Annotated in this window: 55 protein-coding genes, 1 tRNA gene and 1 pseudogene; 32 read left to right on the forward strand and 25 right to left on the reverse strand. The window is 40.7% G+C overall.

Annotation, left to right across the window (positions count from 1 at the left end):
- The first annotated feature begins 180 nt into the window (after positions 1 to 180).
- Positions 181 to 339: a hypothetical protein gene (locus tag AC1DYB_RS23030; RefSeq protein ID WP_477393821.1), complete on the forward strand. Its 159-nt coding sequence runs from the start codon at positions 181 to 183 to the stop codon at positions 337 to 339.
- Between the two features lie 218 nt (positions 340 to 557).
- Here the strand turns inward: AC1DYB_RS23030 and AC1DYB_RS23035 are convergent, their stop codons facing one another.
- Positions 558 to 752, reverse strand: a complete 195-nt coding sequence (locus AC1DYB_RS23035; RefSeq protein WP_477438344.1) for a hypothetical protein — start codon at positions 750 to 752, stop codon at positions 558 to 560.
- Here AC1DYB_RS23035 and AC1DYB_RS23040 point away from each other — a divergent pair.
- The 9 genes from AC1DYB_RS23040 to AC1DYB_RS23080 all read left to right on the forward strand — a co-directional run bounded on the left by AC1DYB_RS23040 (position 752) and on the right by AC1DYB_RS23080 (position 9,522).
- Positions 752 to 1,825: an acyltransferase gene (locus AC1DYB_RS23040; protein ID WP_477438346.1), complete on the forward strand. Its 1,074-nt coding sequence runs from the start codon at positions 752 to 754 to the stop codon at positions 1,823 to 1,825. The genes AC1DYB_RS23035 and AC1DYB_RS23040 overlap by 1 nt on opposite strands.
- A gap of 603 nt (positions 1,826 to 2,428) precedes the next feature.
- Positions 2,429 to 2,989 (forward strand): TetR/AcrR family transcriptional regulator, encoded by a 561-nt coding sequence (locus tag AC1DYB_RS23045; RefSeq protein WP_477438348.1) that lies wholly within the window; start codon positions 2,429 to 2,431, stop codon positions 2,987 to 2,989.
- 142 nt (positions 2,990 to 3,131) lie between these two features.
- Positions 3,132 to 4,010 carry an alpha/beta fold hydrolase gene (locus tag AC1DYB_RS23050; protein ID WP_477438350.1) on the forward strand — a complete coding sequence of 293 codons (879 nt, stop codon included), beginning with the start codon at positions 3,132 to 3,134 and terminating at the stop codon, positions 4,008 to 4,010.
- Between the two features lie 134 nt (positions 4,011 to 4,144).
- Positions 4,145 to 4,546, forward strand: coding sequence for a nucleoside deaminase (locus tag AC1DYB_RS23055; protein WP_477438352.1), 402 nt, complete (start codon positions 4,145 to 4,147; stop codon positions 4,544 to 4,546).
- Between the two features lie 237 nt (positions 4,547 to 4,783).
- Positions 4,784 to 6,508 carry an HAD-IIIC family phosphatase gene (locus AC1DYB_RS23060; protein WP_477438354.1) on the forward strand — a complete coding sequence of 575 codons (1,725 nt, stop codon included), beginning with the start codon at positions 4,784 to 4,786 and terminating at the stop codon, positions 6,506 to 6,508.
- A 21-nt stretch (positions 6,509 to 6,529) separates the two neighbouring features.
- Complete coding sequence (locus AC1DYB_RS23065; protein WP_477438356.1) at positions 6,530 to 6,772, forward strand: acyl carrier protein; 243 nt, start codon at positions 6,530 to 6,532, stop codon at positions 6,770 to 6,772.
- Between the two features lie 6 nt (positions 6,773 to 6,778).
- Entirely contained in the window at positions 6,779 to 7,159 is a 381-nt protein-coding gene (locus AC1DYB_RS23070; protein WP_477438358.1) for a VOC family protein, read from the forward strand.
- Between the two features lie 7 nt (positions 7,160 to 7,166).
- Complete coding sequence (locus tag AC1DYB_RS23075; RefSeq protein WP_477438360.1) at positions 7,167 to 8,615, forward strand: MBOAT family O-acyltransferase; 1,449 nt, start codon at positions 7,167 to 7,169, stop codon at positions 8,613 to 8,615.
- A 1-nt stretch (position 8,616) separates the two neighbouring features.
- Entirely contained in the window at positions 8,617 to 9,522 is a 906-nt protein-coding gene (locus AC1DYB_RS23080) for a hypothetical protein (RefSeq protein WP_477438362.1), read from the forward strand.
- Positions 9,523 to 9,595: 73 nt separating this feature from the next.
- Here the strand turns inward: AC1DYB_RS23080 and AC1DYB_RS23085 are convergent, their stop codons facing one another.
- The 6 genes from AC1DYB_RS23085 to AC1DYB_RS23110 form a co-directional block, all read right to left on the reverse strand.
- Complete coding sequence (locus tag AC1DYB_RS23085; RefSeq protein WP_477438364.1) at positions 9,596 to 10,351, reverse strand: sensor histidine kinase; 756 nt, start codon at positions 10,349 to 10,351, stop codon at positions 9,596 to 9,598.
- Positions 10,352 to 10,532: 181 nt separating this feature from the next.
- The gene (locus AC1DYB_RS23090; protein ID WP_477394418.1) at positions 10,533 to 11,267 is read right to left on the reverse strand and encodes a LytR/AlgR family response regulator transcription factor; all 735 of its coding nucleotides are present in this window, start codon (positions 11,265 to 11,267) and stop codon (positions 10,533 to 10,535) included.
- A 229-nt stretch (positions 11,268 to 11,496) separates the two neighbouring features.
- Complete coding sequence (locus AC1DYB_RS23095; protein ID WP_477438366.1) at positions 11,497 to 13,644, reverse strand: hybrid sensor histidine kinase/response regulator; 2,148 nt, start codon at positions 13,642 to 13,644, stop codon at positions 11,497 to 11,499.
- Entirely contained in the window at positions 13,634 to 14,707 is a 1,074-nt protein-coding gene (locus AC1DYB_RS23100; protein ID WP_295715580.1) for a histidine kinase, read from the reverse strand. Before AC1DYB_RS23100 ends, AC1DYB_RS23095 begins: the two co-directional genes overlap by 11 nt.
- Before the next feature lie 412 nt (positions 14,708 to 15,119).
- Positions 15,120 to 16,586 carry a hypothetical protein gene (locus tag AC1DYB_RS23105; protein ID WP_477438368.1) on the reverse strand — a complete coding sequence of 489 codons (1,467 nt, stop codon included), beginning with the start codon at positions 16,584 to 16,586 and terminating at the stop codon, positions 15,120 to 15,122.
- A gap of 18 nt (positions 16,587 to 16,604) precedes the next feature.
- The gene (locus tag AC1DYB_RS23110; protein WP_477438370.1) at positions 16,605 to 17,696 is read right to left on the reverse strand and encodes a PAS domain-containing sensor histidine kinase; all 1,092 of its coding nucleotides are present in this window, start codon (positions 17,694 to 17,696) and stop codon (positions 16,605 to 16,607) included.
- A 347-nt stretch (positions 17,697 to 18,043) separates the two neighbouring features.
- Here AC1DYB_RS23110 and AC1DYB_RS23115 point away from each other — a divergent pair.
- The 3 genes and pseudogenes from AC1DYB_RS23115 to AC1DYB_RS23125 all read left to right on the forward strand — a co-directional run.
- A pseudogene (locus AC1DYB_RS23115) lies at positions 18,044 to 18,220 on the forward strand (transposase); the annotation flags it as partial.
- A 195-nt stretch (positions 18,221 to 18,415) separates the two neighbouring features.
- A complete protein-coding gene (locus tag AC1DYB_RS23120) occupies positions 18,416 to 19,228 on the forward strand; it encodes an SDR family oxidoreductase (RefSeq protein ID WP_477438372.1) in 813 nt (270 codons plus the stop codon).
- Between the two features lie 62 nt (positions 19,229 to 19,290).
- Entirely contained in the window at positions 19,291 to 20,196 is a 906-nt protein-coding gene (locus AC1DYB_RS23125) for a helix-turn-helix domain-containing protein (protein WP_477438374.1), read from the forward strand.
- A gap of 321 nt (positions 20,197 to 20,517) precedes the next feature.
- Here AC1DYB_RS23125 and AC1DYB_RS23130 read toward each other — a convergent pair.
- Positions 20,518 to 20,608: transfer RNA gene (locus tag AC1DYB_RS23130), tRNA-Ser, on the reverse strand.
- 264 nt (positions 20,609 to 20,872) lie between these two features.
- Here AC1DYB_RS23130 and AC1DYB_RS23135 point away from each other — a divergent pair.
- The 4 genes from AC1DYB_RS23135 (at position 20,873) to AC1DYB_RS23150 (ending at position 24,153) form a co-directional block, all read left to right on the forward strand.
- Complete coding sequence (locus AC1DYB_RS23135; RefSeq protein WP_295716569.1) at positions 20,873 to 21,844, forward strand: polyprenyl synthetase family protein; 972 nt, start codon at positions 20,873 to 20,875, stop codon at positions 21,842 to 21,844.
- Between the two features lie 86 nt (positions 21,845 to 21,930).
- Positions 21,931 to 22,416 carry a group II truncated hemoglobin gene (locus AC1DYB_RS23140; protein ID WP_477438376.1) on the forward strand — a complete coding sequence of 162 codons (486 nt, stop codon included), beginning with the start codon at positions 21,931 to 21,933 and terminating at the stop codon, positions 22,414 to 22,416.
- Between the two features lie 37 nt (positions 22,417 to 22,453).
- Positions 22,454 to 23,245: a diadenylate cyclase CdaA gene (gene cdaA, locus AC1DYB_RS23145; RefSeq protein WP_295716566.1), complete on the forward strand. Its 792-nt coding sequence runs from the start codon at positions 22,454 to 22,456 to the stop codon at positions 23,243 to 23,245.
- A 65-nt stretch (positions 23,246 to 23,310) separates the two neighbouring features.
- A complete protein-coding gene (locus tag AC1DYB_RS23150) occupies positions 23,311 to 24,153 on the forward strand; it encodes a sterol desaturase family protein (protein WP_477438378.1) in 843 nt (280 codons plus the stop codon).
- On the opposite strand, the gene AC1DYB_RS23155 is transcribed toward AC1DYB_RS23150, so the two are convergent.
- Positions 24,137 to 24,514 carry a hypothetical protein gene (locus AC1DYB_RS23155; RefSeq protein WP_477438380.1) on the reverse strand — a complete coding sequence of 126 codons (378 nt, stop codon included), beginning with the start codon at positions 24,512 to 24,514 and terminating at the stop codon, positions 24,137 to 24,139. The genes AC1DYB_RS23150 and AC1DYB_RS23155 overlap by 17 nt on opposite strands.
- A 196-nt stretch (positions 24,515 to 24,710) precedes the next feature.
- Here AC1DYB_RS23155 and frr point away from each other — a divergent pair, with 196 nt between their 5' ends.
- Both frr and AC1DYB_RS23165 read left to right on the forward strand, forming a co-directional pair.
- A complete protein-coding gene (gene frr / locus AC1DYB_RS23160; protein WP_295716559.1) occupies positions 24,711 to 25,274 on the forward strand; it encodes a ribosome recycling factor in 564 nt (187 codons plus the stop codon).
- Between the two features lie 73 nt (positions 25,275 to 25,347).
- Entirely contained in the window at positions 25,348 to 27,105 is a 1,758-nt protein-coding gene (locus AC1DYB_RS23165) for an ABC transporter ATP-binding protein (protein WP_295716557.1), read from the forward strand.
- Positions 27,106 to 27,241: 136 nt separating this feature from the next.
- On the opposite strand, the gene AC1DYB_RS23170 is transcribed toward AC1DYB_RS23165, so the two are convergent.
- The 3 genes from AC1DYB_RS23170 to AC1DYB_RS23180 are packed head-to-tail and all read right to left on the reverse strand — an operon-like array spanning position 27,242 to position 30,422.
- A complete protein-coding gene (locus AC1DYB_RS23170; protein ID WP_295716556.1) occupies positions 27,242 to 27,967 on the reverse strand; it encodes a LytR/AlgR family response regulator transcription factor in 726 nt (241 codons plus the stop codon).
- Positions 27,968 to 28,018: 51 nt separating this feature from the next.
- Positions 28,019 to 29,353: a 3-keto-disaccharide hydrolase gene (locus AC1DYB_RS23175; protein ID WP_477438382.1), complete on the reverse strand. Its 1,335-nt coding sequence runs from the start codon at positions 29,351 to 29,353 to the stop codon at positions 28,019 to 28,021.
- Positions 29,354 to 29,369: 16 nt separating this feature from the next.
- Positions 29,370 to 30,422, reverse strand: a complete 1,053-nt coding sequence (locus AC1DYB_RS23180; RefSeq protein WP_477438384.1) for a sensor histidine kinase — start codon at positions 30,420 to 30,422, stop codon at positions 29,370 to 29,372.
- Positions 30,423 to 30,659: 237 nt separating this feature from the next.
- On the opposite strand from AC1DYB_RS23180, the gene AC1DYB_RS23185 reads away from it, so the two are divergent.
- From AC1DYB_RS23185 to AC1DYB_RS23195, 3 genes are read left to right on the forward strand one after another with little or no spacing between them, the layout of a single operon-like run.
- Positions 30,660 to 30,872: a hypothetical protein gene (locus AC1DYB_RS23185; RefSeq protein WP_477438386.1), complete on the forward strand. Its 213-nt coding sequence runs from the start codon at positions 30,660 to 30,662 to the stop codon at positions 30,870 to 30,872.
- Positions 30,866 to 31,765 (forward strand): ABC transporter ATP-binding protein, encoded by a 900-nt coding sequence (locus AC1DYB_RS23190; protein WP_477438388.1) that lies wholly within the window; start codon positions 30,866 to 30,868, stop codon positions 31,763 to 31,765. Before AC1DYB_RS23185 ends, AC1DYB_RS23190 begins: the two co-directional genes overlap by 7 nt.
- 5 nt (positions 31,766 to 31,770) lie before the next feature.
- Complete coding sequence (locus AC1DYB_RS23195; protein ID WP_477438390.1) at positions 31,771 to 32,568, forward strand: ABC transporter permease; 798 nt, start codon at positions 31,771 to 31,773, stop codon at positions 32,566 to 32,568.
- Positions 32,569 to 32,784: 216 nt separating this feature from the next.
- Here the strand turns inward: AC1DYB_RS23195 and AC1DYB_RS23200 are convergent, their stop codons facing one another.
- The 3 genes from AC1DYB_RS23200 to mutY all read right to left on the reverse strand — a co-directional run bounded on the left by AC1DYB_RS23200 (position 32,785) and on the right by mutY (position 35,917).
- Positions 32,785 to 34,275: a serine hydrolase gene (locus AC1DYB_RS23200; RefSeq protein WP_477438392.1), complete on the reverse strand. Its 1,491-nt coding sequence runs from the start codon at positions 34,273 to 34,275 to the stop codon at positions 32,785 to 32,787.
- Positions 34,276 to 34,421: 146 nt separating this feature from the next.
- A complete protein-coding gene (locus AC1DYB_RS23205) occupies positions 34,422 to 34,841 on the reverse strand; it encodes a single-stranded DNA-binding protein (RefSeq protein ID WP_477438394.1) in 420 nt (139 codons plus the stop codon).
- A 23-nt stretch (positions 34,842 to 34,864) separates the two neighbouring features.
- A complete protein-coding gene (mutY, locus tag AC1DYB_RS23210; protein WP_477438396.1) occupies positions 34,865 to 35,917 on the reverse strand; it encodes an A/G-specific adenine glycosylase in 1,053 nt (350 codons plus the stop codon).
- A 362-nt stretch (positions 35,918 to 36,279) separates the two neighbouring features.
- Between mutY and AC1DYB_RS23215 the strand changes: the two genes are divergently transcribed.
- The 3 genes from AC1DYB_RS23215 (at position 36,280) to AC1DYB_RS23225 (ending at position 39,208) form a co-directional block, all read left to right on the forward strand.
- Positions 36,280 to 36,573 carry an HU family DNA-binding protein gene (locus tag AC1DYB_RS23215; protein ID WP_259093777.1) on the forward strand — a complete coding sequence of 98 codons (294 nt, stop codon included), beginning with the start codon at positions 36,280 to 36,282 and terminating at the stop codon, positions 36,571 to 36,573.
- Positions 36,574 to 36,583: 10 nt separating this feature from the next.
- A complete protein-coding gene (locus tag AC1DYB_RS23220) occupies positions 36,584 to 37,426 on the forward strand; it encodes a tetratricopeptide repeat protein (RefSeq protein WP_295716538.1) in 843 nt (280 codons plus the stop codon).
- A gap of 231 nt (positions 37,427 to 37,657) precedes the next feature.
- A complete protein-coding gene (locus AC1DYB_RS23225) occupies positions 37,658 to 39,208 on the forward strand; it encodes an Rne/Rng family ribonuclease (protein ID WP_295716537.1) in 1,551 nt (516 codons plus the stop codon).
- A 247-nt stretch (positions 39,209 to 39,455) separates the two neighbouring features.
- Here AC1DYB_RS23225 and AC1DYB_RS23230 read toward each other — a convergent pair whose 3' ends face one another.
- Positions 39,456 to 40,316 (reverse strand): glycosyltransferase family 2 protein, encoded by an 861-nt coding sequence (locus tag AC1DYB_RS23230; protein WP_295716535.1) that lies wholly within the window; start codon positions 40,314 to 40,316, stop codon positions 39,456 to 39,458.
- 517 nt (positions 40,317 to 40,833) lie between these two features.
- Here AC1DYB_RS23230 and AC1DYB_RS23235 point away from each other — a divergent pair.
- Positions 40,834 to 41,463: an acetyltransferase gene (locus tag AC1DYB_RS23235; protein WP_295716534.1), complete on the forward strand. Its 630-nt coding sequence runs from the start codon at positions 40,834 to 40,836 to the stop codon at positions 41,461 to 41,463.
- Between the two features lie 86 nt (positions 41,464 to 41,549).
- On the opposite strand, the gene AC1DYB_RS23240 is transcribed toward AC1DYB_RS23235, so the two are convergent.
- Positions 41,550 to 41,993, reverse strand: a complete 444-nt coding sequence (locus tag AC1DYB_RS23240; RefSeq protein ID WP_477438398.1) for a DUF1569 domain-containing protein — start codon at positions 41,991 to 41,993, stop codon at positions 41,550 to 41,552.
- 315 nt (positions 41,994 to 42,308) lie between these two features.
- Between AC1DYB_RS23240 and radA the strand changes: the two genes are divergently transcribed.
- Positions 42,309 to 43,787 carry a DNA repair protein RadA gene (gene radA, locus AC1DYB_RS23245; RefSeq protein WP_477438400.1) on the forward strand — a complete coding sequence of 493 codons (1,479 nt, stop codon included), beginning with the start codon at positions 42,309 to 42,311 and terminating at the stop codon, positions 43,785 to 43,787.
- Between the two features lie 123 nt (positions 43,788 to 43,910).
- Here radA and AC1DYB_RS23250 read toward each other — a convergent pair whose 3' ends face one another.
- Entirely contained in the window at positions 43,911 to 45,281 is a 1,371-nt protein-coding gene (locus AC1DYB_RS23250) for an NHL repeat-containing protein (protein WP_477438402.1), read from the reverse strand.
- A gap of 260 nt (positions 45,282 to 45,541) precedes the next feature.
- On the opposite strand from AC1DYB_RS23250, the gene AC1DYB_RS23255 reads away from it, so the two are divergent.
- On the forward strand, positions 45,542 to 46,006 hold the full coding sequence (locus tag AC1DYB_RS23255; RefSeq protein ID WP_477438404.1) for a DUF4920 domain-containing protein: 465 nt from the start codon (positions 45,542 to 45,544) through the stop codon (positions 46,004 to 46,006).
- An 18-nt stretch (positions 46,007 to 46,024) separates the two neighbouring features.
- Here the strand turns inward: AC1DYB_RS23255 and AC1DYB_RS23260 are convergent, their stop codons facing one another.
- The 5 genes from AC1DYB_RS23260 to AC1DYB_RS23280 form a co-directional block, all read right to left on the reverse strand.
- Entirely contained in the window at positions 46,025 to 46,504 is a 480-nt protein-coding gene (locus tag AC1DYB_RS23260; protein WP_477438406.1) for a hypothetical protein, read from the reverse strand.
- 90 nt (positions 46,505 to 46,594) lie between these two features.
- On the reverse strand, positions 46,595 to 47,287 hold the full coding sequence (locus AC1DYB_RS23265; RefSeq protein ID WP_477438408.1) for a hypothetical protein: 693 nt from the start codon (positions 47,285 to 47,287) through the stop codon (positions 46,595 to 46,597).
- A 103-nt stretch (positions 47,288 to 47,390) separates the two neighbouring features.
- Positions 47,391 to 50,207, reverse strand: coding sequence for a carbamoyl-phosphate synthase large subunit (carB, locus tag AC1DYB_RS23270; protein WP_477438410.1), 2,817 nt, complete (start codon positions 50,205 to 50,207; stop codon positions 47,391 to 47,393).
- A gap of 165 nt (positions 50,208 to 50,372) precedes the next feature.
- Positions 50,373 to 50,687 (reverse strand): sterol desaturase family protein, encoded by a 315-nt coding sequence (locus AC1DYB_RS23275; RefSeq protein ID WP_477438412.1) that lies wholly within the window; start codon positions 50,685 to 50,687, stop codon positions 50,373 to 50,375.
- Positions 50,688 to 50,866: 179 nt separating this feature from the next.
- Positions 50,867 to 50,998: a hypothetical protein gene (locus AC1DYB_RS23280; RefSeq protein WP_477438414.1), complete on the reverse strand. Its 132-nt coding sequence runs from the start codon at positions 50,996 to 50,998 to the stop codon at positions 50,867 to 50,869.
- Positions 50,999 to 51,090: 92 nt separating this feature from the next.
- Between AC1DYB_RS23280 and AC1DYB_RS23285 the strand changes: the two genes are divergently transcribed.
- A complete protein-coding gene (locus AC1DYB_RS23285) occupies positions 51,091 to 51,621 on the forward strand; it encodes a hypothetical protein (protein WP_295716504.1) in 531 nt (176 codons plus the stop codon).
- Positions 51,622 to 51,747: 126 nt separating this feature from the next.
- Here AC1DYB_RS23285 and panD read toward each other — a convergent pair whose 3' ends face one another.
- Positions 51,748 to 52,098: an aspartate 1-decarboxylase gene (gene panD / locus AC1DYB_RS23290; protein ID WP_295716502.1), complete on the reverse strand. Its 351-nt coding sequence runs from the start codon at positions 52,096 to 52,098 to the stop codon at positions 51,748 to 51,750.
- A gap of 129 nt (positions 52,099 to 52,227) precedes the next feature.
- On the reverse strand, positions 52,228 to 53,058 hold the full coding sequence (panC, locus tag AC1DYB_RS23295) for a pantoate--beta-alanine ligase (RefSeq protein ID WP_477438417.1): 831 nt from the start codon (positions 53,056 to 53,058) through the stop codon (positions 52,228 to 52,230).
- A 155-nt stretch (positions 53,059 to 53,213) separates the two neighbouring features.
- Between panC and AC1DYB_RS23300 the strand changes: the two genes are divergently transcribed.
- From AC1DYB_RS23300 to glmS, 3 genes are all read left to right on the forward strand, one after another.
- A complete protein-coding gene (locus AC1DYB_RS23300; RefSeq protein WP_477438419.1) occupies positions 53,214 to 54,038 on the forward strand; it encodes a glycogen/starch synthase in 825 nt (274 codons plus the stop codon).
- A 15-nt stretch (positions 54,039 to 54,053) separates the two neighbouring features.
- Positions 54,054 to 55,454, forward strand: coding sequence for a DUF4270 family protein (locus AC1DYB_RS23305; protein ID WP_295716499.1), 1,401 nt, complete (start codon positions 54,054 to 54,056; stop codon positions 55,452 to 55,454).
- A 190-nt stretch (positions 55,455 to 55,644) separates the two neighbouring features.
- Positions 55,645 to 57,480 (forward strand): glutamine--fructose-6-phosphate transaminase (isomerizing), encoded by a 1,836-nt coding sequence (glmS, locus tag AC1DYB_RS23310; protein ID WP_477438421.1) that lies wholly within the window; start codon positions 55,645 to 55,647, stop codon positions 57,478 to 57,480.
- Positions 57,481 to 57,671 lie beyond the last annotated feature (191 nt).

Genomic DNA, 57,671 nt, shown 5'->3' on the forward strand with positions numbered 1-57,671 from the left:
ACGGGCATTAAAGTTATGGCAATAAAAATGCCCCCAAATAGCGTCTAACTTTTTGGGGGCAGTGTAGATTTTTGATATTGCCACTTTTTGTTGATATACTTTCCCTCATCAAAGCAAATACTTAAATTAGCACTATGGAGCTTATGAGATATTCTAATATCAAACCTTCGCCAGGCTCTAATGGAAGCAGACAAAATATTTAACGGACTGTCGGCAGGCGGAGATGTTGAAGGACCCATTGGCGACAGTCCCTGGGGTACATACGCCGGAATGTTTAGAGACAAATATGGTATTAAATGGATTGTGGAATTTGACCCCAATTATAACGGGCAAGTTTAACCGAATAAAAAGCGGTTCCTTACATGGTGCCGAGTCCAATTTCATCAGGTTAAGCAAAACATTTTGTTCATAAGGATTGAATTTAGGGTAATAACACACTTATAAATTAATAAGATTTAATTACGGCTTTAAAGTCGATTTGAATTTTTAAAATCTCTAAAATGTAAAAAATGCTATTAGGTGTTCGATCGGAATCCGCCCCCTCTCCGCTGAGAACGTTAACAAAACATCAAAAAGCCTTTTAATTCCACATTAAAGGGCTTTTCTATTTTCCATTCCATAAAAAATCGCGTAAAAACCAAGCCTTTTCTGTCACGGGCTTTTGGGCTCAAAAGAGGGTGGCAAATAATGTTGGCTAAAGGAGTTGTTGGCTTTTGATAAAAACAATATCTTCCTTCTTTTAAAAAAGCCAATGACTATTGTTAAACCTCCCAGAAATTACGGCATAGACCTATTACGTGTCATTGCCTGTTACATGGTAATGCAGATACATACCGGTGAATTTTATTATATAGGACCGACCGGCAATGTTTTAAATACGCCAGACGCGCATATTGTAGGTTGGTACAACTCGTTTTTTCGTATCTGCGTTCCTTTGTTTGTGTTGATCTCGGGATTTTTCCTTTTTCCGGTTGGTGATACACAAACATTTTTAAAAAAGAGGTTGAGCAGGGTAGTTGTACCTTTTGCTCTTTGGTGCATACTATATGCGTTCTATTATCACTTTACTGCAGGTGCTGATTTGAAAACAACAATGATCCATATCTTGCATATTCCGGTGAACTACGGCGTTGAGATTGGGCACCTGTGGTTTGTCTATATGTTGATCGGCATTTACTTATTCGCACCCATATTATCGCCGTGGATAGAAAAAGCTGATCGAAGGGGGATGGAACTTTATTTGGTAATATGGGCGATTGCCTTAAGCCTACCATTTATTCACTTAATATTTCCCGAAGTGTTAGGCGAATGTGCCTGGAACCGTACGCCATTGCTTTATTACTTTTCGGGCTTGCTTGGCTATGTGATTTTAGCCAGCTACATTAAAAAATTTCATATGGCGCCCAAACCATTGGACCTCCCTTTAGGAGTAGTGCTGATTATCATCGGTTACGCCATCACTGCATTGGTATTTGAGCAACGTTTAGGTACCGAGAAAATGGTTTGTACCCTCGAACTTTCCTGGGGATTTGATACGATTAATGTAGCGATGATGACGGCAGGAGCGATCCTTATTTTTAAAAATATTAGCTTTAAAAACACAAACTCTTTTTTTGTACGACTTATCGCCGGCATTTCTTCCATTAGTTATGGAATTTATTTGGGGCATATAATGGTGCTCAATATTTATTACCATTTACTCAACCAATATTTTGATACCGCGGCGGTCAAAATCCCGCTAATTGCCTTTTGTACATTTATTACTACTTGTGTGCTGGTTAAATTACTTTCACTCTTGCCGAAAAGTAAATGGCTTGTAGGATAATTAAGAAATACATGGATATTACCGAGGAGACTGACACTATTATTACAAAAAGCAGAAATTTGATGTGGATGATTATTAGCCAAATAAAAATTGGATTATTTATGGCAAGGTCGGGTCGAAGTCATCAAACTTTTACTAAGTCATCTTTTAAAATCTACCATTAGATAATAACTAACAATATTTATTTAATGGTGGATTAATAAATCATGCTTTTTTAAGTGTTCAAATCCCGCGGATAAAGAATGACATTTTCGAATCCGAACTTCTCATAACTTATATGTTTACTAAATTGAATTAAGCTTTCAACTTCGATAGATTCCAATTTTTTATTTCAACCTCCTCGCCATCATCAAAATGCATCAAGGTAAATTTAGTTAACACACCTTGCTTCGGCAGTATGGATTAATATTTTACTTTGAAACCGCCAGGTAAACTTCCATTTGTGGTATTATTCAACTTTTATGTGGCACTTTTCGTTGTTAATGCTACAATTATTTTTATTTTACCGAACGTTCAGTACATTTGATTCGTAATTCAAAAAGCAATATCAAATGGAGCTCATAATAACAGAATTCATTTATATTAAAAAAACAATTTTAAAATATGCGTACTCAAAAAGTTGATTCTGAAAATGTAGATCTGAAGCTGTTTGAAACCTTTAGTAAGTTGGGTTATGATGGAGCATCGATGCAACTGCTGGCAAAGGCAACAGGATTAAAGAAAGCCAGCTTATACCACCGTTTCCCCGATGGAAAAAAGGAAATGGCACAACATGCCCTGAGCATTGTTGAGGAATGGATTCAGCAAAATATTGTTTCGGTATCGGCAAATAAAAATATAAAACCTGAAACCCGGCTCAAAAAGGTTATCGCTTCTATTGATGAATTGTATAATGGAGGAGCAAACAATTGCCTGCTCAGGACATTAACTGTTGGTACCGACGCTGATGCATTTAAAGAAAATGTGAACAGTTGCTTTAACCTGCTGGCAGATGGTTTTGCAGATATTGCCATTGACCTTGGTTTATCGCCAGAAGCCGCGGGGCAACAGGCAAAATTTATTAATCTCCTGATCCAGGGCTCACTTGTACTGGCCGGCGCCACTAGCGATAAAAACTATTTTAAAAACAGCCTGGCCAAGATACCTGCATTATTAGCGGCATAATTTAATCTAATACAAACAACCGTAGTACTAATCCTGAAATGAGTGGTACTAATCAGAGAAAAGGATTTTCACATTTTTATTATTTACCGAACGTTCGGTAAATAAAGCAATCAATAACTGAATAACTTAAAATTTAAATAACATGAAAAATCAAACCCAACACCACTTCATCAAGATCAATGGAGTGAACATTTTTTACCGTGAAGCAGGTCCTAAAGATGCGCCTGTATTAGTATTACTGCATGGCTACCCAAGTTCATCGCATATGTACAGAAACCTTATTAATGACTTATCTGACAAATACCATTTAATTGCCCCCGACTATCCTGGTTATGGCAGAAGCGAACAGCCTCCCATCGCCGAGTTTGCTTATACCTTTGAAAACTACGCTGTAATAGTACAAGAGCTATTAAACCAGCTTAATATTGAAAAATACAGTTTATACCTGATGGATTATGGCGCACCGGTTGGATGGCGTATTGCATCAAACCACCCCGAAAGAATAGATACCCTGATTGTTCAAAATGGTTGTGCTTATTACGAAGGCCTGGAAGCTTTCTGGGATCCGATTAAAGCTTATTGGAAAGACAGGAACAACAAAGAAGCAGAAACCACATTAAGAGGATTTCATGATGCCAACGGATTGAAATGGCAGTATACCCATGGCGTGCCCGACGAGAGTGTGATTAGTCCCGATAATTGGGAAATTGACCTGCGCCACCTGGAAAGACCAGAAAACGACCAAATACAATTGGATATGTTTTACGATTACCGCACCAATGTTGATTTGTATCCTAAATGGCAGGAATACTTCCGTACCTATAACCCAGAGATGCTGATTGTGTATGGTAAAAACGATTATATATTCCCGGTTGCCGGCGCTGAAGCTTATAAGAAAGACATCAAAAACCTCGAATATCATTTATACAATGCCGGCCACTTTGCTTTGGAAAGTAACGGTAACGAAATAGCCGCGGCAATAAGGCAGTTCCTTGATAAAAAAACAGGAACTCAAAAATAATATCACCATAAAAACATACCATTGATCAGTAAACATCAATGGTATGTTTTATCATTTTTAGTACCTTTAATAACACCCCTTAAGATCAAATATCTTCAGTACACGTTATGGATGCAAACCCTCATAAAATATATATGAATCGTTGCTTTGAACTGGCTGCAATAGCGGCATCACAGGGAGAAAGCGCGGTGGGCAGTGTTGTTGTACTTAACGGTGAAATTATAGGAGAAGGTTACGAAAAAAGTCGTCAGCTTCAAGATGTTACCCGCCATGCCGAAGTAGTAGCCATCCTGGATGCTATACAAAAGCGGGGAACCTGTAAGGAGGCTGTATTATATTCAAATATAGAACCCTGTATACTTTGTTCTTATGTTATCAGGCATCATAAAATTGCCTCGGTAGTGTTTGGCAAATACTGCGGAGAATTGGGAGGAACCGTTGAAAAATTCAATATTCTGACAACTAATGTAATCAAGAGTTGGGAAGCTGCGCCTGCCGTTCATGTTTACGACGATACCTCTACTAAAAATAACTAAACTGTTGCAACCAAGGGTTAGTTTTTTTTCTATAAAAACAACCACAAGCGCATGTGCAGGGTTTGTAGCTTATGATATCATCAACCGTCATTTGTGCTTCCAATGACGACCCTTCTGAAAGCAGCCGATTTTTTAATAAGTCAATAGTTAATATATTCACTTTCTACAATCAGGTAAAGTATCTAATTTTATAGCGAAGCAAAACATTGCCTGCCTTCATCATTATTAAAAATGCCCATGAAGATCTTTTCGGAATTGAAAAAAAACTTAAAGAATGATTTTTCGCCTTTAAGATCTGTTAAAATCGCGCTCCTAGGCGATCCCTCCACACAATTACTCACCCAGGCGCTCAGGGGCACAGGCTTTGATATGGATTTTGACTTTCTGATATGGGAAGCCGATTTTAACCAGGTAGAACTACAGGTATTCGACCCCAAATCTGCACTATATGCCTTTGCTCCCGAAGTGGTTGTCATATTCCATTCTTCGCATCAATTATTAGCCAAATACAACAAATTAAGTCCAGCGGAATACGATAGCCTGGCCCAAAACAGGTTAACATTGATCAGTGATCTCCACACTGCTTTAAACGCCAATCTGAACGCAAAGATCATTTACTATAACTACACCGAAATAAATGATGCGGTATTTGGTAATGGTGCCAGCAAAATAGCGTCGTCATACCTGTTTCAATTGCGGAAACTCAATTATGAATTGATGCATTATGCCATGGGGCAAGATAATTTTTACATCTGCGATATTTCATCCAAACAAAATCAGTTAGGCAAGGCAACCTTTTTCCAACCACCACTGTATATAAATGCGGAGATGGTGCTAAGTATAGACGTATTACCCTGGGTGGCCGCCCAAACAGCCGATTTGATCGGTTCTATGTATGGCCGGTTAAAAAAATGCCTGATCCTTGACCTGGATAATACCTTGTGGGGCGGTGTAATTGGTGATGACGGAATAGGAAACATCCAACTTGGAAACCTGGGCATAGGCAAAGCATTTACAGCGTTTCAGCACTGGATAAAAAAATTGAAAAACAGGGGTATAATCCTGGCTATCTGCAGTAAAAACACCGAAGCCATCGCCATGGAACCATTTGAAAAGCATCCGGATATGGTGCTGAAGCGTGATGATATTGCCATTTTTAAAATTAACTGGGATAACAAAACAGATAATATCAGGCAAATTCAGGCCGAATTAAATATAGGCTTTGACGCTATGGTGTTTTTGGATGATAATCCTTTTGAAAGGGATATGGTACGTGAATATATACCAACCATTACCGTTCCCGAACTGCCCGAAGATCCGGCAAATTACCTGGAATACCTGTATACCCTGAACCTGTTTGATACTACATCATTGACCAACGAAGATACTGAACGCACAAAGCAGTATCAAAGCGCAGCCAAACGAAATACGGAGCAGCAGCAATATGCTGATGAAGACGCCTTTTTGCAAAGCCTGAACATGGTATCTGTGATAGAACCTTTCAACAGTTTTAATACACCAAGAGTGGCACAGCTTTCGCAACGGTCCAACCAGTTCAATTTACGCACGGTGAGGTATACCGAAACCGATATTAAAGCCATTGCAGATTCCATGGATGCCTTTAGCTTTTCGTTTACGTTAGCCGATAAATTTGGCGATAACGGGCTCATCTGCGCAATTATTTTAAAGAAAGAATCTATAGATACATTAATCATCGATAATTGGTTTATGAGTTGCCGGGTGTTAAAAAGAGGCATGGAGCATTTTACCTTAAACACCATTGCCGCTTTTACCAAAGCAAAGGGTTTTAGGTATTTAAAAGGGCAATACCTGCAAACCCCAAAAAACGAAATTGTAAAACATCACTACCGGGATTTGGGCTTTGAGCAACATGATGGGCATTGGATATTGGATACCCAAACCTGCATGCCGAAGAAAAACTACATAAAAGCCTCCTCATAAACATAAAATAACCACATACACATGGATAAAGGCGAAATATTAAAAACGGTAAATGATGTTTTTATTGATGTACTGGATGACGAAAACATTAGGCTAACCGATGCAACAACGGCAAATGATGTGGAAGAGTGGGATTCTTTAAATCATATCCAGCTGGTAGTGGCCATTGAAAAACAATTCGGGATCAGGTTTACCTCATGGGAAATTCAAAGCTGGAACAATGTTGGCGAACTGATCAACACCATAAGCAATAAGATCAATTAGCAACATATGAAACTTCATCACATAGGGGTAGCCTGCAAAAATATAGCGACGGAGATAAACAGCATCAGTAAACTCCATACTGTTACTGCCATAAGCGCCACTGTTTTTGACCCGGAACAAGATGCCGAGCTGGCTTTACTTACCCTAAGCGATGGAACACATATTGAACTGATTGCAGGCAAACAGGTAGAAGGCTTTGTGAAAAAAAACATCAGCTATTATCATTTGTGTTTTGAAGTTGATGATATCTATGCTGAGATTGAGCGGCTGACCGGCGAGGGGGCGCTATTAGTTTCTCCTCCCAAACCCGCAATATTGTTCAACAACCGGGCAGTTGTCTTTTTGCAGGTTTCCTATGGATTAATTGAATTATTAAGATCAAAATAATATCGGGATGCTGTTTACCTCCATCACATTCGTTATTTTTTTTGGCCTGTTTTTTCTTTTATACTGGTTTGTTTTTAACGGTAACGTTAAACTGCAAAACCTCCTGCTCCTGGCAGGCGGCTACGTGTTTTATGCCTGGTGGGACTGGCGCTTTCTGCCCCTGCTAATTGCCAGCTCTTTCCTTAACTACTTTTTAGGCATCGGCATATATAAAGCCCGGCAAACAAAACAAAGTAACCTGTTGCTTTGGATAGGTTTGCTGCAGGGGCTGGGCACTTTGCTTTTCTTTAAGTATTTCAACTTTTTTGTAAAATCTACCATTACCGCATTTGCCACGTTTAACATCAGGCTGGATACTTATACGCTGAACATCATACTGCCTCTTGGCATAAGTTTCTATACTTTCCGTACGATAAGTTATTTACTGGATATTAAGCATGGCAAAATTAAGCCCACTACAAATTGGGTGGTATTTTTCTGTTACGTATCCTTTTTCCCTTGTGTAATATCGGGGCCTATTGACCGCCCTAAAACGCTCATCCCGCAGTTAACCAAGCAAAGGGTGTTTGATTACGCCCAGGCTACGGATGGCATGCGCCAGATACTTTGGGGCTTATTCAAAAAAATTGTGATCGCTGATAATTGCGCGGTATTTACTGGAGATATTTTTGAGCATTATAAAACACTGCCGGCCAGCTCTCTCTTATTCGGCGCTTTTCTGTATACGATACAAATTTATGCAGATTTTTCGGGTTATTCGGATATCGCTATTGGTTTATCCAACCTCATTGGTTTTAAGGTTACACGCAATTTTAATACACCCTTTTTTGCGCAAAATATCGCCGATTTTTGGCGGCGCTGGCATATTTCCCTAACGGGTTGGCTTACGGATTATGTTTTTGCCCCGCTTGCCATCTACTTCAGAGACCTGGGGAAAATGGGGCTCATACTGGCCATTGTAATCAATTTTACTGCCATCGGCATCTGGCATGGCCCCAACTGGACCTTTTTTCTTTTCGGCTTTTTAAACGGCTGCTATTACATTCCGCTTATACTGCGCGGAACCTTATACAAAAAGAAAAAGATAACAGAACCGCTTCAACCCGCGTTACCCGTTTTGTTAAGCGTGGCCGGTACTTTCATCCTGGTCATGTTCACTTTTATTCTCTTCCGTGCCGATAGTTTAGCCCAGGCTTTTGATTATTACCAGAGGCTTTTTTCGCGCTCTATGTTCACGGCCCCAGTGATTATAGAAAAAGTGAATACCGCCGCAACCCTGGTTTGTATCGTGATCATGTTGGCCGCCGAGTGGCTGCAACGCGATAAGCAACATGCCTTGCAGATAGATTTTATAAAAAAGTCGCCGGTGAGGGTTATCATATATTATGGCTTAATACTCATTATTATCACGTTTACAGCTACCCGCAACAGCGACTTTATTTACTTTAAATTTTAACATGAAAAGCACGGTCAAATTCCTGTTTAAAACGCTGCTGTTCGCTCTGCCGGTACTGCTTGTTTTTGAGGTGCTATTTCGCCTGGGTTACTTTCCCATCATCACCAATTCTACCATTTTCGACCTAAAGATGATCCGTTTGCAAAAGCAGCAAATTGAGCGTGTAAAAGTGATGTCTGTTGGTTCTTCGGTAGGTTTGTATGAGTTTAATTCAGACATTATCTTACAAAATCTGCGCACGTCTTATTATAATTTCGCCTCCTGGGGTTTGCAGATAAGCGATATGCGGGTGCTTGTGAAAAGTTTTGCAAAGGATTACCAGCCCCGGTATGTTATCATTGGCTCCTCTATCGGCGATTTTATAGCGCCGTTAAATGAAACTTATCTCAATTACGTAAATACCGATAGCTATATAAGAAAAAACTTCCCGGAGGTTTTTTATTTTAAAAATTACAACTCCATACACCAGATCATTCGCAGAAAACATACCGCTTTTCCCGTTCAGCTTGATAGCTGGGGAGGCGCCTTGCTAACCGTTAAAGCCAAAGATATCAACCGGGAAAAATGGAACGAGCATAATATATTCCCCACAAAATATACCGCTTACCAATATCATGAATTGGATAGCCTTTGTACATGGCTCCAGGCACAACACATCAAGCTTATTTTCGTCCAGGTACCCATCAAAGCATCATATGCGAATACCCCGGTATCAAAACAAATATTGCAGCATCATTTTGATCAATGCCGGGCTATTATTGAAAAGCATGCAGGCGTTTATCTTAATTACCATAACCCTCCTGTTTTTACCGATAGCCTGTTTTTTGATCAGTATCATCTCCAGGCCGCGGGCGGTAGGGTTTTTACCCGGCAGCTTGTTGTGGACCTTAAAAAAATAATCAAATAAAAAATATAACGAAAGCCTAATGGGATACAATGGTTTATTAAATTGAAACAGTGTTGTAATGCCTTTAGGAAGTTCACACTTCAGCTGTCATTTTTGGACTGTTTTCAGTGGTAATATCTGATAAAAGCTTAGGTAAAGTATAGTAAAAAGTGGTTCCTTCACCAACCAATGATTCTGCCCAGATCCTGCCATTCATTTGCGCTATCATATCACTGCAAATACTCATGGCCATTCCCGCTCCTTTTAAAAGGTCACCTGTATCAGAAAGATTATCCTTTAAATGAAAAAGGTCGTGAAGTTGGGAGTCGGTCATTCCCTTTCCCTGGTCGGTAAAAGCAACCGTTATCCAATTATCGTCTTCACTGCACGTTACACCAATTACTCCTCCGTCCGGAGAATACTTGGTAGCGTTACTTAGTATATTTCTATTGATAAACTGGATCATTTCTTTATGCGCGTAAACCAACTGATGCTCCGGAACGATATTATACAATATAATATGCTTGCTAAGCTGATCATAAAGATACAGGCTGTTGGCTTCATGAATAAGATCATGAAGAAGCAATGGTTCCGTTTTGATTGAATAATCGAGACTTGTTGATTTTGCCCAATAAAGCAAGCCGTCAAGCAGGTCCATACTTTTAGATGCAGTATTGCGCAACTCTTCAAAAAGTAAATGAACTTCTCCGGCAGATAGCGACTTCCTGGTGTGCTTAATCATATCCGCGGTCATCACCAGGGTGGCGAAAGGCTGCCGCAGATCATGAGCCAAAATGGCAATCAGGGTTTTACTGAAATTATCGGATATTTCTAATTCCTTAGTCCTCATATTTTAGCTGATAGTAACATAACCTGGCCCTCAAATAAGGCGGTTTACCAGCAAAGAAAAACAAGATCATACAACGAAAAAAAAGGTTCGACAGATTGTTTACTACAACCGACGGAATGGTCATTATAGCAGACCAGTATTAAAGCATAATTTACGGGGAGAAACCTTTAAAATAGCCTATTTACAGCCACTTATGCGCAAACTTCCTAAACTCATCCTTAAATTGTTCTGTTACCGGGATGGTTGTTTTCCTGATTTTAATGGTGTTTTTGGTAAGGGCATCTATTTTGTCAACAGCAACAATAAACGAGCGATGTACCCGTATAAAGCCATTAGCAGGTAGTTTTTCTTCCATGGCTTTCATCGTGGTAAGGGCCTTTACGTATCCTAAATCGCCTGTTAAATACACTTTAACATAATCTTTAAACCCTTCCACATATAATATATCCTTTAAATAAATACGTACCATTTCATACTCTACTTTTAAAAAGATAAACTCATTCAACAGGTAGTTTTCTGTAGCAGGGCTTTGTTTCTCTTTTTCGGTAAAATAAGTTTTTGCTTTGTAGGCTGATTTTAAAAAATCCTCATACACTACCGGTTTAAGCAAATAATCAAGCGCATTTACTTTGTAACCTTCCAGCGCAAACCTTTCATAACCGCTAATGAAAATGATACGCGGCGCGGCGGCACCGTGTGCAGATTGTAATATCCTGGCAAATTCCATCCCGCTCATTTCAGGCATATCAATATCCATAAATATAAGCTGAACATCATTTGTTTCCATTGCCGAAAGTGCCTCGGCAGGTGATTGATAGTATGCCAGTAAATTAAAAAACGGAATTTGATTAACAAACACCCTCAGGTGAGTGATAGCAAATTCGTCATCATCTACAATGATACAATTTATTGACATAGGAGAACATTTAAACAATAAGGAGTCAACAAAACTAAAACCAACCTTTGATTAAAGATATATAAATATGGTTTTATTTTTGGCGGTCAGTCGCATTATATAATTAAAATTATCTGTTAGTTTAATATATGATCGACAGTTAAAAGTCTGACTACGCGCTAAGAAATCAAAAGTGTGTATTTTTTACTCAATTATTGCACCGCTTTCCACAATTTGCGATGCCGCTTTTTTACCCTTCAAGTGCAGATACAACCTGTTTAATTAGCTCGGCCTCTGTAAAAGGTTTTTCTAAAATGCCTGTAAAACCTTGTTTTAAGTATTTTTCTCCTTGCAATGATAGCTCTTCGGCGCTGATGGCAATTACGGGTGGCTTGCTTAACAGGCTTTTTGATTTTTTTATACTTGTAGTCAATTTCTCCGCACTTGTTTCACGCATACTTAAATCGGCCAGCACCACATTAATTGTTTCTTTGGATAGAATTTCCAGGGCTTCCTTTTCGCCGGATGCCTGGTAAAACTTAATATTCCATTTACTTGTCATCATTTTAAGGAAAGTTAGGCTAAGCTCATTATCGTCAACGGCTAATATGCTTAGGCCGTTTAATTTCCACAAGAGGTTATCCTCAGCATTTTCAATCACTGCGTCTGTACTTTTGTTGTAGGTTATGTAAAAATCAAAAGTGCTTCCGATACCTTCGTTACTTTCTACGTTAATTTCGCCATCCTGCAATTGAACAAGCTGCTTACAGATGTAGAGTCCCAAACCGGTGCCTGTTTGCCCCCTGGCCGAATTTGTTTGATAATACTTTGAAAAAAGCCTTGCCTGCTGCTGTATACTAATGCCAGGACCGGTATCTGTTATTCTTATTTGCAACTTATCGGCACCGTTTATCTCCGTAAGGCTTGCGTTCACTTTAACACTTCCGGTTTGGGTATATTTTATGGCGTTGCTCAGTAAATTGATCATGATCTGTTTAAGCCGGAAACTATCGCCAAGCACCATGGATACTTTATTACCCTCGAAACTGTAATCCAATTCCAGCTTCTTTTTAGCGGCGCTAAATTCCATGCTTTCCAATACTTCTTTTAGTACATGGTCCGGATTAAAAGGATCCTTGTTGATCTTAAATTCACTTGTTTCCATTTTCGCGGCATCGAGCGTGTCATTAAGGGTATGCAACAACATCTCTGACGAAAGCCTGATGGAGCCAAGCATATCAATCTGTTTTGCCGAAAGGTTTGAGCGGCTAAAAATGTATAAAAAACCATTTATTGCCGTAAGCGGGTTACGCACTTCATGGCTCATATGCAGTAACAGATCCATTTTTTGCTGCGCCATAGCTACAGATCGTTCGTTTTCATGAAGCAGGTAAACTTCGGCCCGGTTAAGGTTAATTATAAATATAATAAGCAGGGTAGCAAATACCAAAACAAGAAAAAGCGAAGAGAGATAAAACTTATTTAATAATGAGGTTGTTTCCCGGTAGTTTTTAAGCGTGTTTTCTTTAAGCTCATTAATAAGCCCAGCATTCATGCTGTTTACTTCATTAACAATCCTTTCCAGTTCGCTATTGATGTGCATATTAAGAACAACCATTTGCTTTTGCGTGGTGAATAATTTAGAATTACGCCGTTGCAGCTGTTGTAATTTTTGACTGTACAAATCTTTGTCGCGCCGGGCTATTCCCCTGTTCACAGAGTCAATTATTCTGTCAGTTCGGTTGCGGTTGATGATTGTTAAATTGGATACTCCTGCATTTGCATTTTTGTTGGCAATCGCATCTTTTATCCTGCCAAAAACCCCTCTCTTTTTTATCGGGGCTTCTTTTTTCACCGTATCGCTGCTTCTCATCCCCTTTCCCTTTTTTCGATAAACAGTGGTAGAGTATTCGCCCGCACTATCGTTCAACGTGCTTAAGCCTGAGGCCGCTGTTAAAAGCGAATCAAAGCTATGCTTTAAAACATATAGGCTGCCAGAGAGCTTTAGCTTCTTTAAATACAGGTATTTAACTTTGGCACGCTGCGCCGCTGTTAATTTTGCGGTATCCACATTATCTTTAAGCAAACTATCAATAAGGGTAAAGGATTCTGAAAGCTTTGTTTTGTAGCCTTTGTCTTTTAAAGCGTTGGGGGTTAAAAGTGATGCCTGGAAGTCATCCTCAGCCTCATGCAACAACAGTAAAGCCTTTTGTGATTTTGCCTGATCATATTCAAGGTTTAGTGTGAGCTTTGATAATGCGTTTAGCCGGTTGGATATAGAAGTATTTACGAACAAGGCAATTATTGCAAGGGTGATTGCTAACGCTATAAACGCAAGCAGGATCTTTCTTGAAATACTTTTAATTTTGGTGGAGGTTGAGTCTTTTTTATAAAACATTGTATTTGTTTATTCTGATTTCCCAGACAGTGGTATTATAAGGCTTTTTGTAAGTTAATAATTTGCCGCCATGTTCTTCAAGGATCTTTTCTGCATTAAGTAATCCTGCATTAAATCCATCTGTATTCAAATTGGTGTTACCTGGGGTTCCTGGTTTGCCCTCTAAATCATATGACGTTTGCTCATCTGCGATGATCAAACTTTGAAAATAATTTTCGTCGATATTAGAAATAACAATGTCACCATCCTGTTTACCGGTCAAAACAATGTAATTGATAATACTTACAAAAGCTATCTCCAGTATAAAGCGATCATAAAATATAATTTTATGAAAATCCAGCTTAAAAAGCAATCGTATATTTTTTTTTGTAAGACGATGCCTTAAACTTTCGTAACGTTTTTTTAAAAAAGATTCGAGTTCAATTAAATCTGGCTGGAAACTAAACGCCCCCCTTTCAATTCCGGTACGAAAAAGCGCTGCATTGAGCAGGTTTGTGGCGTGCCCAACATGCAAACCCAAATCGGAAAGTATATTATCAAACTGTTTTTTCTCTAAACCCTGGTTGTTATGATAAAGGTTATCAAGCAACGTTCTGATGACTAATAATGGATCACGCACATCCTGCACAATATGGGAAAGCAGCAGGTTTTTTTCCTCAACGGCATCTTTAAGCCGGTTATTTTCTATTTCCAGCTCATTGATGTTCAAAAAAGTAAATACGGTTAAATTGTCTATCCGGGTTTCATATATATCGTACCAATAATATGATCCGTCTGCGCAACAAACCTTTGTCTCCAGATGGAAGTACGAGTGCCCGTATTTTTTAGCAATCTCCTGCCGTTTGTCGCGACTGCAGATGATCTCTTTCCGGTAGTCCTGATCAGGATACGCTTTCTCAAACCAATCTTGTAAACCGTGAAGATTGTAACCGATCTCCGTTAAAAAGGCATTATTACTGTATAAATAATCATTGCCGGAAGCGGAACTATTAACGATCATAACAGGCATAACCATAATATCCGCAATTTTTAAAAAACTGTCAGAATTAGTGATATTTTCCAAGGTAGGTGGATTAAGTAAGCACTATACTATTTCAAAAATAAAAAGGCAATAAGGTTCACACTTTAAAAGCCCGCTCTTGCTCCAACGTCATAATCCGATAACGGGATTTGAGGCACTTAGCGCAAAAAAAACGTTTAACCGGAAGAAAAAAAAACAAATTGCGCCCAACCCAGTTTCTCGGCATTTTATAATGAAAGGGAGCTGAACACTTACGGCATCGGATAAAGGGTCTATCGTTGTAATTCATAAAATTCGGTTAACGCCTTTTAAAGGCTATTTTATTAAGTGCAAAAAAACTAATTATAAAATTTGGGGGAGCCAATAATCACTACCCACATTTACCCGCGATACATCATTGATGATGTATCGCCTGTATTTTAACTTATAAAATTTATTGAGGGCACCTTTTTAATTATACATTCGCCATCCAAACATTAATATCAATTGCCGATGGAATGCTTAGCTTCTTCCGTATCCGGCGCTTTTTACCTTCTACCGAACGAACAGAACTTTGTGTAAAACGGGCAATTTCTTTGGTATCAAAATTAATCCGCAGTAACACACACATCTCCACTTCTGCCGCAACCATATGGGGAGCTTTACCAAGTATATTTTGTACAAATTCGGGATCGTACTGATTAAACCTGGTTAAAAAAAGAGGGTTATTTTCCATGGCCAGATGTAAAATGTCACTCAAATCCTCCTTTTTCTTTTTTGCAATATTACTTTCAGTTTCTTTAGTCAGCTTATCTACCGTTGCAACACTAAGGTTCAATTCTCTCCTTAGCTTGCCAGATATAAACAGTGCTGTAAGAACTACTATGCTAAGTATAAGTGATATAGCTGCGATGAGCCAGACTAACCGCTTTTTATTTTCATTGGTTTTTTCGCCCTGTGTTTTAAGGAGGTAAACCAGCGGGGCCTTTGCTGCCGATTTATCAACTATATTCAGGCTATCTGTAAGTGTAGTATACCGCTCCAGGAAATTGGCGGCTTTATCTGTTTTCTTTAACATGAAATAAACGTTAGCCAGGCCTTTGTAAGCATCCCTTAACTGGTACGCGTTATTTAAACGGGATGATACGCCAATATTCAGGGTGTAATAATCTTCGGCCCAGGCATATAGCTTTAGTGTATAATAAAGATCACCAAGGTCTTTGTAAGTGAAGGCACATACATTATCGTCTTTATAATTTTCGGCAAGGGTTGCCGCTTTGTGTAAATAAAACGAGGCTGAGTCAATTTGGTGAAGTTCCAGAAAAATGCTGCCCATGTTATAGGTGGCCAGTATATAACCTCTAACATATTTAGCGTTGGTGCTTACATTTTTAAACTCCAGGTAACTTTTTCTGATAAAAAAGAGCGGGTCTTTTGAATCCCGGTCTAAACTCTCTTTACATTGACTCAGGCCTGTATAAATGTTCCCTAACCAGTAATGCCGCGAACCTGGATCATTTATCTTTTTTGCAACAACAATGGCGCTATTCAACGTTTGCCGGCCCTCTTTATAATAGCCAAGCTTATTGTATATAGTTCCCTTTGCTGTCTGGATCTGTGTAGTCAATAAAACATCATGTATTTTTTGTGCTGCGCTTTCCGACTCAACAACGTATTTGAAAGCTTCTTCATACCGGCCGGAGTTGAAGCAGGCGCCGGTGCGCATCATTAGCCCTTTGGCTATACCCTCATCATAGTTTATGATTTTGGATGCCAGGTAAATTGTAATCCCTAATTTTTCTTTTTGCTGAATGTCAATTGTTTGGGTAGCTATATTAAGCATACTGTCAATCTGTTTCTGCCTGTACTGTGCGTAGCTTTTACGCTCAGCCAAAACAAAAACAACACATAATAACCCCGCAATTACCTTCCTGCTCTGCACAACCACTAATTAGTTCTATTAATTGTATATCATTATCTCACATGAAGTGCCTTTTGCCGGCGTGCTGGAAATAGCCAGTTTACCTCTGTGTTTTTCTAAGATTTCCTTCGCGCTTATAAGGCCTAAACCAAAGCCATCAACAATTTCCCGGCTGGCAGCTCTTTGATTGGTGTTATGGGCTATAGCATCAATTTGTTTAGACGTCATTCCTTTTCCCGAATCGGTGATAACCAAACTGGAGTATTTTTCATGATGAATCAACGAAATTTTAATTACCCCATTTTTAGGTGTATATTTTATAGCATTATCAATAATATTCCTGAAAATGATCTCCAGTATAAACTGATCATAATAAATGATGGCGGGTTCGGGAATTTCAAAAATCAGATTGATCTGAGCATTGCTAAGCACTTTGCTGAATACGTGCCGGCAGCTATCTAAAAAAACATTCAACTTTATTTCCTCAGATCGAAACTTGAACGTACCCCTTTCGCTGCCAACACGTAACCGGGTAGAATCTATCATATTTAGCAGGTACCCAATCTGATCAATTAATGTCACCGCTACTTCGCAAATTTCATTCTTGTTCAGGTAATTCATCTCATAACCATCCAAAATCGACTTTATGTTACCTAAAGGCGATCTGATATCATGCGTGAGGATAGAAAACAATAAGGCCTTCTGCTGAATTACATTAATCAATTTTTCGTTTCTCTCTTTTATCCGGTTAATGTTCAGGAAGGTGACCACTTTCACCCGCCCCATAGTTAAACAATAAACTTCTACACAATGAACTTCGTACCATTTCATGGAGCTATCGGCACAGCGTATTCTTGCTGTTAAACTAAAATGAGGATCGCCTCTTTCTTCGGCCAGTGCTTCCTTCGCATTCCAGGCAAGCATTATTTCTGCCCGGTAATCAGGGTCGGGATACGCGGCTAACCACCAGCTTGCCTTGTCAGGGATTGCGTGAATATCGTATCCTATCTCCGCACAGAAAACCTTGTTCAAATAAAGTGCGCTTGCGCCTGCCCAATCATCAACTATAATAATTGGAGTAATAGCCTGATCCATAGTTTCAAGAAAAGCACTCCTGCTTAAACCATTCATAATAAGAAATTTATGTAAATCCCGGTAGAATTTTCAATCTCTATTTCATCTTTAAATAAATCTTCGCCCCCATTCAAACCCAACGTAAGTAAAGAAATACTTCAATTAAATTCTGAAAAAGCGACAGAAAGGAAGAAACAGGCGATGAAATGAAAAAACTAACAGACCAAAAAAAGCTCAGGAGGCGTGAGTAAAAAAGCTTCTTTTTATAAAAAAACAACCAGGTTTATTACCTCCAATTTTGATAAACCATAAAAGGGGGCTGTATCATAAGTCATGATCAGCCTCTTTTTTATTAAGCTCAATTTCTTGTTGCTTTAATCCTGTATCGCTGCATTTGCTCCCACTTTTATAAACAGGAAAAGGATTGTTACATCTGCCCGATGGGCCAGCGGATGGACTTTATTTAAAATTACAGCAGGAAAACCAGCACCGGATTTGAACAGAATGCAAAAAGATACCAGGCCAGGAATTGCAGGAATTGCCCGCTAAACGGTGCCTGTCATAAATTGAAAGCTAACCGGGAAAAAGTAACGATTTAATGGGGTTTACCTGTTATCGCACAAAATCTCAGAAAAAAAGCAGCCTGAAAGGGCCTTTTTGACTGTTCTTCGGTAGTTGAGTGATAATCCCCGAAATGTATAAGTGATCAGTAGAAAAGTATAAGCCTGCCATTGCCTTTCGCCGCACCTTTGTTTCAGCAATTAAATATAAAAGCAATGAAAAAGACAGTATTAATAACCGGCGCTTCATCAGGTTTTGGGAAAGAGGCCGTTAAATTATTTCATAAAAACAACTGGAACGTGATCGCTACCATGCGTTCACCAGAAAAAGAAACAGAATTATCAGCACTTGACCAGGTTTTGGTAACTAAATTAGATGTAACCGACAAAGCCAGCATACAAAACGCCTTGAAAGCCGGCATCGAAAAGTTTGGCCAGATTGATGTATTAGTGAACAACGCGGGTTATGGCTCATTTGGCGCATTGGAAGCCGCTACAGAAGCCGAGATCAAACGACAGTTCGACGTTAATTTCTTTGGATTGATCGAAGTGACAAAAGCTTTACTACCAGTTATGCGTCAACAAAAATCGGGCGTTATCATCAATGTTTCTTCTATAGGCGGCAAGGTTACCTTCCCATTTTCGTCGCTTTACCATGCCACTAAATTCGCGGTGGAGGGTTTAACTGAATCTATACAATACGAACTCAACCCCTTGGGTATCCGGTTAAAAATTGTTGAACCGGGCGGCTATAAAACCGAGTTCGCAGGTCGTTCGATATCCATTTTCGGCGTAGGCGAATCAGGCGATTACCAGGCTCCTTTTGATAAATTTATCAGCGCGGTAGAGCAATGGCCGATGTCTGAAAACATTGGCGAAGTGGCTGAAGCCATTTATGAGGCAGCCACCGATGGTACCGAAAAATTGCGTTACCCCGTAGGTCATGACGCCGGGCCAATAATTGAGGCAAGGCATCAAATGGATGATGTGGATTTCAAAAACATGATAGTGGGCCAAATGGGCATTTAAAAATCATCGGCTGCCCGGGTTGGGCAGCCAATGATTTTTTGCTTTAACTTTACAATAAAAACATGCCGGATAAATATATTGAAATCAAATCGATCAGCGATCTGCACCGGATGGTACAATACACCCCACCCAGGCATCCCCTTGTGAGTGTGATAAATCATTGCGACTTTTATAAAAGCTATCATCCTAAGGCAGATGTGTTTTACCGGTTCGGGTTTTATATCATTTCGTGTAAAAAGTTTGACGGAGTGTTAAAATACGGTAAGGGACATTATGATTTCAATGAGGGTTCCCTGATGTTTACCGCTCCCGACCAGGTTCTTGGACCCGGACCTGATGTTCAGGTGGAAGAAGGTTGGGCGCTGTTCATCCATCCAGACCTGATCCATGGCACCGACCTGGGCAAAAAGATACATCAGTATTCGTTTTTTAATTATGAGATAAACGAGGCGCTGCACATTTCGGAAGAGGAAAAACTGATCATTAAAGATTGTTTGGCCAAGATCGAAAAAGAGTACGCGCAAAACATCGATAAGCATTCGCAGGGCCTTATCGTTAGTAATATTGAATTGCTGTTGAATTATTGCAACCGATTTTATGACCGCCAGTTTTATACCAGGGCAAAGGTTAATTCGGATGTGGTACAGCAGTTTGAAAAGTTATTAAAAGATTATTTTTCTCAAAACAACCTCATAGAAACCGGCCTGCCCAATGTGGGTTATTTTGCCTCCAGGCTCAACCTGTCGCCTAATTATCTGTCAGATCTGTTGGGTAAATTCACGGGTAAAACCACACAGGAACATATTCATCTGGAACTGATAGATAAAGCAAAAACCATGCTGTGGGGCAGCAATCAGTCCATCAGCGAAATTGCTTACGGACTTGGGTTTGAGCACCCATCGCACTTTACAAAAATATTTAAAACAAAAACAGGGAAATCGCCGAGTGAGTACAGGTTATTAAACTGAAATTATTTTTATCGAGCCTTCACCAGTAGTTTTAGATCTCTTTACGTAAAAGAGTAGCGCAAAAGATTTGTTCATCGCGGGTCGCTTTTTAAGTGAATAAAAGTAGTTTTTAATCATACTGAAATCAAGATGTTTAGTTATTGAACATGTTGATTTTCAGGTTCTTATAAGCTTTCTGGTGACCTGTTGGTTTTTGACCTCGACAGGTCACCCAGAGGTCACCAGAAGTATGCGATTATTTGGCTTATTTTGACTGTTGATATAAACAAAAAACGCCGTAAATTATTTATTTACAGCGTTTTTTGTTTTTTAAAATTTACCTGGCGGAGAGGGAGGGATTCGAACCCTCGATACCCTTTTGAAGTATACACACTTTCCAGGCGTGCTCTTTCGACCACTCAGACACCTCTCCGGATTGTTAAATGGATTGCAAAGGTAAAATATTATTGCATTTATAGGCAATAAAAAAGCGGGTACCTTTTTACAGGGCCCGCTCACACTAAAACTTTAACTCAACTTAATAAAATATGGCATTCATCTGTATTGACAATAAGTAACGCCAATGGTTTAATTTGAGTAAAAAATATATCGTGCCAATGCAGATAAATAATTTTAGCTTATGTTTGCCTCATATTGCCACAAGGCAGTTTTACACCTTAAAGCTTGTTTAGTTTAAATGCTGAGCATCAACGACATTAAGAAACCTATCGAAGCTGATATTGATGCGTTTGAGGAGAAGTTTAAGTCTTCTATGCAAAGTTCAGTGCCATTACTTGATCGCATTACTCATTACATTGTTAAACGTAAGGGCAAGCAGATCAGACCGATGTTTGTTTTTTTTGCTGCCAAAATTTGCGGGGGCATTAATGAATCAACGCACAGGGGCGCTGCTCTTGTTGAACTGTTGCATACCGCTTCGCTGGTACATGATGATGTTGTTGATAACTCCTATCAGCGCAGGGGCTTTTTCTCCATTAATGCTTTATGGAAAAACAAGATAGCCGTTTTAGTGGGCGATTATTTGCTATCGAAGGGCTTACTGCTATCTATAGAAAATAATGATTTCCAGTTACTTCGTATCGTATCTGATGCGGTAAAGCAAATGAGCGAAGGCGAGCTGATGCAGATAGAAAAGGTACGCCGCATGGATATTGGCGAGCCGGTTTATTATGAGGTGATTCGCCAAAAAACGGCGTCGCTTATTGCATCCTGCTGTGCCTGTGGGGCTTCTTCTGCAGGGGCAAGTGACGAGGTGGTTGAAAAAATGCGCTTGTTTGGAGAGAAGATTGGCATAGCTTTCCAGATTAAAGATGATATGTTTGATTTTGGTACCGATGACGTAGGCAAGCCTTTGGGTATCGATATCAAGGAAAAGAAAGTTACGCTGCCGCTGATCTACTCGCTGGCAAATACCACATCTTCCGAAAAGAAAAGAATCATCAACCTGGTTAAGAACCATAACGATGATCCCGCTAAAATTGCCCAGATCATTAAGTTTGTGAACGAAACCGGGGGCTTGCAGTATGCTGAAACCCAAATGAAAAAATATCAGGACGAAGCCTTTGCCATACTGAACACATTCCCCGAGAGTGATTCGCATAAAGCTTTGGAGCAGCTGGTACGCTTTACTACTGAGCGTAGTACATAAATAACAATCATTCATCTTATTTAAAATTTGTTGGCGCATATCGGTTGATCTCATTTATCTTTATTATGAATTAACCAGACAAGGATATGGCAACTCATAATAAACACATTCCTACACTTTTTGAGTGGGCAGGTGGGATGAAGGTATTCGAAACGCTTTTTAATAAGTTTTACGATAAGGTTTTAGCCGATGAACTGCTGGAGCCTGTATTTAAACACATGTCGGCCCATCACCGGCTACATGTGGCGCATTTTGTAGCCGAAGTTTTAGGCGGACCCAAACTGTACAGCGCGGAGGAAGGGAGCCACTTCATTATGATAAGCAAACATTTGCAAAAATACCTCACCGAAGCGCATCGTAAGCGCTGGATGGAACTGTTGCTGCAAACTGCCGATGAGCTATTGCTTCCTGATGATCCTGAATTTCGTTCGGCTTTTTTGGCCTATCTGGAATGGGGCACCCGCATTGCGGTTATTAATTCCAGGTTGGATGAAACAGCAGAAGCAATTGATGCTCCAATGCCCAGATGGGGCTGGGGTGAGGTTGGGGGCCCTTATTTAGGTAATAAATAACTGCTTCTTAACTTCCCGAAACTTGTTAACTTCGTAAATGCATTCCTTTTTCCTCAACTTTCCAAAGATCACCGTATTCGATATAGTGGATGTGGTTTTGGTTGCCTTCATCATTTACCAACTCTATAATCTTATTAGGGGTACCATAGCGGCCAACATTTTTATTGGTTTCGCGGTGATATTTGCCATGAATTTGGTGGTTAATCAATTGCACATGAAATTGCTTACCGCCATATTAGGCAAGTTTGTTGATGTGGGGATCATTGCCGTTATTGTGGTTTTTCAGCAGGAAGTGCGGCGCTTTTTGCTGCTCGTGGGTAAAAACGCATCGTTACAGCGCAATAAAGCATGGTGGCAATATTTTTTTGGTAAAAAGGAAGTGGAGAAGAATAACTTCGCCCGTATAAAACCGATTATTGATGCCTGTAAAAGCATGAAGCAAACCCGTACCGGCGCGCTCATTGTGTTTGCTAAATATTACGATGAACAGTTTTACCAAAACAGCTGCGAGGTGGTGGAGGCCAGGATTTCTAAACGCCTTTTGGAAAGTATCTTTCAAAAAACAAGTCCGCTGCATGATGGTGCTGTAGTGATATCTGAGAATAAAATTAAATCGGCAAGCTGCATTTTACCACTTACCGAAAAAACAGATCTGCCTGCGCAGTTTGGGTTACGCCATCGTGCGGGTATAGGTGTAACCGAGGCTAACGAGGCAACAGCCATTATCATATCCGAAGAAACCGGCGAAATATCTTACGCCAAACAAGGGCGTGTAAAAATGAATATCAGCTTTGCCGAGTTGGAAAAAGTGCTGAATAAGGATTTTTAATATGGCATATAATCCTGGCTCAATAAGCGTTTAATATCAGGTAAATGGATATATAATTTAAAGCCATGTTTGATGATTTCCACATAGAGCAGTTAATCACGATATCGAACGTTTTACTTCGGCTGGCCTTTCGCTACCTGTTATTTGCAGGGTCTTTTTACCTGGTGTTTTACGTTTGGAAGAACAAGGCCATCTGGCGCGCCAAAATTCAGCAACGTTATCCCGAAAATAAACACGTGATTCGCGAGATCGTGAACTCTTTTATTACGATCATCATTTTTGGCCTGGTGATCATGGGAGTTATTTTTGCCAGTAATGCAGGTTATACCCGCATTTACCCCAGCATAAGCGATCGCGGCTATGGCTATTACATTTTCAGTATTGTGTTGATGATATTTATGCACGATACCTACTTTTACTGGACCCACCGTGCCATGCATTGGAAGCCACTGTTTAAGCTGGTGCATAAAACCCATCACCTGTCAACAAACCCTACGCCATTCGCTGCATACGCGTTCCATCCTCTTGAGGCTGTTATTGAAATTGGTATAGTTCCATTGATAGCGTTCACCATACCCTATCATGGTACCGCTTTAACTTTGTTTTCGCTTTATTCTTTGTTGCTGAATGTTACCGGCCACCTGGGCTTCGAACTTTTTCCTAAAGGATTTGCAAGTCATAAGCTGTTTAAATGGCACAATACATCTACCCATCATAACATGCATCATCGCCTGGTTAAATGCAACTACGGGCTGTATTTTAATATCTGGGACAGGCTGATGAATACCAACCATCCCGACTACGAGAAAAGCTTTGAAGCTGTGGTTGAAAAGCGTAAAGAGAAAGAAGTTATATCGGCCAAAGTAAAGGAAGCTGACTGGCAACTCCTGATTAAGGAATTATCTTAGCCAAACTATCCGGTTTAAGTAAGCCGTATCGCTTAACAAGCATGGTATAATGAACGCCCGGCTCATCGGTTTGCACTACAGGCATCCTGTCATTACTTGAAACCTTAGCTATTGGCATATTATATTTCATCTGCGTGGCGTCTGCAATAGCCGGTATTGTTTTGGTTATTGTCAAATCATTTAATAAAAGCTGATCTGACTTGGGCAGTACAGGAGCTATCTTAAACAAATCATCACCAGTTTTAGGTTTTAAATAGGGGCTCCAGTATTTTTTATTACCTAAAAGAGGCTGGTTTAAAGTTTGTGCCATTATGTGGCCCGCACAAGTGACCAGCATAATAAATAGGAATACTTTTTTCATTGCTGTAACAGGTTTATACTAATATAAATACAAATCGACATTTCAAGTGTTAAAAAAAGTTATTTTGCATTTATTATCAAAAACATACGGATAATATTTACGTTAATTGGCAAACCTCAACCAGTACTAAGTGATTAATACATCCGGTGGCGGTAAAATGATAGATTTTATTATTTTTGTGAAAAATTAAAACCCGATGAGCGAACTCATTAAAAAACAAGTAACTGATGCAAAGGCATCCATGGATAGAGCCATTGATCATGCTGACAGCGAATTAAATAAAATACGTGCCGGTAAAGCCAATCCATCTATGCTGGATGATGTTATGGTTGATTACTATGGCACAGCAACGCCACTAAGCCAGGTTGGTAGCGTAAACACTCCTGATGCGCGTACTATTATAGTACAACCATGGGAAAAATCATTACTACCACTTATTGAAAAAGCTATAAAAGAAGCTAATCTTGGCGTTAACCCACAAAATGATGGTATCATCATCCGTATCAACGTACCGCCTTTAACCGAAGAGCGTCGTCGTGACCTGGTTAAAAAAGCAAAAGCTGAAGCCGAAACCGGTAAAATAGCTGTTCGTAACATCCGTAAAGATGCCAACGAAAAAATCAAAAAATTAAAAACTGAAGGTGTATCTGAAGATGAGATAAAAGTAGGCGAAGCCGAAATTCAAAAACTGACCGATGCTTATATTATTAAGGTTGATCAGCTTTCAGAAGCCAAAGAAAAAGATATCATGACGGTTTAATATTAACCTTATGTCAAATTAAAAGGGAATGAGCTACTTAGCCATTCCCTTTTTTTATTTTTACTGCCGAAACATGAATATACTACTTTCTTATTTAAAAAAACACCGCTGGATAGTGGTTATGGCGCTATTTCTTGCGGCCATGAATATTGGATTTTCATTGCTTGATCCATGGATAACCGGTCGTATTGTTGATCGTGTTATTGAAAAACGGAGCAGCCTTCAGTATGAGCAATACCTGCACCAGGTATTATTGCTGGTTGGGGCGGCTATTGGCGTAGCGATGGTATCGCGCATAGCAAAAAATTTCCAGGATTATTTTACCAACATTATTACCCAAAAGGTAGGTGCTGCCATGTATGCTGATGGTTTGCGCCATTCGCTTGAGCTGCCTTACCAGGTTTTTGAGGATCAGCGCAGCGGCGAAACCCTGGGCATATTGCAAAAGGTGAGGTTGGATTGCGAAAAGTTTATTACAGCCTTTATCAGCATATTGTTTGTATCCCTTATCGGGATGGTATTTGTTATCGTGTACTCGGTAAGTGTTAGTTACCAGGTAACGCTGGTTTATTTTGCAGCCATACCCATTATCACTTTTGTGAGTATGGCCATGAGCCGTAAAATTAAAACTATCCAAAAAAAGATAGTTTCTGAAACTACTGCACTTGCAGGCTCAACTACCGAATCATTAAGGAATATAGAGCTGGTAAAAAGCCTTGGGCTTGCCAAGCAGGAAATAGAAAGACTAAATAATACTACTTACAAGATCCTCGATCTGGAACTAAAGAAAGTGAAATACGTGCGCAGCATGAGTTTTGTGCAGGGTACAACGGTCAACTTTGTACGTAGTGTAATGGTGGTTGTGCTATTGCTGCTGATATTCAAGACCACTATATCGCCGGGACAGTATTTTAGCTTTTTGTTTTACTCATTCTTTCTGTTTAATCCATTGCAGGAGTTAGGTAACGTGATTCTTTCATGGCGCGAAGCAGAAGTTTCTTTAGGTAATTTTAAAGGAATATTAAGCACACCGATTGATAAAAAGCCGGAGAGGCCTGTATTGCTTGAAAAAGTAAACACCCTAACCTTTAGCGATGTTACCTTTAAACACTTAACCGCCAACCGCAACGCGCTAAACCATATCAGTTTTGAAACCAATACCGGCGAAACTATCGCTTTTGTTGGTCCGTCGGGTTCGGGGAAAACTACGCTGGTGAAGTTATTGGTAGGTTTATATCAACCGTTGGAAGGTGATATTTTATACAATAATATTTTAAGCAAAGAGATTGATCTTGATCAGCTGCGCGAAAAGATAGGCTTTGTAACTCAGGATACGCAGCTGTTTTCGGGAACAATCCGCGAGAACCTGCTGTTTGTTAGGCCAAATGCTACTGATGAGGAGTGTATGAATGTATTGCAGCGTGCTGCCTGCCAAACATTGCTGGCCCGTGCTGATAAAGGTTTGAGCACAGTGATTGGTGAAGGTGGTGTAAAAGTATCCGGCGGAGAAAAGCAACGCCTTTCTATAGCCCGTGCGTTGTTACGTAAGCCCGATATCCTGGTGTTTGATGAGGCTACTTCATCCCTGGATTCAATTACCGAAGAAGAGATCACAGAAACTATCCGCAACGTATCAGAGCAGGAAAATCATATCACTATCCTGATTGCCCACCGCTTATCAACCATTATGCATGCCGATTGTATTTACGTGCTTGAAAAAGGCCGTATAATTGAACAAGGCAGGCATCTTGACCTGATAGCTCAAAAAGGCCTTTACTACGCCATGTGGCGCCAGCAAATAGGCGAAAAGGTTACAGTGGAAGTGGAGTAGGTCTCAGCATCGCGTCATTGCGAGGTACGAAGCAATCCCCAACTTAACAGAGAAACTCTGCAAGTTGGGGATTGCTTGTTTTATGCCCGAGGGCTAACCATAATCACCATAGTTCCCCCTTTCAGGGGGGTAGGGGCTAAACATTCTTATCATCAATAATCTTGAAAAATTCATCACGATAAGTATCGCCAACCGGGATAATCTTCTCACCTATCTGGATACGACTGCGTTCGATGCTGTCAATTTTATTGAGGGCTACGATGTATGATTTATGTACCCTTACAAAATGCTTTTCGGGCAGGGCATCTTCCATTTTTTTCATTCCCTGCAGGGTAATGATACGCTCGGCCGGGGTAAATATGGAAATGTAATCCTTCAGGCCTTCAATAAACAAAATATCGTGCAGGTAAACCTTTTGTATTTTATGCTCGGTTTTTACGAAAATAAAATCTGTAGAAAAATCATCCTGTTGCGCGGGTTCGGCCTGTATAACGGTTTTGGTTACCGGCTGTATAATGGTTTGCGCTTTTTGTACCGATTTAAAGAACCTGTCAAAAGCTATTGGCTTTAGCAGGTAATCAACTACATCAAGTTCATAGCCTTCAAGCGCATACTGCGGGTAGGCGGTGGTTAATATCACTTTGGCCTTACCGTTGGCTATTTTTAAAAACTGGATGCCGGTAAGCTCGGGCATTTGAACATCTAAAAAAACCAGGTCTGCTTCGCCCGCCTGTACCAGGGTAAGGGCCTCAATAGGATTGGTTGTGGCTTTCACCAATTGCAAAAAAGGCATTTTGGATATATAGTCTTCCAATATATGCAGCGCTAAAGGCTCATCATCAACTACCAGGCATCTGATCATGCTGTAAAAATAAGTGTTAAAATGATTTAATAATTAATTTTTTTATCCCTGTTAAAATGGTGTTAACTCCACCGACTTGTAAAAAATCTCTGCCCCTTCTGATTGCAGCAAAATCTTCCCTTCCCAAATGGAGCCCAAGCCCCAGTTAACTAAATGCCCGTTCACATAATGTTCAATTTGGTTGCCATTGCAAATAATTTCAATGGTATTCCATTCGCTATTCGGTTTCTCGAAATTTGCTGTGCGGAAAATGTGTTTCTGATCCCAGGCTATCTCTGATTTATTCGGCGAATCCACATTGGTATGCTGTACGCACCAGATATCGCCGCAATCCTCTTCCTGCACCTGGAACTCCAATGATTTTGGCCAAACGGTATCTTTCTGCATTTCACCAAAATGATAAAGCACACCGCTATCCCGTTTCCCTTTTTGGCGGGGAGCATATTGTTTGGTTCCCCATTTAAATACAACTTTAAGGTAATAATTGGAATACGATTTAAGCGTGCTCATGTACCCAAAATACTTACCCATTACGTGTACCACGCCATTTTCAACGGCAAAGTTGTTATGGATATCATTGTTTTTACCCAAAGTATCTAAAAACGTGTACCACCCTTTTTTATCCTTACCGTTAAATAGCTTTTGCACATTGATCTCCCTGATCCAGATGTTACGGAACGATACCGGGAATTCATGCTCCTGCAACAATAAAGGCTGGGCAAAATTATGCTTGGTATATTTAGGCTGACCAACATGGGCTACCGTGCCTTTTATAGCTACGTGGTTTTGTACCAATACGCCATTGTGCAATACGGTAATATAGGCCGGTGTTTTAAGCGAACTATCGAGGTTAAAACGGGGCGCGGTGTAAATGATATCATATTTTTGCCATTCGCCGGGTTTAAGGGAGGCATTAACCAGGGGCACATGCTGTTTGTAAATAGAACCTGCCTGCCCGTTGGAGTAGGTGCGGTTTTTATAACTATCCAATATCTGCAGTTCGTACCGGCTTTGCATAATTACACCGCTGTTGCCACGCTCCTGGCCCTCACCTTTAACTATTGCTGGTGTGCGCCATTCAATGTGCAGCTGGCAATCGGCAAAGTTTCTTTTGGTGATGATGGAGCCGCTGCCCGGTTTAACGGTGAGGATGCCATCTTTGATGGTCCAGCCCGGCGGCATTCCTTTCTGATTGGTCCACTCGTTAAGATTTTTCCCATCAAACAAAATAATAGCATCTGATGGCGCTTTATTACCAGCGCCCGGTAATACAACAGCAGGTTCGGGATCCCATACTTCGGTAAGCTTGGGGTCGTTTTGGGCTGAAGCATGGTATCCGCATACTACTAAAAACAGGAAAAGTAAGGTGCTTTTTAACTGGTTCATAGGTTTGGTTATTATCTTATAAAATTATAGATAATTCGCAAGTATAGGTGTCTGCCTCATCCCTTATATTTAAAGTGTATTTTCCGGGGTAGAGCAAATTGAGCCGCCTTTGCACATTAGTTAAGCCTATGCCGCCTATGGCATCACGGTTATGGGTATGCTTTTTATTCTGAATGTAAAAGTGAAGCTTACATTCTTCAACATTGATGAGCAGTTTAATTGGCGTCATCACATCATTAGCCACACCGTGCTTAAAGGCGTTCTCTATAAAAGCAATAAGGAGTAAGGGAACAATTTGCTGGTTAGTTACATCTCCCATCACCTTAAAATCAATAAACGCTTTGTTACCAAAGCGGATTTTTTGCAGGTCGATATAGTTTTGCAGGTATTGGAGCTCTTTAGTTAAATCAACCTTATTATCATTGCACTCATACAGCATATAGCGCATAATTTCTGATAACTTCAGGATGGCTTCGGGGGTAGTTTCAGATCGCTGGTAGGCGAGCGAATAAATGCTGTTTAACGAGTTGAATAAGAAGTGCGGGTTTATTTGCGATTTAAGGAAAGCCAGTTCGGCGCTTAGCCTTTGATTTTCCAAGTCGCGCTGAATGCGTTCGTTCATAAACCAGTCTGTTGTAAACTTGAGTACCGTACTCAGGAAAACAAATATCAAACTGGCAAAAACCGTGCTAAAGAAATAGGCGGTAAAACTAATTACCTGGCCTTTCATCCGGGTGAGTACAACATCCTTAAAAAGCAGACCTACGCCATATTTGCTAACACCATAAACAATAATGGTGATGAGTATAACAAAGGCATAAGCCCAGTATCGTTTTTTATCAAGAAATTGTGGAATGTAGATCAGAAAGTTGAGGTAAAACAAGCTGATATTAATTGCGGGGTATAATAAAAATATAATCAGCAGTTGCCTGGTATTTAAATGGTCATTCATGCTTGCCAGGAAAACGAAGAATGAGATCATGGCCAGCCAAAAAAGTAAATGCCAGAAAATATGCCAGGCTGCTTTTATAATACGGGTTTGTTTATCAGTTGAAATAGAGTCCTGCATGCTATTTTGAAAATACCTTTATATACCAGTGATAATGGCATGTAATTTAATGTTTTGATTGTTATATGGGGGGTTATTTATATATAGTAATTTATTTTGTCGATGAACTGGCCTTTACAATCGATGAACCACTTAAAGTGGGTAAAAAGCCGTTCATCTATAAACTCCGTGTGTTGGTCTAATACTTTTTAGCGGGTGAAGAAATAAGTATTTCTTTGTTCTATCAAATCACTCGCAATGAAAACGCTTATCAAAAATTCAAATCCTTTTATCATGTTATTGATACCTGTAATGTTTGCCCTTATTTTAGGTGTAAGCTATCAGTTTGAACAAAAAAAGGAATCATCAATGATGGGTGCTTCAGCTGTGCATGCTACTTCATTGTTTTACAAAGGTGTAAGCCTTGTTAAAACCGTTTGCTCTATAGCAAAAAGTTACAATGTATGGTAATTAGTACCCAGGACTTATCTTTCAACTTTGGCGATCAGCAAGTTGTTAAATCGCTAAGTCTACAAGTTCCTGAGGGAAGCATATACGGTTTTCTTGGCCCAAATGGTGCCGGGAAAACCACCACCATCAAACTCCTGTTAAACCTGCTGAAAGTACAAAGCGGCAGCATCCACATATTTGAACAGGATATTCAACATCACCGCATCAATATATTATCCCAAATAGGCTCACTTATTGAGCAGCCAGCCATTTACCAGCATCTTACCGGAAAAGAAAATTTACTTAATCGTGCCCTGTTATTACGTGTTCCTGTAAAACGGGTTGATGATATGCTGGCGCTTGTGCAGCTTACCGACGCTGGCGATAAAAAGGCAGGTCAGTATTCATTGGGGATGAAACAGCGCCTGGGTATTGCGCTGGCCCTGCTTGCTGATCCTAAACTGCTTATACTGGATGAACCTACCAATGGCCTTGACCCTAACGGTATTATAGAAGTACGCGAGTTACTTATTAAACTGGTAAAGCAATATAAAAAAACCGTATTTATATCGAGCCATTTACTGGCCGAGGTGGAGCGGATGGCTACACATGTAGGCATCATTAACAATGGGGAATTGCTTTTTCAGGGCAGTATAAATGAATTGCAGGCATTGAGCCAGCCGCAGGTATGTATTGAAGCAGATAATACAGTTGATGCCGCTAATTTGCTTACCCGCAATCATTTTACCGTAACCGATGTTACCGATAACTACTTGTATGTACCTTACAGCAGCAAACAAAAAACTGCCGAGATCAACTCCTTACTAAACCGCAATGGTCATGCTGTATACAGTATTGGCAAGCAACAAAAAGATCTGGAGCGATTGTTTTTAGATATTACCCAAAAAGCCTGAACCCCATGAATGGATTTATATTATCGTTCCGCTCGGAGTTTTACAAGAGCCGCAAAACGCTGGGTTTTTGGGCGGCCATATTATTGCCTTTGTTTATATGTCTATTACTTTTTGTAGGCTTTTATGTTAAAAGCGAAAAGCTAACCGGTATGCCACCCATTACATTATGGTTGCAATTTGCGGGTGCTATATTAGGCATCATGGGGTCGTTGTTATTACCCATGTTCACCATTTTTATAGCCTACTCGGTAAATAGTATAGAGCATAAGGCTGATACCTGGAAAAGCCTGTTTAGTTTACCAATTTCGCGTTGGGTGGTATATGGCGCTAAGTTTTCATATGCGGTATTCCTGATATTTTTAACGCTCGCGCTGTTTGTGCTGTTCACCATAGGCTTTGGCAATTTGTTAAGTGTGGTAAAGCCCGACTTAAGGTTTGATAATTACCATATGGAAAAGGAGCTTGGGCAAGTATATTTAAAGCTATTTTTATCGTCATTGGGCATACTTTCCATCCAGTTTTTGCTCAGCCTGCTTTGGGCCGATTTTTTAAAGCCGATGGGGATAGGTTTTGTTTGCACAATTACAGGCGTTATCCTCGCAACTAAACACTGGGAGTATTGTTATCTTTTTCCATATTCGCACCCTATGGTAGCTATAGCTACGATGTTACATGGTGGTGATAATCCGGCAAAGGGAATCCAAATAGATATTTTTACCAAAGATGTTTTTGTAAGCATGGCGGTAGCCGTAGTTGTTTTTATACTGGGCTATTTTATAGTGCTGAAGAAAAGTATAAAATAAATACGCAGATTTTAAGGGGGGCTTCATTTTAGCCAACCAATCAAAAAAATCTATTTTTTAGGGTGACTTACTGTTTATACCCCAATAAAAGGCAGCTCTGCACCGTTAGGTGCTACCTGTTTGTAGAAAACGCAGGGCATTTACCTTTGCCTCGCAGAGGCTACCCCTAATGAATTATTTTGCAACACGTTTTCCGGCCCGAAAACAATACTTGCCCTACTGCTTTGTAAACGTTAATCCGTCAACATTTACCGTGCTCACTTTACCAAATTCATCAATACTAAATGTCGCCGTTACTTTGCCGTACTCCTTGCGGGCATATGGACCCCTAAAGGTATCGTAGTTCCAACAGGTGGCTTCGGCACTAAGGAACTTGTTTATATCCAGGCTTAACTTATCCCCGGTTGCGACGATCACCACCGAACCATAAAGCGGATCGGTATAGGTACCCGCATAGGATTTTATATCCAAAGTTGGGTGCGTACCAATTACCCTTTTTGCTTCGTAATCCTTTTCGGCTTTTTCTCCTTTCGCCCGCAATCCGCTGTAAAGGGTTTGAAATTCCCTGCTCCAATCCCTATCGCCACCCAACGCGAAATAATCAAAGGCTTTAAACATCAGCGCGTGGCGCACTTCTGCATGATCAAGATTGGCCAATACATATACGCCTATCTTTTTGTCTACTATCATGCCGTTAATAGCTACCAAGCCGCCAAGGCTCCCGGTATGAAAATCAATCTTTTGCCCCTTATAATCCTGCTGAAACCAACCCATGCCATAAGTGATCCAATGCGGTTGGGTAATGCGGGCGGTTGGATAAAATTCTTCCTGCGATACAAATGTTTGCGGCTTAAGCAACTTGGCCCAGCTTTCAGGTTTCAGCAAACGCTGATTGCCGTACTTGCTGCTATCCAGCATACAGTTAACCCATTTGGCCATATCATCCACGCATGACCATACACCGCCCGCCGGGGCGATGGCATCTGTCATATCTTTTTCAACTACAATAATGGCGCTGTCAACTTTAACATGAGCCGCCGTTTGATTAGGCATACCTTTGGATTTTGAAAAAACAGGCACCGTGCGTGTCATTTTCAAAGGCGTAAAAATTCTTTTCTGAACAAAAGTTTCCCAGGGCATGCCGCTGGCTTTTTCAATAACCTTACCAGCGGCCATGTAAAATATATTCTGATAAACAAAGCCCGCCCTAAAGCCATACTGAGGCTTTACCAGCCTCATCCGGTGCAGGATCTCATCAGATGATATATTCATTGTTCCCCATAAATAATCGGTATTGCCAACGCCGCTATCATGCAGAAACAGGTCGCTAACGGTAAGCTCACGGGTTACATAGGAATCATAGAGCTGAAAATCGGGCAGGTAATCTGTAACCTTATCGCTCCAGTGCAGCTTACCCTCATCAACCAGCATGGCGGCGCAGGCGGCCGTTAGCGCCTTTGTTGTAGATGCAATACCAAAAATGGTTTGTGTATCAACGTTGCCCGGTTTGCCCAACTCGCGCAGACCATAGCCTTTAGCAAATATCACCTGGCCATCCTTTACAACAGCTATAGCCAAACCAGGCACATGCCAATCAGTAACGGCCTGTTGCACATATTTATCAAACTCCTTAATATCGGTGGTAGTTTGCGCCAGCAACATGACCGGTAGCAGGCAAGCGAAGAGGAGGCTCTTTAAAAACTTCATAATATTAATGGTAAGGTTTTATGTGCTGAATATAAGTATAAAATACAATTCCAATCCACACCCCATTAGTAAAAAGCGCAAAAAAATACCCCTTGCTTAATAGCAAGGAGTATCCAATTATCGTTATTTAAAAAACGTGTTATACTTTAATAACCGTTAACGTTATCTTCCCCTTCAATATAATTGAATGTTTCGCCTGGTTTTGCAACATGTTTGGTAAGATCGGGATCAAAATCGCTCTTTCTACCAAGCATGGTGAAATTCTCGGCAACTACTTCGGTGGTGTATTTTTTAACCCCATCCCTATCCTCGAACGAGCGGGTGCGCAGTTTACCTTCAATGTAAACCAATTTACCTTTTTGTAAAAACTTCGCCGCCATTTCAGCAAGGCCACGCCACATAACAATATTATGCCATTCGGTTTGTTCAACCTTGCGCCCGTCCTTATTAAAGGTTTCAGAAGTAGCCAAGGGGAAACTTGTTACAGCAACCCCGCCATCTAATGTTCGCAACTCGGGATCCTTGCCTAAATGGCCAACAAGGATAACTTTATTTATTCCAGACATGGTATAAAGTACTGAAAAATTATTTACAAATTAAAAATATTTTTTAATAATATAAAAACAACCTTTGGAAGCGCCAATTCATGCAAATCGACTATGGGTATATATATCCAGTTTTTATTTAACATTTGGGGGGTGCTAATAGTTTTAATCATCCTCACAAATAATCGCTGGTGGGTAAGAATGTGTTTCAATAGGGGGGTATCTTCTATGATATTTATGGCAGCGCCGTCGCCAAAAATCGCTGCCACCTCTGGTAGTTTTACCAGTTCGCCGGCAGTCAATAAAGAGGAGGTTTCAACCATTGGTAAATCGAACATGTTGGCCCAGATATCCTTATCGCCCCTTTTATTCATCAATACAGTGTTACCATCAGTAATTAAAAAGTAGTTAAAAAAGCGCTCGCGAACTTTAACCGTTTTTAGTTTTACCGGTAAGGCAGCGGTTGCATTGCTGATAAACGCCACGCAGCCGGTACGTACCGGGCAAGTACCGCAAGCCGGATTTTTGGGCTTGCAGAGCATAGCCCCAAACTCCATCATGGCCTGGTTATGCAGTGCGGGATTTTTCGTATTAATTAAATCGTTTGCGATGTTCTGAAATACCTTTTTGCCGGCGGTAGAGTTAATAGCATCATAAATTCCAAAATAGCGGGCCAGTACCCGGTAAACATTACCATCAACAACAGCCCTTGCCTCATTTGCCGAGAACGACGCTATAGCCGCGGCAGTATATTCGCCAATACCTTTCAACTTAATCAGCTCATCATAACTTCGCGGAAACACGCCCTCATATACCTCCCGCACAAGGCGCGCCGTTTTAAGCATATTACGCCCCCGGGAGTAATAACCAAGCCCTTGCCATAGCTTAAGTACCTCATCCTCATGCGCTGCAGCAAAATGGCTTACTGTAGGATACTTTTCTACAAACCGGTTAAAATAAGGTAAACCCTGCTCAACACGGGTTTGCTGTAAAATAATTTCAGACAGCCAAATGGTATAAGCATCGGTAGTGTTTCTCCAGGGCAGGTCGCGTTTATTTTCAAGGTACCATTGCACCAGTTCGTCGGTAAAATTCATTGATGTAAAAGTAATGGATTTTGGTGGCAGGAATTTAAGACGGACGATTTCTGGATTAAAAGAAACAACAGGGATAATAAAATAACCCAAACGAAAGAAAAATACTGGCTAAAAGTGCCGTTTGAAAAGCCGGGAGAATTGCCAGGTTTTCACGCTTTATTCAACTAATCTTTCATCCCAAAAAACGTATTCATATAGCGGCGTAAATAAGCCCAATTGTCTATACTTTGTAACGAAAATATGCGTTTTAGGTACTGAGTAAAAAAAATCTATTAAATATTTCGCTCTTAAATTTTAAAGCGATACTTTTGCAACCCCAAAACAGTTAAGTATTTATATAATTAAATAAAAGTAAATCAGATATGACTAAGGCAGAAATTATAACTGAAATCTCATCTAAGACAGGTATAGAGAAAGTAGACGTGCAGGAAACTGTTGAGGCGTTTTTTAAAGTTGTTAAAAGCTCAATGGTTGGTGGCGAAAATGTTTACGTTAGAGGATTCGGTAGCTTTGTAGTAAAGAAAAGAGCAAAAAAGACAGCACGTAACATTTCAAAAAATACTGCCATCATTATCCCCGAGCATTTTGTGCCCAGCTTTAAACCAGCAAAAACTTTTGTTGAGAAAGTAAAAACAGGCAACAAAACCACCAAATAATTTTAAAGATATGTATAAGAAACAAATAGCCATAAGTGTAGCAATAGTTATTGTTATGGGCTATTTGTATTATTTACCTGTTAAAGGTTTAATAAAACCCAAAGAGGCCAAAAGCGATAAAACAAACGTGCTCACCAGCCGCAAGGCTTCAACAGTAACGGTTGATATGGTATCAGAACCGGCCAAAGCCGCAATTGGGGCGGGTTTGGCAGCTAAGATAAACGACCTTGAAGGGCAATTAAAAAAAGCATCAGGCACTGATGCCGATATGTTGCAACAGCAACTGGCAAAACAGTGGGATGATGATAACCAGCCCGCACCGGCAGCATTTTACTACCAGGCTTTGGCCCGTAAGCAAAATAAAGCCGAAGATTGGTTAAATGCAGGTAATCGTTTTAACGATGCATACAAAATTACCCAGGATACTTTATTGCAGCCTGCTTTTGTTACAAATGCTGCAGAGGCTTTTCAAAATGCCTTAAAGTTACAACCTGAAAGCCTTGTGGGTAAAACAGGATTAGGTATAGCGTACGTTAATGGCGCAGGTGCCCCTATGCAAGGTATAGCCTTACTGCTTGAAGTAGTTAAAAAAGACCCGAACAATTGGAGTGCAAACCTCAACTTAGGAATGTTTGCCATGAAATCGGGACAGTACGAAAAAGCGGTTACAAGGTTTAAAACGTTACTTGCCCAAAAAACAGAACTGGAGCCAACATTTTACCTGGCCGAAAGTTACAAACAACTGGGCATGAAAAAGGAAGCAATTGCTGCTTACCAAAAATGCAAAGAAATGATGCCCGACCAAGTGTTTGGGCAACGTATTGATGAATACATAAAGGAATTAAAGAATTAATCACATTTAAAAATTATTACTATGCCGAGCGGTAAAAAACGTAAGAGACACAAAATGGCTACCCACAAACGCAAAAAACGTTTAAGAAAAAACAGACATAAAAAGAAATAAGCTGCTATAAATTAGCAGATTTTACCTGCCTTTATTAAAGGTGGGTAACTTTTTATTACGAGTGTTTTTTACCCACTTATTTACATACGGTTTTTGCCGTTTTAAGAAATGGAGTAGCAGTTGATAAAAGAATTAATTATCGATTCATCCCCCAATGGGGCTACCATTGCATTATTACAGGACAAACAACTTGTAGAACTTCACAAAGAACAAACCAGCAATAATTATACTGTTGGAGACATTTACCTTGGGCGTATAAAGAAAATTATGCCCAGTTTAAATGCTGCCTTTGTGGATGTAGGCTACGAGAAGGATGCCTTTTTGCATTATCTTGATCTTGGTCCGCAGGTGCAGAGCCTGCTGAAGCTGACCAAGCAAGTACGTAGCGGGGGATATCAGTCAAAGCTTTTGGATGGCTTTAAGCTGGAAGCCGATATCAATAAAGGAGGTAAGATCTCTGATATATTGACAAAGGGCCAGCTTATACCGGTACAAATAGCCAAAGAACCTATATCAACCAAAGGACCGCGTTTAAGTTCTGATCTTTCTATCGCAGGGCGATATGTTGTATTGGTTCCGTTTTCGGAAGCAATCTCTATCTCCAAAAAAATAAAAAGTAATACAGAGCGTAACCGCTTACGCAAGGTTGTTGAAAGTATTAAACCAAAGCATTTTGGTGTAATCATCCGTACGGTATCTGAAGGTAAAGGCGTTGAGGAATTACAAAAAGACTTGCTTGATCTGATATCAAAGTGGGAATCATTTATAACAAGGTTGCCGTCAACAGAACCATCTAAAAAGGTTTTGGGCGAAATTGGGCGTACATCAACTATCCTAAGGGATATATTGAACCCCGATTTTCAGCATATCTATGTAAATGATAACGGTATGTTCGAAGAAATTCGGTCATACATCCATGAAATATCGCCCGATATGGAAAGTATAGTCCGCATGCATAAGCATAAGGAGCCTATATTTGAGCATTTTGGCGTTGATAAACAGATTAAAGGAGCCTTTGGTAAAACCGTAAACCTTGCCGGCGGCGCTTACCTGGTTATTGAACATACCGAAGCATTACACGTTATTGACGTGAACAGCGGTAACCGTACAGCCAGTAAAGAAAACCAGGAAGAGAACGCTTACCAGGTAAACAAAGAAGCGGCTAAAGAAATTGCCCGCCAGTTACGTTTACGCGATATGGGCGGCATTGTTGTTATCGATTTTATTGATATGCACAAGCCCCAAAACCGTAAAGAACTGTTTGATTACCTGCGTACCGAAATGACTTTGGACAGGGCAAAGCATACCATTTTACCTCCGAGTAAATTTGGATTGGTTCAAATTACACGCCAGCGTGTAAGGCCCGAAATGAACATTGTAACCAGCGAAGTGTGCCCTACATGTAATGGTACAGGTACCATTAGGCCAACCATTTTGCTGATGGACGACATTGAAAATAACTTCAATTATATATTGGATGAGCAAAACGAGAAGGGAATTACCCTATCCGTGCACCCATATATTGAAGCCTTTATTAAACAGGGTATTTATACCCGCCAAATGAAGTGGTTCCTGAAATACGGGCAGTGGATTAAAGTTAAAAGTAACCCCGCCTACCAGATCACCGAGTTTCACTTCTTCTCCAATAAAGACGAAGAGATTAAACTGTAAGTTTTTTTGATATACAGCTATAAGATGTGCAGATGTTGATAAAACGTCTGCACATTTTTTGTTTTAAGGGGGAGGGAAATGACATTCCCAAAGATTTGTCATCCTGAACATAGTGAAGGATCTATTATTCGCGATGCTTCTTCGCCCTGTAAAGTCTGCGAACAGATCCTTCACTATGTTCAGGATGACAAAAAGGGTAGTCCCCAGGCAATCGACGCCATTACCGCCCGAACATGCATCCAAATACTTAAAGCAGGTATTTTACGGTGTTGTAAGCCTTCCGCATTTTATATCGTGTAAGCTCAAATAATAAATATCTTTTTATGTAAAGCAAGAGTAGCTTTCTTTTCTCCCTTACGGGATAGCCAAATTGTTTAATGATCAAATTAAAATCACTGATCATCATTTCCATCCGCGCATCATCTTTTATCATGCTCCAGATACCGCCAACGTGGTTACGGTAACAACTCATTACCTCTGGCATGACATATATTTTAAGACCTGTGGTATAGGTTGCAAAAATCTTTAATAGCTTATCGGCAGCAAAAACGTTGAAATACCAGGGCTTCTGGAAAAACTGGTTTACCTGCGGTACATTACGATATACCACGGTGGCTGTTTTGGTTTCTTCCTGCTTCCCCACAAGTAAATCGAGGTATGTATATTCACGCGGTACCGGATTTGGGTGTTCGTGCAGCGTTTTGCCAAACGCGTCAATTACCCGGGTGTAATGGCAACAAACTATGTATTCGGGATGCTGATCTAAAAAATCGACCTGTTTTTGTAATTTATGCTCATCTGTCCAATAGTCATCACCTTCACAAAGCGCAATGTATTTACCTTTACAAGCTTTAAGTGTGTTCATCAGGTTATAATAACAACCCTTGTTTTTTTCATTTGCAATCACTGTAACTTTTGTAGGATAGCTTTCTTTAAAAAATTTAACAACCTCCGATGTACCATCGGTTGAGCAATCGTCTCCAATTACAATTTCAAATTTAAAATTCGTTCGCTGCATGATAAAGCCATCAAGCGCCTGGAAAATAAATTGTTTTTGATTGAAAGTAATACAGCATATGCTTACCACTAATTCGCGCTTTTTCATCATAACTCACTCATTTCGGTTTATTTTGCAAACGATAAAATTAGCTAAAGGTTAAAGTAGATAATGCAGGTTGTAAGCAACTTGTGCCCTTTATTGGATACCGTTTTAATTTAATGTCTGCAAAACCCTGCAAGTATTGCTCAGCCCAAAGTTCATTTTCCAAATGTATTTAATTGAAAGTCAATGCTATAGAAATTTGTAATAATTTTATAAAATTGTAAATAGCAACCAAATGTTTTACAAAAAGTGTAAAATCTCTTTACAATTAGACACAAACCGGCAAAAAAATACATGTCTGTTTCACAGCTGAAATGCATTTTAAATTAGCTGAAAAATGAATCATTAATGAACACTAAAAAATAGCGTTGGTACGTTTATTGCAATAAATACATGTCTCAAAGCCGGGTTCATATCAATATTAAATGTTGAATTTTTTTTAAGAATTAAAAATTTAATGAAACAGGCAATAACCTAAAGCATTTAAATGAAATAGACCAAAAAATACAAAAAACGAATTGACATGATAGTAATTGGAGCAGGCGGACACGCATTAGAAGTGCTGGATGTGTTATTGGAAAATCCGGTAACTGATGAGATGTTTTTTTATGACGACATCAATATTTCAAACGTCAGATTGCGGAATTACGATGTACTGAAATCAGCAGATGATATTAGAGGTATTTCACATGGTAAATTCAATTTCATTTTAGGCATTGGCGATCCTGCTAAAAGGCGGTTTCTTTTCAACAAGTTTGTTAAACTGGGAGGGGTGTATTGCCCGTTAAAATCCATCACATCTACATTTAGTCAATTTGTAAATAATTTATGTTTCGATGTGATGAAAAATTGTTTCATTGGCTCGGGAGTTGTAATTGGAAAAGGTTGCTTAATAAACACCGGAGCCCAAATTCATCATGGTGTTCAAATTGGCGAATTTACAGAAATTTCACCACGGGCAACCATACTGGGAGATGTAAAGATAGGCTCCAATTGCAGCATAGGCGCCAATGCAACTATTTTACCACGGCTAATTATTGGCTCTAATGTTACCATAGGAGCCGGCTCAGTGGTTACCCACAACATTGCCGGCAATTCTGTGGCGTATGGCAACCCGGCCAGGGTAGTCAACGAGGTACTTACACATTTTTAGCACTTGCCTTTTTTATAGTCCGGATTTTAAACCGGCCAATTGTTTTGGATCGGCAGTATGCGCTAATAGTAAATTGTTGTTGCTTGCTAAGCATTAAATTGCCGCAAATGATGGTCAGTATGTTTATAAACCAAATAGCCGATTTGTTCAGCAGTCATTTTTCCAAAAAACGGATGAACAAAATCATAGTTTGAAAAATCCGAATACTCCTCAACCAGGCCGATCCATTTATTTTTTTCGGCTATAACATCCCCGTTGCCAGTTACTTTAAATCCGGCAACAGTGGGCATATTTTTCTTTACCGGGAGCTCATCTTTAATCATACCTTTCAAAGCCATCTTGCCAAATAAAAAACCGATGAAAGATTGTTTATACTTTTGCCTGCCCAATACCATTTCGTCAAAAAGGGTGCAATGTTTCACCATTTGGTAAATATTCATTTTGCCCCATTGCGCAGTATTGGTTTCGTCAAGTTTTTTAATTCGGGTTAATAGTTCCTCTCTGGTTGTTTGGTCAAATATGGTTTTCATAAGGCTTCATTATTTTTGAAATTATAGGTCAGCTAATTTAAGCGGTTATCAAACAAAAATAAGTGATAAAGCGTGATAAAAAACACTGCTATGATCTTGTCATTGTTCTGATTTTTAAAAACAGCGTGCCTGCTTTAAGTAAATCCCCGGTAATACTTATACTCACCAAAATGCGAACGGGTATATTTTACTAATTTAATTAGTAAAACCTATGATTTAATCTGCATATTTGTACATCTAAAATGGCGTGGTTTCATGAACGCATTAGAAAAAAATCTGCATATCTGAAATTTGTAATCTGCACATATAACAATAATGGCCAAAACTAAATTTGCGTATTTCTGCCAAAGCTGCGGCTTCGAATCGGCCAAGTGGCTGGGTAAATGTCCATCGTGCCAGCAGTGGAACACCTTTGTGGAGGAAATCATAGATAAGGGTAACACCAACAACGCCGTACCTACATGGAAGGTTACTTCAAACACCCAGCAAAGAGCCAATAAGCCGGTGCAGGTTGCCGATATCACCTTTAGTGAAGAACACCGCATGCTTACTCCCGATAAAGAGTTTAACCGGGTATTAGGCGGCGGCATAGTTGCAGGCTCACTGGTATTAATAGGCGGCGAGCCGGGCATAGGTAAATCAACCCTGATGTTGCAGCTGGCCCTCAACATGCCCAACCTCAAGGTACTTTATGTATCGGGAGAGGAAAGCGAAAGGCAGATTAAGATGCGGGCAGAAAGGCTGGCGATGCCCCCCCCGCCCCCTGAAGGGGGAGCTAAAAAGAATAGCTCATTAATCATAAACTCAGAAACTCCCCCTTCAGGGGGCGGGGGCGCTTGCTACGTGCTTTGTGAAACATCCACCCAAAACATATTTAAGCAAATAGAATCGCTGGAGCCCGACCTGGTGGTGATCGACTCCATCCAAACCCTGCATTCATCACATATCGAATCTACACCGGGGAGTGTGTCACAGGTACGGGAATGTACGGCAGAGATGCTTCGCTTTGCCAAAGAAACTTCAACCCCCGTATTCCTGATAGGCCACATTACCAAAGATGGCATGATAGCCGGCCCCAAAATACTGGAACACATGGTTGATACCGTACTGCAGTTTGAGGGCGACAGGCACCATGTATACCGCATCCTGCGCACTATAAAAAACCGTTTTGGCTCTTCGTCCGAGCTTGGTATCTATGAAATGTTAGGCGAGGGCCTCAGGGAAGTATCCAACCCTTCCGAAATACTGTTATCACACCGGGATGAGCCTTTAAGTGGCATTACCATATCCGCAACCTTAGAGGGCATGCGGCCGATGCTGATAGAAACCCAGGCATTGGTAAGTACATCGGCCTATGGCACGCCTCAGCGCACCGCTACGGGCTTTGATACCAAACGGATGAGTATGTTATTGGCCGTGCTTGAAAAACGCTGTGGCTTCAGGCTGGCGGCCAAAGATGTGTTCCTGAATATTACGGGGGGCATCAGGGTTGAAGATCCGGCTATCGACCTGGGTTTGGCAGCTGCCATTATATCATCGCATGAGGATATGCCTGTGCCCTTTAAAACCTGCTTTGCCGGCGAGATAGGGCTCTCTGGCGAGATCAGGGCGGTGAACCGTGTAGAACAGCGCATAGCCGAGGCGCAAAAGCTGGGATTTAACCAAATATTTATCTCCAAATACAACCTCCCATCCGGAGGGCAGGACAAAAAACGGATGGACTTGTCCCGCTATGATATCGACATAAAAATTGTAAGCAGCATAGAGGAGGTTTTTGGCCAGCTATTTGGATAGCAGGGAATGCTTAAAGCAGAAAGCTCAAAGCAAAAAGATAATCAATAAAAAAGCTCAGAGAATATTTCCCTGAGCTTTTTTTATTAAGGTCTTGCTTTAAGCTTTTGGCTTTCACCTTTTAGCTTAAAAAGTAGGTAATACTATTTTACGAATACGGTTATTACCGGCATCAGCTACATAAATGTTGCCATTGGCATCAGCAGCCACACCCTGTGGTGAATTAAACAAAGCACTTGCTCCAGCACCATCTGCAAAACCAGCAGTTGAACTCCGGCCGGCTAATGGCAATAAAACCTTATCAGTAGTAACTTCAAACACACGACCGGTTTGATCTGTTATAAACAGGTTTCCCTTAGCATCAATTGCTATTGCTGCTGGTGAACCAAGCACCTGGTGTTTTGCATTGCCCAAATAAGTAGTAACAATACCCGCAGATGTAATTTTACGAACAGCATAGTTTTGCGCGTCGGCCACATAAATATTACCGGCAGCATCAATTGCCAGCCCCGATGGTTTATTAAATGAAGCGCTGGTGCCCGTAATCTGGTCAACATAGGCAGATGACCTGTTACCTGCAAACGTTGTTACCACACCAGCTGGTGTAATCTTACGGATAAGGTTGTTACCTCTATCGGCTACATAAATATTACCGGTTGCATCAATAGCAAGGCCACGTGGATTATTAAATGAAGCAGCAACACCTGTACCGTCATCGTATCCCGCGCTACCGCTTCCGGCCAGGGTACTTACCACGCCTGCAGGCGTAATTTTACGGATAATATTGTTACTGAAATCGGCAACGTAAATGTTACCGGCAGCATCCGTTACCAGGCTTTGCGGCGCATAAAAACGGGCATTAGCCAATGAGCCATCTATGTAGCCAATGGTTCCATTACCGGTTAGTGTGCTTACATCGCCGGCGCTTGTAACTTTCCTTATCGCGCTGTTAAATGCATCGGCCACATAAAAATTACCATCGCTGCTAAGTGTAATACCCTGTGGGCTGTAAAAAGATGCAGCGGTACCGCTACCATCAACAAAGGCCGGGGCAGCATTACCTGCAAATGTGCTTACTGTACCAACTTTTGAGGTAAGATCACCTCCGGTAGTAAACTCAATTACTTTACCATAGCCGGTACCAACAACATTACTTGCATAAGCACGCACATAATATTTAGTATTGATTTTTAACCCTTTCATTTTACTTGTAAAACTTAGCGAGATAACAGTATCCTGGGTTTTTGAATCGGTAATGGTAGGGCTTGTATTTGTAGTGCTCCAGCAAACACCATAATAAGTAATACCAGCGGTAAGTGTTTCGGTGATCAATCCACCGCTGTGGGCACTTGTATCGGCGGCATCTTTAACTACATCGGTAGTAGTAATTACTGGTATGGAACCAGCCACGGGATCGCTGCTTTTAACGCATCCTGTAACGGCAAAAGCAAAAAGGATTGCCACAAACAGGACTAATTTAGTATGGGTTTTGTTCATTGGGTTGTTATATGAATTAATTAAGCAAGGGTATGTTGTTAGCTGTAAAAATAGTCCAACTTGTTAAAGCTTATTACTTTATTAAGATATTTTAACATTCATTAACATTTTAACAAATGATAGCTGCAAATTGAACATAAATAAATGAGTTTACTGTGAACATATACGTTTGGTTACGCTAAAACGTAACAAGCAATATTCAATAAAAAGAGTGGCCAACATTTTACATTTTATGATGTTATTCAGCAATAAACTATAAAATGAAATTAGCGCTGTTAATAGTTCCTGTGTTTTGCACAACAATGTCATTGGCCCAATTGCATACACCGCTGCCACATGGTATGGTTTATGGAAAAAAACCGGATACCACTACCTTAATGGCTGCCGGAAAAACGGAGGCGTTTATGGGTAAGAAAACACGCATCAGCACCACCATTGAGGGCAAGGTTACGCGGGTTACCAAACAAAAAGGCGGCTGGTTTGAAATGGATGCCGGCAGCGGCAAAGTAATTGCCGCTCATTTTAAAGATTATAACATCACCATTCCCCAAAATATAACCGGGCGCAGGGTAATTATTGAAGGTGTTGCTCAAAAGCTATTTATCGCTGATGATCTGCAACACCTGGCCGGTGACACCGTTACCGGAAAAAAGCAACACAAGGTAAAAACAGATGCCAGGAGAAGATTAATTTTTGAGGTGACAGGGCTGATGGTGGATAAGTAGCCTCTTTTTGCCAATAACTTATTTATCCAGGCGTGTAAACGAAAAACTATATACTATACGGATGCCACCTACTGCCCTTGATTTGTTTTCAGAGCTCAGGATATCGCCATGGAAGTTAAGATCAATAACGTTTCTTTTGGTGGAGAGCAGCATATACCCTAAGCCAGCGGTTCCGCCGGGGCCGCTATCGCTGAAAGTATCGCCACCGGCACGAATGAAACCACCCAGGTGCAGATAAAACCGGGGCTCCACATAATATCTTCCGGCCAATCCTGCATAAACAACGTAAGGTACCTCTACACCAACCGAGGGTACTATACTAAAACTTTTATTGAGTTTTATTTCGCCCTGGAAAACTATGCCAAAGCCTGTAGGATTTTCTGCTGACGTACTAAACGCAGGGCCAAGCCCGATTGCATTTTTGGCCTGTGCGTTGGCGTAACCGGCAATAAAAACAAACAGGATAAGGGTTATTACAGCTTTGCAGGCAGTATTCATAAGGTTGGTTTTAGGGCAAATGACAAAGGCTCCTGAACAGAGCCTTTGAAAAATAATACAATATGTTGAAATTACAAAATACGGATATGCCTAATTAAATTTTGCGTCGCGGGTTAATACTGCCGGCTCCAGGTAAAGGTCTTTAGTGAAAAGCTCTTTTACTTTTTGCGCTATTTCGGCCCGGTTCACGGTAGCGGCATCACGTTTACATTTCAGGTGATGCTCTTTTGCCACTTTTTCGGCCAAGTCGCCAAGCGTTTTTACTTTTAGCTCTTTCCCAAACCTGCCGGCAAGTGCAAATCCTGACAGAGCTACGATAAGACCTAAAGCAGCCATTACCGGCTGAAAAAAGAACCCGGCCAATGAGGCAATAAGTATAAATGCAAATGCCGTTATGATACCTTGCTTAGGCTGCAGCAGGTTAAGCTGAAAGCCCATTTCCTTTTCTATCTCGGTTATAACTACAATACGATTATCACGGGGGAAGATATCCTCCAGTTTCGTTTGGGGTTTTACAAGCTCTTTAGGGGCCGCAATGGTGGTGTTAATAGCATTCCTGATCTTATAGAATGCCTGCTGTGTGGTACAGCTTTCGTTGTTGGTTTGCTTTACTTTTTCAACTACGATATCGCAAAGTTTGCCGAAGGTTTTAACATCTTTAAAAGATGTATCTTCTAAACTTATATTAAATGATCTTTCAATTTTTACAAGAACGTCATCCAAATCCTCAGGATCAACATTATTAAGGTTGAATGCCTGGTTATTACTTAAATTAACTTTCAAACTATAGCAACTAAATTTAACCATAATTTGCCTGTAACCGGGTTTGGTTACAGGCAAATGTTATAAGCGTTTAAACTACAACGTTTATTAATTCAATATTTTACTACCTGCTCAGGTACATTGATTTCTCTTTGTACAAGTGCCTGAAGTATGGATCCTGCAGGTTAGGTATAAAGCGGATGGATTCACCTGTTGATTTCATTTCGGGGCCTAATTCCTTAGTTACCTCAGGGAATTTATCAAAGGAGAATACCGGCTCTTTTATAGCATAACCCCATAGCTTACGCTCTATGGTAAAGTCTTTCAGTTTATTAACTCCAAGCATTACTTTGGCGGCAATGTTGATGTATGGCACGTCATAAGCCTTCGCGATAAAAGGCACCGTACGTGATGCGCGCGGGTTAGCTTCAATTACATATACACTATCATTTTTGACTGCAAACTGTATATTCAGTAAGCCACGCACATTTAATGCCCTGGCAATTTTAACGGTATATTCCTCCATCAGGCTGATCACATTGTCAGATAGATCAAAGGGCGGCAACACCGCAAACGAATCTCCAGAATGGATTCCGGCAGGTTCAATATGTTCCATCAAGCCAATGATATGTACATCATCGCCATCACTTATCGAGTCCGACTCGGCTTCTGCCGCACGGTCAAGGAAGTGATCTATCAGTACACGGTTACCCGGCAGGTTGCGCAATAAGCTTACAACAGCTTTCTCCAGGTCCTCGTCATTAATAACTATACTCATACCCTGTCCGCCTAAAACATAGCTTGGGCGAACCAATACAGGGTAACCTACATGGTGAGCAACCTCCAAAGCTTCTTCAGCGCTTTCGGCAACACCATACTTAGGATATGGAATATCAAGCTCTTTCAGCAAATCTGAGAAGCGGCCACGATCCTCGGCCACATCCATATCATTAAATGATGTTCCGATAATGTTGATGCCATGCTCCTGCATTTTTTCTGCCATTTTCAAAGCAGTTTGCCCACCTAACTGAACTATTACACCGTAAGGTTTTTCCAGTTCAATAATCTCGCGAACATGCTCCCAGTAAACCGGCTCAAAGTACAGCTTATCAGCCATGTTAAAGTCGGTAGATACTGTTTCCGGGTTACAGTTAATCATGATGGCCTCAAAGCCTGATTCTTTTGCGGCCAGTAAACCATGCACGCAGCTATAATCAAACTCAATACCCTGTCCTATACGGTTAGGGCCTGATCCTAATACGATGATCTTCTTTTTATCTGAGCAAACAGATTCGTTCTCGCCCTCGTAAGTTGAATAGTAGTAAGGGGTTTTTGCAGGAAACTCGGCAGCGCAGGTATCAACCATTTTGTAAACACGCTTAATGCCCAATCCCTTGCGGCGCTGGTAAACATCCTCTTCGGTTACGTTACCCAAAATGTAGGCAATTTGCGTATCCGAGAAACCTTTTTGTTTAAGGGTGAAGAAGAATTCTTCAGGAATGTTATTCAGTGAATAACGGCGCAGTTCGTTCTCTAAATTAACCACATCCATGATCTGGTTCAGGAACCAGCGATCTATCTTGGTAACTTTACGTACCGATTCAATAGGCACGCCTAAGCTCAATGCATCATAAATATGGAACAACCTATCCCAGCTTGGATGCTCAAGGCTGTACATGATCTCATCCAGATTGCGACTCTGGCGACCGTCGGCACCTAAACCGGCACGACCAATCTCCAAACTCTGACAAGCTTTTTGCAACGCTTCAATAAAGCTGCGTCCAATACCCATCACTTCGCCTACTGATTTCATTTGCAGGCCAAGCTCTTTGTTTGCGCCTTTAAACTTATCAAAGTTCCAGCGTGGTATTTTAACGATCACATAATCCAAAGTAGGCTCAAAATAGGCCGAAGTTGTTTTGGTGATCTGGTTTTCTATTTCATCAAGGTTGTAACCTATGGCCAGCTTGGCAGCGATTTTAGCAATTGGGTAACCTGTTGCTTTTGATGCCAGTGCCGATGAGCGCGAAACGCGTGGATTAATTTCAATAGCGATGATAGATTCATCGGCAGGGTTAACCGAGAACTGTACGTTACAGCCGCCGGCAAAGTTGCCAATGGCCCGCATCATACGGATAGCCTGGTTACGCATATCCTGGTAGCAGCGGTCGCTCAGGGTCATGGCCGGGGCCACGGTGATTGAATCGCCGGTATGGATTCCCATTGGATCAAAATTCTCGATAGAGCAGATGATGATCACGTTGTCGTTACTATCGCGCAGCAGCTCTAATTCGTATTCCTTCCAGCCTATAACGGCCTGCTCAACCAAAACCTCGTGGGTTGGCGATGCCTGTAAGCCTTTGTTTAAGGCGGCGTCAAAATCTTCTTTTTTATGAACAAATCCTGCTCCTTTACCCCCCAGTGTATAACTTGGGCGAATAACCAGCGGGAAGCCAATCTCTTGCGCACCTTCTTTTCCTTCTAAAAAAGAGTTGGCAATTTTTGATTTTGCAACACCTACACCAATATCAACCATTAATTGACGGAAAGCCTCGCGGTTTTCTGTTTTTTCAATCGCGGCTATATCAACCCCTACAATTTTAACACCGTATTTTTCCCAAATTCCACGTTCGGCAGCCTCAATACAAAGGTTGAGCGCGGTTTGGCCGCCCATGGTAGGCAGTACAGCATCAATTTTTTGTTCGGTAAGTATCTGTTCAATACTTGCGCAGGTGAGTGGAAGCAGGTAAACATGATCCCCAATAACCTTATCCGTCATGATAGTTGCCGGATTGCTGTTGATGATGGATACGGTAATACCTTCTTCTTTAAGGGAAAGGGCGGCTTGTGAGCCAGCGTAATCAAATTCGCAGGCCTGGCCAATAATGATGGGACCAGAGCCAATGATCAGAACGGATTTGATGGAATTATCTTTGGGCATAGGGCTTTTTTTTAATTCAAAAGTTCTAAGTCAAAAGTTACCGGCTTTTTGCAAGCCTGTAAACGATTTTTCCTATGCACTGAAGGCGAGAAATCCCGACCTCAGTGTCGGGGTGCAAAGATAGGGTTTTGTTAAACACAATTAATCTTTTTTTTGAATTAATATTTATATTTTATGTACATCCTTAAATTTGAGCATTTGGATGAGTTTAAGCTCCTTTTCGGTATCAAACCCGCATGATGTATTAAAGTTTTGTGGATTTGCATAGGTGCCAAATAACATATCCCACCAAACAATATCGCCGTAATTACTGGTATGTTTTTCGTACTCGTGGTGTATGCGGTGCATTTCGGGTCTTTGAAAAATGTAGCCAATCCATTTCGGGGTTTTTATATTGGTATGATAAAAAAACTCGCCCAAAGCGGTGCACAAGGTGTATATAGCTCCGGCTTCGGGGTTTAGTCCCAGGAGGGAGTACACATCTTTTCACCAGGGATTGTTAAAAAAAATGTCATTTCGATGGAGCATGGGGAGGAATGAGCGGGGCGCGAAAGAGAAATCCTATGCGACAGGCGGTCGGCTATGCAGGCGTCGAAGATTTCTCCTCACCACGGCGCTCAATTCCCGTTCTGGTTCGCTCGAAATGACATTTTCTTTTATTAATAAGAGATGGAAACATCAACAAGCCGCCTATCACAGCGTTTATCACCATCTCCAGGGGTACGATTTTCATCTCCTCTTGTATACATATTTATATTATTCAATACCTGCAATAAGCCTGTTGTTTCCATAAAATCTTAATATATTTATAGTGTGTAAATTACCTAATAAACCAATTAAACTTGTAATTGTAGTATTCTACAATTACCTTACGGCGATAATCATGATGAAGAAACCAACATTTTTTTTGCTTGCTGCTATTTTGTTTTTAGGAAGTTGCGGTATGCTGCAGTCAATAATGAAATCTACTTTTCCTTATACTGCCGATCTGGCAATCCCTGCATCGTCAAAGGTAGGTGAGCCTCATACGGCCATAAGCATTGCAAACAGTTTCGATCAGGATTTTACAAAAGACGGTAACAACGCCAACAGAATCAGCGAGGTTCGTATTATCTCGGCTAAATTACAATCCAAAGATCCGTCAGATTATAATATTGGCAACATTGAGGCATTAAGAATCTATATGTCAAAAACCGATGGCAGCGACGAGGTTTTAGTGGCTGTACGTAAGGATATTACCCCAAACGTAGGCAATAGCATTGTTCTTGATATTGATAACTCCCACTTTTTGGATGAGCTTGTACGCCAGCCGAGCGTACGCGTAAGAATGGTTTATTTGCTGCGCAAAGCCTCCGACGTTGATATCAGTTTAAAAGTATCACTTGGCATTGGCGCCGAACCGAGGCAGCGATAATTTATTAATTACTGCTTAAACAGATGTTGTACAATTAACTCATCTGGCCCATGAGCTATTGCAGAGCAAGCTAAAGCGACATTTTTAAGGGCCGCCGCAGGAATTTATTGGGGAAAAAGAATGCTGTTATTTAATCAGCTTATTATCGCCATCCGGAAATACCAATATTGGCTCATACACGCGGGCTTCTTCCCTCTCCATATATGCGTATGACATGATGATAACCACATCGCCAACCTGGGCCAGCCGTGCGGTAGCGCCGTTTAGGCAAACCGTACCGCTGCCACGCTCGCCTTTTATAACATACGTTTCAAAACGGGCGCCGTTGTTATTATTTACGATCTGAACTTTCTCGTTAGGTATAATATTGGCTGCCTCAATCAGATCTTCGTCAATTGTAATACTGCCCACATAATTCAGTTCCGCCTGTGTTACCTTCACCCTGTGAATTTTGGACTTTAATATCTCAATAATCATGGTGCAAAGTTATAAATAATTCGGTCCATTGTTAATGGTCGATAGTCCATGGATTGTAAAATGATTAACACCTGCATTTTAGCTATAAATACCCCCATTAACATGCCCTAAAGTAGGATCATCTATTCATTAATATATCAACATATTATCTATCAATCTCGTTTTACCGGCGCGGGCAGCCACAAGGGCAACTACTTTTTTTGTAGTGGCGGCAACCGGTTTCAGGGTGTCCCCATCAACTATTTCAAAATATTCCGGTATAATGCCCGGTTCGTTATTCAGCATCTGCTCTGCCTGTTGTTGTAGCTCTGGTATGCTATCCACATTAAAATGCTCCTTAACCCAGCCCAGGGTTTTAGATAAGATGAGCGCGTGCTCCCTGTCATAAGCTGTTAAATGAACATTCCTTGAGCTCATGGCCAGCCCATCGGTTTCGCGCTGTATGGGGCACATCACCAGTTTAACAGGCATGTTCAGCAGTTCAACCATTTTAGTGATTACCATAACCTGCTGGTAATCCTTTTGGCCAAAAAAAGCCATATCTGGTTTAACAATATTAAACAGTTTATTTACCACCTGCATCACACCCTGGTAATGCCCCGGTCTGAATTTGCCTTCCAGCAAATGCTCCATATCGCCTATGTCCAAATGCCATTTCTCATCGTCATCATAAATTTCGCTTACAGTTGGATTGAACAAAATGTCGCAGCCAGCCTGCTCCAGCATTGCAATATCTGCAGCTATTGGGCGGGGATATTTTTCTAAATCTTTAGGGTCATTAAACTGTGTAGGGTTTACAAAAATGCTGCAAACAACCTCGGTGCACACTTGCTGTGCCTGTTTAATTAATGATATATGGCCGTTGTGAAGTGCGCCCATAGTAGGAACAAAGCCAATAGTTTTGCCCGTTTTATAGGTAAAATACTGCGCTACCTCTTGCCTGGTGGTAAATATTTTCAATGCAATTTAAATTACAAAATTTGGCAAAGGTGTACTTTTTTGTAAAAAATTCCAAAAGTTACTTGCATAATTCGTTGACAGTTTATATAATAATGATTACATTTGCAAACTCAAATTTTTTGACTTCTTTACATATTTTTAATACTGATTAAGTGATGGGTAAATCTAAGCTATTGTTTATAACTCATGAAATGTCTCCTTTCCTTGAACTCACAAAAATTGCTGAAATAACAAGACAACTTCCGCAGGCAATGCAGGAGAAGGGTTACGAGATCCGTATCCTTATGCCTCGTTTTGGCAATATCAATGAGCGCAGGAACAGACTTCATGAAGTTATCCGTTTATCGGGTATGAATATTATTATCAACGATAATGATAACCCGCTGATCATCAAGGTAGCATCTATCCCGGCAGCACGTATGCAGGTATATTTTTTAGATAATGAAGAATATTTTCAGCGTAAACATGTGTTTGGTGATAAAGACGGCAAATTTTACGCCGATAACGATGAAAGGATGATCTTCTTTTGCAAAGGTGCATTGGAGACAGTTAAAAAATTAGGCTGGGCTCCTGATATCATCCATTGCCATGGATGGTTAAGTGCTTTGGTACCTGCTTATTTAAAAACTACCTATAAAGACGATCCGACATTTAAAAATTCAAAGATCATCTATTCCATCTATGAAAATGACTTTAAGGACAAGTTGGCTGATGATTTTGCCCAAAAAGCAATCATGAGCAACATGACCGAAGAGCATGTGGATACCTATAAGGAAGGTACAAATTCTGCGCTATATGCAGGCGCCATTCAATACTCTGATGGCATTGTTTTGGGCAGCGAAAATATCGATGCAGATGTGTTAAATAATGTTAAAAACAGCAATAAATCGGTTTTAGAATTTGATTCTACCGCAGATTTCGAAAATTATTACAATTTTTACGACGAAATTACCAACGACGAATTGGTGCATGTTGCATAATACTTAATATTATATATGAAATTTTTCCGATTAGACTTATTGACCCTGTTAATAAGTCTTTTTATTTTGAATAGCTGTAAGCGCCAGGATGGCATTGGTTTAGGTATTGATACATCAAACCAGATAAGCGGTAACTTAATTGTTGATACCAATGTGGTTATCAATACCGTTGCCGAAGACTCTTCCACGGTAATTACATCAGGCCTTACCAAAACACCACTGGGTGATTTTGTTGATCCTGCTTTTGGCACAGTAAAAGCAAATGTTGCCTTAGGTATGCTTTTGCCTACCGCTCCTTATACAGTACCTCCGGGTACGCTTACCATTGATTCGGCAGTATTGGTATTGGGGTATGCAAATGGTTTTTATGGCGACTCGGTAGCTACACGTTACAAGATCAATGTGTATCAGCTAAAAGTGAAGCCGCTTAATCAAACCTACTACAGTAACCAGCACTGGGATAATGAGGCAACCGTTTTAGCAACCAAAACATTTACAGCTAACACGCATGATAGTTTAACAATTGCCAGGATACGTAAAGACACAATTGATACTGTGCAAAGGGTAGCCCCTCAATTACGCGTAGCATTCAGCAAAAAGTTCATTTATGATAACCTGTTTAATGCAAGTGGTACTCAATTATCATCTGACGCGGCTTTTCAAAATGCCGTTAAGGGTTTATACCTTACTGTAGAAAGGGCTCAGCCATCAAATGCAGGCGGTACTTTACAGTTAAATCTTGCTTCTACTGCATCTCATTTAGATATTTTTTACAAGGCCAAAAACGACACGACAACCGATACAACAACCGTGTCATTAACCTTCCCGATACATGCGGCAGAGATCATCCACAAATATAATTCAACCATAACTGCAGCCAGGGCCGCCACAACTACACAAGCCACTTTTTACTTACAAGGCTTAGGTGGTTTACGCAGTAAGATTTCTTTCCCTGGACTGAGTAAGCTTAATCCGGATTCAATTGTACTAAACCGTGCCGAACTGGTTATAACACCGGTACAAGGCTCAGGAATACCATATGCGCCTTTTTCTAAATTGACAATGTATCAATTGGATATTGCCCATCAGCGTATCCTGATACAGGATGCTTCGTCAACTGATGCCCGTTACCAGGCTGGTTTATTTGGCGGCTTTTACACCCGGACAACCAAAGAGCCTGTTAAAGCCTATCGTTTTGTTATCACCGGCTACATTCAGGACCTGATCCGTAAAAAGACGGTGGATTACGGAACTTACATAGCTCCTATTGATACCACCGAGGTAAATTCAACAACAGGTGCATCAGGTATTGCTACAAGTGTACAAACCGCTGCCCGCGCTATACTGATTGGTAATGATAAAAATTCGCCTTACCGCATTAAGTTGAATATCATTTACACCAAGATCCCCAAGTAAAAAAACTTCAAGTTAAATAAAAAGAATCCCCGCTTAGGGGATTTTTTTGTTTAAGCCAATAGCACTTCTTAAAAATAATTTTTAAGTAAGTAAAAACCTTGCACTATTCTCAAATAATTAAAATAATTAGCTGTGAAGTATGTTATATAGCTGATTATTTTTGCTCCATTTACATTTTATAAAATTTACTATGTGCGGAATTGTTGGTTATATAGGTTACAGGGATGCTTACCCCATCATTATAAAAGGCCTTCATCGTTTAGAGTACCGGGGCTATGATAGCGCCGGCGTTGCTTTATTTGATAAGGAACTTAAAGTTTACAAAAAGGCCGGAAAGGTTGATGACCTTGAAAAATTTGTTAAAGATATTGACCTTAAAGGTACGGTAGGAATGGGCCATACCCGCTGGGCCACACACGGTGCTCCAAGCGATCGTAACTCTCACCCGCACTCTTCAGGTAACCGTAAGCTTACCATCATTCACAATGGCATCATCGAGAATTATGGCATCATCAAGGAAACACTTACCGCCAAGGGCCATGTTTTTAAAAGCGATACCGACACGGAAGTTTTAATACACCTGATAGAGGATATTCAGGACGAAACCGGCCTTGATCTGCGCGAAGTAGTAAGGGTGGCCCTGAACAAGGTTATAGGTGCTTACGCCATTGTGATCATGAGTGCCGATGAGCCCGATTTGCTTATAGCAGCCCGGAAAGGCAGCCCTATGGTAATTGGTGTTGGCAAAGGCGAATACTTTGTTGCATCTGATGCTACGCCTATTGTGGAGTACACCAAAAACGTGATCTATTTAAATGATAACGAAATTGCCTTTATTAACCGCGATAGCCTGCTGATAAAAAATATCGATAATTCGGTACAAACCCCATATATCCAGGAACTCGATCTTAAACTGGAAATGCTGGAAAAAGGCGGCTACGATCACTTTATGCTGAAAGAGATCTATGAGCAGCCGCGTTCTATCCGCGATTGTTTACGCGGCCGTATTTACCCGCAGCAGGGCAAAGTACAACTGGGTGGGATAAAGGAATACACCGAGAAGCTAAAGAATGTAGACAGGATTATTATTATTGCCTGTGGCACCTCATGGCATGCCGGCTTAGTAGGCGAGTACCTCATTGAGGAATATGCCCGCGTACCTGTAGAGGTTGAATATGCATCGGAGTTTAGGTACCGAAATCCTATTATTACGGAGAAAGACCTGGTTATAGCCATATCCCAATCCGGCGAAACCGCCGATACCATGGCAGCCATTGAATTGGCCAAAGAAAAGGGAGCCACCATTTTTGGTATTTGTAATGTAGTTGGGGCTTCTATACCCCGCACCACGCATGCGGGAGTTTATACCCATGCCGGGCCCGAGATAGGTGTAGCATCAACCAAAGCATTTACTGCACAGGTGAGTGTTTTAACCCTTATCGCTTTTTACATAGCGCAACAACGCGGTACAATAACCCAAAGCAAACTGGTTGAATATTTAACCGAGCTTGATGAAATACCGCAACTGGTTGAGCAGGCTTTAAAATGCAACGACCATGTAATGGAGATTGCAGCGAAGTTTAAAGACTCCACCAATTGCCTGTTCCTGGGCAGGGGAAGCTCGTTCCCGGTTGCACTGGAAGGCGCTTTGAAGCTAAAGGAAATCTCCTACATACATGCGGAAGGCTATCCCGCTGCCGAAATGAAACATGGCCCTATCGCCTTAATTGACGATGATATGCCGGTTGTGGTAATTGCCACCCAAAGCTCATCGTACGAGAAAGTAATCAGCAATATACAGGAGGTTAAAGCCCGCAAAGGCCACGTAATAGCGATAGTTACCGAGGGTGATACAGAAGTTAAAGCGATGGCCGATTATGTAATTGAGATCCCCGCAACCAACGAAGCTTTTGTACCGCTGCTTGCTACCATACCGTTACAACTATTGGCTTACCACATTGCCGTAATGCGCGGCTGTAACGTTGATCAGCCAAGGAATTTGGCCAAGTCTGTTACGGTAGAGTAGTTATAGATATGAGATGTTAGATATGAGATTTGAGAAAGCTTCAAAAGCGTCTCAAATCTCATTTTGTTTAATATCATTTCCCGTTGTTTGTGTCCCCACAAACAACTATGAGAGCGGCTTTCTGCAAGCTGTTTGTGAGGACACAAACAGCGGGTACAAAAAACATATAATAGAAAAAGCGATGGTTTAAA

Source organism: Mucilaginibacter sp. P2_A4, from assembly GCF_056405015.1.

What these genes read in the sequence shown, in the direction of transcription:
- AC1DYB_RS23280 (WP_477438414.1), bottom strand. Translation starts at nt 50,998, where the DNA reads ATGGAAACAACAGGCTTATTGCAGGTATTGAATAATATAAATATGTAT.
- AC1DYB_RS23305 (WP_295716499.1), top strand. Translation starts at nt 54,054, where the DNA reads ATGAAATTTTTCCGATTAGACTTATTGACCCTGTTAATAAGTCTTTTT.
- AC1DYB_RS23195 (WP_477438390.1), top strand. Translation starts at nt 31,771, where the DNA reads ATGAATGGATTTATATTATCGTTCCGCTCGGAGTTTTACAAGAGCCGC.
- AC1DYB_RS23215 (WP_259093777.1), top strand. Translation starts at nt 36,280, where the DNA reads ATGACTAAGGCAGAAATTATAACTGAAATCTCATCTAAGACAGGTATA.
- AC1DYB_RS23185 (WP_477438386.1), top strand. Translation starts at nt 30,660, where the DNA reads ATGAAAACGCTTATCAAAAATTCAAATCCTTTTATCATGTTATTGATA.
- AC1DYB_RS23165 (WP_295716557.1), top strand. Translation starts at nt 25,348, where the DNA reads ATGAATATACTACTTTCTTATTTAAAAAAACACCGCTGGATAGTGGTT.
- frr (WP_295716559.1), top strand. Translation starts at nt 24,711, where the DNA reads ATGAGCGAACTCATTAAAAAACAAGTAACTGATGCAAAGGCATCCATG.
- AC1DYB_RS23235 (WP_295716534.1), top strand. Translation starts at nt 40,834, where the DNA reads ATGATAGTAATTGGAGCAGGCGGACACGCATTAGAAGTGCTGGATGTG.
- AC1DYB_RS23150 (WP_477438378.1), top strand. Translation starts at nt 23,311, where the DNA reads ATGTTTGATGATTTCCACATAGAGCAGTTAATCACGATATCGAACGTT.
- AC1DYB_RS23285 (WP_295716504.1), top strand. Translation starts at nt 51,091, where the DNA reads ATGATGAAGAAACCAACATTTTTTTTGCTTGCTGCTATTTTGTTTTTA.
- glmS (WP_477438421.1), top strand. Translation starts at nt 55,645, where the DNA reads ATGTGCGGAATTGTTGGTTATATAGGTTACAGGGATGCTTACCCCATC.
- AC1DYB_RS23230 (WP_295716535.1), bottom strand. Translation starts at nt 40,316, where the DNA reads ATGATGAAAAAGCGCGAATTAGTGGTAAGCATATGCTGTATTACTTTC.
- AC1DYB_RS23055 (WP_477438352.1), top strand. Translation starts at nt 4,145, where the DNA reads ATGAATCGTTGCTTTGAACTGGCTGCAATAGCGGCATCACAGGGAGAA.
- AC1DYB_RS23125 (WP_477438374.1), top strand. Translation starts at nt 19,291, where the DNA reads ATGCCGGATAAATATATTGAAATCAAATCGATCAGCGATCTGCACCGG.
- AC1DYB_RS23120 (WP_477438372.1), top strand. Translation starts at nt 18,416, where the DNA reads ATGAAAAAGACAGTATTAATAACCGGCGCTTCATCAGGTTTTGGGAAA.
- AC1DYB_RS23090 (WP_477394418.1), bottom strand. Translation starts at nt 11,267, where the DNA reads ATGTCAATAAATTGTATCATTGTAGATGATGACGAATTTGCTATCACT.
- AC1DYB_RS23170 (WP_295716556.1), bottom strand. Translation starts at nt 27,967, where the DNA reads ATGATCAGATGCCTGGTAGTTGATGATGAGCCTTTAGCGCTGCATATA.
- mutY (WP_477438396.1), bottom strand. Translation starts at nt 35,917, where the DNA reads ATGAATTTTACCGACGAACTGGTGCAATGGTACCTTGAAAATAAACGC.
- carB (WP_477438410.1), bottom strand. Translation starts at nt 50,207, where the DNA reads ATGCCCAAAGATAATTCCATCAAATCCGTTCTGATCATTGGCTCTGGT.
- AC1DYB_RS23080 (WP_477438362.1), top strand. Translation starts at nt 8,617, where the DNA reads ATGAAAAGCACGGTCAAATTCCTGTTTAAAACGCTGCTGTTCGCTCTG.
- AC1DYB_RS23045 (WP_477438348.1), top strand. Translation starts at nt 2,429, where the DNA reads ATGCGTACTCAAAAAGTTGATTCTGAAAATGTAGATCTGAAGCTGTTT.
- radA (WP_477438400.1), top strand. Translation starts at nt 42,309, where the DNA reads ATGGCCAAAACTAAATTTGCGTATTTCTGCCAAAGCTGCGGCTTCGAA.
- AC1DYB_RS23135 (WP_295716569.1), top strand. Translation starts at nt 20,873, where the DNA reads ATGCTGAGCATCAACGACATTAAGAAACCTATCGAAGCTGATATTGAT.
- AC1DYB_RS23110 (WP_477438370.1), bottom strand. Translation starts at nt 17,696, where the DNA reads ATGAATGGTTTAAGCAGGAGTGCTTTTCTTGAAACTATGGATCAGGCT.
- AC1DYB_RS23060 (WP_477438354.1), top strand. Translation starts at nt 4,784, where the DNA reads ATGAAGATCTTTTCGGAATTGAAAAAAAACTTAAAGAATGATTTTTCG.
- AC1DYB_RS23190 (WP_477438388.1), top strand. Translation starts at nt 30,866, where the DNA reads ATGGTAATTAGTACCCAGGACTTATCTTTCAACTTTGGCGATCAGCAA.
- AC1DYB_RS23075 (WP_477438360.1), top strand. Translation starts at nt 7,167, where the DNA reads ATGCTGTTTACCTCCATCACATTCGTTATTTTTTTTGGCCTGTTTTTT.
- AC1DYB_RS23260 (WP_477438406.1), bottom strand. Translation starts at nt 46,504, where the DNA reads ATGAATACTGCCTGCAAAGCTGTAATAACCCTTATCCTGTTTGTTTTT.
- AC1DYB_RS23030 (WP_477393821.1), top strand. Translation starts at nt 181, where the DNA reads ATGGAAGCAGACAAAATATTTAACGGACTGTCGGCAGGCGGAGATGTT.
- AC1DYB_RS23200 (WP_477438392.1), bottom strand. Translation starts at nt 34,275, where the DNA reads ATGAAGTTTTTAAAGAGCCTCCTCTTCGCTTGCCTGCTACCGGTCATG.
- AC1DYB_RS23050 (WP_477438350.1), top strand. Translation starts at nt 3,132, where the DNA reads ATGAAAAATCAAACCCAACACCACTTCATCAAGATCAATGGAGTGAAC.
- cdaA (WP_295716566.1), top strand. Translation starts at nt 22,454, where the DNA reads ATGCATTCCTTTTTCCTCAACTTTCCAAAGATCACCGTATTCGATATA.
- AC1DYB_RS23065 (WP_477438356.1), top strand. Translation starts at nt 6,530, where the DNA reads ATGGATAAAGGCGAAATATTAAAAACGGTAAATGATGTTTTTATTGAT.
- AC1DYB_RS23140 (WP_477438376.1), top strand. Translation starts at nt 21,931, where the DNA reads ATGGCAACTCATAATAAACACATTCCTACACTTTTTGAGTGGGCAGGT.
- AC1DYB_RS23300 (WP_477438419.1), top strand. Translation starts at nt 53,214, where the DNA reads ATGGGTAAATCTAAGCTATTGTTTATAACTCATGAAATGTCTCCTTTC.
- AC1DYB_RS23255 (WP_477438404.1), top strand. Translation starts at nt 45,542, where the DNA reads ATGAAATTAGCGCTGTTAATAGTTCCTGTGTTTTGCACAACAATGTCA.
- AC1DYB_RS23095 (WP_477438366.1), bottom strand. Translation starts at nt 13,644, where the DNA reads ATGTTTTATAAAAAAGACTCAACCTCCACCAAAATTAAAAGTATTTCA.
- AC1DYB_RS23085 (WP_477438364.1), bottom strand. Translation starts at nt 10,351, where the DNA reads ATGAGGACTAAGGAATTAGAAATATCCGATAATTTCAGTAAAACCCTG.
- AC1DYB_RS23175 (WP_477438382.1), bottom strand. Translation starts at nt 29,353, where the DNA reads ATGAACCAGTTAAAAAGCACCTTACTTTTCCTGTTTTTAGTAGTATGC.
- AC1DYB_RS23220 (WP_295716538.1), top strand. Translation starts at nt 36,584, where the DNA reads ATGTATAAGAAACAAATAGCCATAAGTGTAGCAATAGTTATTGTTATG.
- AC1DYB_RS23250 (WP_477438402.1), bottom strand. Translation starts at nt 45,281, where the DNA reads ATGAACAAAACCCATACTAAATTAGTCCTGTTTGTGGCAATCCTTTTT.
- panD (WP_295716502.1), bottom strand. Translation starts at nt 52,098, where the DNA reads ATGATTATTGAGATATTAAAGTCCAAAATTCACAGGGTGAAGGTAACA.
- AC1DYB_RS23040 (WP_477438346.1), top strand. Translation starts at nt 752, where the DNA reads ATGACTATTGTTAAACCTCCCAGAAATTACGGCATAGACCTATTACGT.
- AC1DYB_RS23240 (WP_477438398.1), bottom strand. Translation starts at nt 41,993, where the DNA reads ATGAAAACCATATTTGACCAAACAACCAGAGAGGAACTATTAACCCGA.
- AC1DYB_RS23155 (WP_477438380.1), bottom strand. Translation starts at nt 24,514, where the DNA reads ATGAAAAAAGTATTCCTATTTATTATGCTGGTCACTTGTGCGGGCCAC.
- AC1DYB_RS23205 (WP_477438394.1), bottom strand. Translation starts at nt 34,841, where the DNA reads ATGTCTGGAATAAATAAAGTTATCCTTGTTGGCCATTTAGGCAAGGAT.
- AC1DYB_RS23180 (WP_477438384.1), bottom strand. Translation starts at nt 30,422, where the DNA reads ATGCAGGACTCTATTTCAACTGATAAACAAACCCGTATTATAAAAGCA.
- AC1DYB_RS23070 (WP_477438358.1), top strand. Translation starts at nt 6,779, where the DNA reads ATGAAACTTCATCACATAGGGGTAGCCTGCAAAAATATAGCGACGGAG.